This window comes from Streptomyces sp. cf386 (assembly GCF_900103585.1).
GTDB lineage: Bacteria > Actinomycetota > Actinomycetes > Streptomycetales > Streptomycetaceae > Streptomyces.
The window spans coordinates 56952-113881 of sequence record NZ_FNHV01000008.1 but is presented as its reverse complement, the minus strand read 5'-3'; the positions used below and the strand labels follow the sequence as shown (position 1 = coordinate 113881).

Below are 56930 nucleotides of genomic sequence, written 5' to 3'. Positions count from 1 at the left end.
CACTGGCGGGCGGCGCCTGCCGGGGCGACCCGGACGAGCTGGCCGCGCAGATCATCAAGGTGGCGGACGCCACCGGCCACAGCGACGACGCCGCGGTTCTCGTCCTTCGCTACGGAGGGTTCCAGGAGCAGCGGCCCCAAGGCGGGCCGAGATGACCGGTGCGGCACGGGGTGCGCGGCGCCGGCAGTACGTCACCGAGGGACTGCGGGGGGCCGCCGTCGTGGCCGCCTACTACGTCAGCGCCAAGATCGGGCTGCAGCAGGAACTGGTGCGCGGGCAGGTCACGCCGCTCTGGCCGCCCACCGGCATCGCCCTCGTCGTCCTGCTGCTGTGGGGCCTGAGGATGTGGCCGGCCGTCGCGCTCGGCGCGTTCCTGGTGAACGTGGCGCTGGGCCCGTCGATCCTCCCCGTGCTCGCCATCACCGTCGGCAACACCCTCGCCCCGGTGTTCGCCTGTCTGCTCCTGCGGCGGGTGGGCTTCCGTCTCGCTCTCGACCGGCTCCAGGACGCCCTGGCGCTGGTCTTCCTCGGGGCCCTGGTCGGAATGGTGGTCAGCGCGACCGTCGGCACGGGGGTGCTCGCGGCCGCCGACGCGCTCGGGGCCGATGACTTCTGGCCGACCTGGTCGGTGTGGTGGACGGGCGACGCGATGGGCGTCCTGGTCTTCGCTCCGCTCCTGCTGGTCGCGCGCGAGGCACGGTGGCCACGGGGGGTGTCCGCCCTGCGCTGGGCCGAGGCGGTGGCCCTGCTCGTCGGCACGACGGCGGTCTCGGTGCTGGCCACGCACAGCCGGCTCAACCTGCTCTTCCTAGTCGTCCCCTTCCTGGTCTGGGCGGCCTTCCGCTTCCAGCTGGTCGGCGCCGCCCCGTGTGTGCTGATCGCCTCCGTGATCACCATCCACGCGGGGGCGCGCGGGGCGGGCCCCTTCGCCGGGCACGATCTCCTCGCCCAGATGGTCATCCTCCAGGCCTTCAACGGCACCGTGTCCCTGACCGCCCTGCTGCTCTCGGCGATCATCACCGAGCGCAACCACACGCTCGGCGAGATCGAGCGGGTCTGCGAGCGCCTGACGGAGGCCCTGTCCCGGCTCGCGCCGGAGGAGCACCTCGATCGGTGGTCGTCGTCCCGGCCGGGGGAACGCGAGCGCGGAAAGGGACAGCAGCGCAGGTGAATGCCTGTACGACGGGGTGGGGGCCGCTCTGAGGGCCGCTCGAACCGTCAGGAGCGGAAGCCGATGACCCCGAAGCCCGGCCGTTCCTCCGCGTGCCGCATCCAGCCGAGGCACTGCATGACGGCGTCCACGATCTCGGGCTCCAGCGGCGGCGCCTCGCCCGACGCGTCGACCGCCCGCTTGGTGGCCTCGAACTGCTCCAGTGCCCGTGCGACGGCCTCGGGCGTCCAGGTACCGCAGCCCGGTGTGAAGGTGTACGGCAGCGGGGCGGGCAGACCGCCGTAGCCGAAGTCCTCCACGGACACGGCGGTGACGCCGAGCGCCTTCAGGCCCTGGTCGACCTGCGCCAGCCAGTCGCCCCGGTGCGGGGTGAAGCAGCTGTTGTCCAGGAACGTGCCGGTGAGCGAGCACAGCCGCTTGTAGGCGTAGCCGTACTGGAAGCCGTGGTCCTCGTTCTCGCTGAACGGCCCGCCGTGGACGACCGCGCGCAGCGCCTCGTACGCCGTCGGGGCGCCTTGCTCGATCTCGTGGCGGAAGGAGGCGTCGTCGCGGGTCAGGTCGTCGCCGAACCTGTCGCGTATGACCTCCAGCAACTGGTCGTCCCGGGATCCGACCAGGGCGCGCGTGGCGGCGACATCGAGCAGGTGGACGCTCAGCGAAGAACTCATGCCACGAACCTATGGGATGCCACTGACATCGCCTCGAACTCGCCGTCTGAGCAGGGACTTTGAGGCCGGAGCGTCGGCGGGGCGTCGGCCCGGGACCGGCGTCGTCACACGGGCACGGGCCCGGCGGCGGGCAGCTCACCCGCCTGCTCGTCCGTGACCAGGTGGACGACGACGCGCCGGGCCACCGGCACCCGCGCGGGTTCCGCGGTCCTCGGCCGCTCGGCCCGTAACATCGCCGCCGCGGCCGAATGGGCCCACCCGGCCACCCGGCCCGTGTCGAAACGGCCCTCACCCACCAGGGGATCGAGAAACCTTGCGCGTCTGCGTCGCCCTGTTCACCGCGGACCTGCGGCTGCACGACAACCCCGTGCTCCAGGCCGCTCTGCGGGACGCGGAGCGCGTGGTCCCGCTCTTCGTCGTCGACACAGGTATCCGTCGCGCCGGGTTCGTCGTGCCCAATCGTGCGGCGTTCCTCGCCGACAGCCTGGCCGACCTCGACGCGGCCCTGCGGGAGCGGGGCGGTCGGCTGGTGGTGCGGGTCGGTGATGTCGTCGAGGAGACCTGTCGGGTGGCGGCCGAGACCGGGGCCGATGCGGTGCATGTCGCGGGCGGGGTGAGCCGGTACGCGGTACGGCGCGAGGACCGGCTGCGTGCGGAGCTGGCGGGTGACCGGCGTGAACTGCGCGTCCACGACGCCTCGTTGACGGCCGTGCCGCCGGGGGCGCTGACGCCCTCGGGCGGCGGCAAGGACCACTTCGCGGTGTTCACGCCGTACTTCCGGCGTTGGGAGAGCTTCTCCGTGCGGCGCGTGCTGCCGGCCCCGGACGCGGTACGGGTACCGGACGTGCGCTCGGCCGACCTGCCCCGAGCCGAGTCCCTCGCGGCGGGTTCCGCGTCGCCGGGCCTGCCCGAAGGCGGGGAATCCGGGGCCCGGCGCAGGCTGCGGTCATGGCTGTCCGGCCCGCTGTCCGCCTATGACGAACGGCACGACGACCTGGCCGCCGACGCGACCTCGCGGCTCTCCCCCTACCTGCACTTCGGCTGCCTGTCCGCCACCGAGTTGCTGCACCGGGCCCGCTCCCAGGACACCCCCGGGGCGCACGCCTTCGTCCGCCAGCTCGCCTGGCGCGAATTCCACCACCAGGTCCTGGCGGCCCGTCCCGATGCGGCCGACCACGACTACCGCCCCCGGCACGACCGTTGGCGCCACGCACCGAAGGAGATCGAGGCCTGGCGGGACGGGCGTACGGGCTATCCGGTCGTCGACGCGGCCATGCGCCAGCTCCGCCACGAGGGCTGGATGCCGGGCCGGGCCCGACTCCTAGCGGCGAGCTTCCTCGCCAAGACGCTGTACGTCGACTGGCGGGTGGGCGCCCGCCACTTCCTGGACCTGCTGGTCGACGGTGACCTCGCGAACAACCAGCTCAACTGGCAGTGGGCCGCCGGAACCGGCACGGACACCCGCCCGAACCGGCTCCTCAACCCCCTCGTCCAGGCACGCCGTTTCGACCCCGACGGGGAGTACGTACGCCGCTGGCTCCCGGAGCTGCGGCATCTCGACGCCGGGACGGTCCACCGTCTCCCGCGGCTCGACGAAGCCGGCCGCGCGGGCCTGGAGGGCCTGGACTACCCCGCCCCGATCGTGGACCTGGAGACGGCCGCCGCCCGGTTCAGGGCGGGGCGGGGCGTCGACTGACCGGTCGGAGACGGGCTCAGCCGTACAGGGCCACCCTCGGGGCCACCGTGCCCTGGGCCTGCGGGTTGACGACGGTCAGCCGGTAGACCTGGGTGAGGGTCTCGCCCGCGGGCAGCGTGCGCTGTGCGTCCGTGAGGTCGGTGAACAGCGTGCCCGTCTGGGCGCCGGGCCGGACGGTCTCCCAGCAGCCGTGCGCGGTGCGGCGCTCCAGCTTGACGTCCGTGGGGGTCAGGAACGGACCCGCGTCAGGGGACGTCACGAGGAGCTGGGGGGCGACGGTGCGTTCGGCCGACGAGTCGTTGCGGTACGTGACCGTGAACTCCTGCGGCGCGCTGTCGGCCGGGAGGGGGCTCGTGGGCAGGTCCACGAAGTCGGTGGGGGCCGCGGGGGCCTGCTCCTGCGCCCCCGTGGACGCCGCCGCGACGGACGGCTGCGTGGCCGCCATGGCGGGGCCCGCCGCGACCAGGCCGGAGAGCGCCACGATGAGCGCCACGGAAGCGAGCCTGAGACGACTGTTCTTCAACGACACGTTCGCTGTTCCTTCGAATTCGCTCGGGTGAACCGGTCTTCTCGGTGGTGCGGTCGGCCGCGGACGTATTCCAGGGTACGCAGCGCGGCGGAGAAGCCCTGGGTGAGAACTCTCAAACTTTCAATCACCCTACTGGGTGGCAGGCTCGTCCGTCTGACGGGCCCCTGCTGACGGGCGCCTGTTCGAGGAGCGGTTCGGCCCTTCGAGGGGAGCCCCCGGCGTGGCCGCGGCGCTCCTGTCGGTGTTCCTACTGCTCGCAGGTGTGAATTCCCCTCCGGTCTTCCCTGAGCGGCCGGCCGGCCGATCGATCGTCTTCTGGCGACCGGGCTGCACGTACTGACTGCGGCTGCGCCTGATCCGAAGCCGTCAGAGGAAGGCGGCGAGGCCGGCCAGCAGGCGGTCCACGTCGTCGGTGGTGTTGTAGGGGGCCAGGCCCGCGCGCAGGGCGGGGTCCTGGAGCTTCAGTGCGGTGAAGGGCTCGTACGCGTAGAACGAGCCGGCCGGTGCCACCACGTCGCGCGCGGCCAGGTGGACCTGGGCCTGGAGGGCGTCGCGGCCTTCGAGGGTCATCAGGAGGGTCGGGGTGCGGTCGGGGGCCTTGGAGTGGACGGTGACGGCGTCGCCCAGCGCTCGCACGCCGTCCTCCAGCCTGGTGCGCAGGACCCGCTCGTGCTCGTGCAGGGCGCCCAGGGCATGCGCGAGCCGCTCCCGGCGTGTGGCCGCCGTGCCCGGGTCCATCGCCGCGAGGAAGTCGACGGCGGCGGTGGCGCCCGCCAGGGTCTCGTACGGCAGCGTGCCGAACTCGAAGCGTTCCGGCACGGCGTCGGTGGAGGGCAGGAGCTTGTCCGGGCGCACGGTTTCGAGGAACTCGGGCGCCGCCGCGAGCACCCCGCAGTGCGGTCCGAGGAACTTGTACGGCGAGCAGACGAACAGGTCGGCCCCGAGGGCGGGTACGTCCACGAGGTGGTGCGCGGCGTAGTGCACGCCGTCCACGTACACCAGGGCGCCGACCTCATGGGCGCGGTCGGCGATGCGGCGGACGGGCGGCTTGGTGCCGAGCACGTTCGAGGCCGCCGTGACCGCGACCAGCCGGGTCCGGGGGGAGAGGGCGCGCTCGTACGAGTCGAGGTCCAGCTCCGTCGTCTCGGCGTCGATCTCGATCCAGTGGACCGTCACTCCGGTGCGCTCGGCCGCCTGCAGCCAGGGGCGGACGTTGGCGTCGTGATCGAGGCGGCTGAGGACGATCTCGTCGCCGGCCTTCCACCCCTTGGCCAGGTGGCGGGAGAAGTCGTACGTCAGCTGGGTGGCGCTGCGGCCGTGGACGATGCCGTTCGCCGGCACATGGAGCAGGTCGGCGTACGCGGCGCGGAAGTCGGCGACGGCACGCTCGGCGTTGAGCTCGGACGGGCCGACGGTGCCCCGGTTGGACAGCGGGCCGGTCAGCGTCGCGGCGATGGCGTCGGCGACGGGGCGGGGGGTCTGCGTTCCGCCCGGTCCGTCGAAGAAGGCGAGGCCGGTGTCGAGGGAGGGAAAGTGGGCCCGCAGGGCGGAGAGGTCGATGGCCATGGGCTCGGCTTTCTGTCGGGCGGCGTGCGTGGCGTCGCGGTGCCCCTTTCCCTCGCCGAGGCCGTCGACACCCACGAACGGCCTGCCGGAAGCGGTCACTTCCGGCAGGCCGTCCGCGTGGCTCACTGGCCGCTCTCTATGTGCCGGGGGCCCGGAAGGCGACCTGCCGGCGGATGGCCTGGTCGGTCTCCTCAAGGGTGAGGAGGGGGGTGGCCCGGGTGTTGAGGGCGCCGCTGGCCTTGACCCTGAGGCTGACGGCGGCCATGGAGACCGCGTCGGGGAAGTCGAGGATGCACACGAAGTCGTCCTCGCCGAAGGCGAAGTACAGGGCCTCGACCTCGCCGCCGAGGTCGGCGACGACCTGCTCGACGGCGGCACGACGCCCACTCGCGCCTTCTTCGAGCAGCCCCTTGGTGCCCTCGGGCGTGTAGCTGGCCTGAACGAGGAACTTCGGCATCGGGATGCTCCCTGCCCGTCGCTGGTCCGGTACGCGAGATGCCCTTCCCGCTGTTGGCCGGCCGCCACGCATCACCCGGCCGTATTCACCCGTTGGCAGCCGGAAGAGGCCCGCCCCTCACTGGCCCACCCGTCCGTCGACGCACTCGCGCAGCAGGTCGGCGTGCCCGCAGTGCCGGGCGTACTCCTCGATCCGGTGCACCATCAGCTCCCGCACCGCGACCCCGTCCTTGCCCACCCGCTCGCCCAGATCCGGATGCTCGGCCAGCGCGGCGTCGGTCGCGGCCTGCTCGCGCTCCAGGTCGGCGTACGCGGCGTCGACCACGGCCTGTTCGGCGACTGCTCCGAGGAAGTCACCGTCGGGCTCGCCGTACAGCTGGGGCAGCGGCTCACCGTCGGTGATCCAGTTCTGCCAGTCCCGCTCCACCTCGGCGAGGTGCCGGATCAGGCCGAGCAACGACATCGTCGACGGCGGCACCGACCGGCGGGCCAGCTGCTCCGGGTCCAGGCCCTCGCACTTCATCCGCAGGGTGCTGCGGTAGTTCGTCAGGAAGTCCTGGAGCGTCGCCAATTCGCCGTCCGGACTGACTCCGTCGTTTTCGCGGGGGTCGTCGTCCGGGTCGACCCACATGTCGGGGTACTCGGTCGCCCGGCTCCATCGCGCGGGTTCGTCAGCCATAACCATGTGTTGCATGCTCGCTCGCGAAGGCCCGGGTCCGCCACTGGGTTTACGGCCGGACGAACGGGTGCGCCCCGACAGGCACGCGACGTCTCAGGGCACCGACGACGCCCTCGCCATGCGCAGTGGCCGTGGGCCGCCCGCCGTTCCGTCCAGGCCCTGTCCCCACTCCCCGTGCCGCTCCAGATCGGCCCACCAGTCGGCCCCGTCCTCCAGGTAGCGCAGGAGGATGCCCTCGCGCAGGGCCCAGGGGCAGATCACCAGGCTCTTCACGCCACTGAGCTTCATCACGGAGTGCCCGACGATCGCGCCCGCCAGACTCTGCCGGGCCCGAGGGGCGGAGATGCCGGGAAGTCCGGCCCGCTCGGCGACGGACAGCAGGACCAGACGGTCGATCGCATGACGGAGGTCGCGCCGGTGCAGGACCCGCTCGACGAACGGGCCGTGCCGTCCCGGAGCGGTGCCGCACAGCCGCCCCAGCTGCTGGAACGTCCGTGAGGTGGCTACGGCGGTCTGCGGATGCTCCCAGCGGATGCGGGCGGAGACGTCCCGCAGTTGATGGCGGACCGAGCGGCGCAGGGCGGCCACCTCGGAGGGCGCGGGAGGGTCGGACGAGGTGAAGAACTCGTTGGTGAGACGGTTGGCACCGAGCGGCAGGGCGGCCGCGAACTCGGGCGTCCTGCCGCGGCCGAAGGCCACTTCGAAAGAGCCGCCGCCGATGTCGAACAGGGCCAGCGGGCCCGAACGCCAGCCCATCCAGCGCCGGGCACCCAGGAACGTCAGCCGGGCCTCCGCCTCACCCGGCAGCACCCGCAGACGCAGACCGGTCCGGCTGTGCACGGCCCGCAGGACGTCCGCCCGGTCGGGAGCGTCGCGCACCACGGCGGTCGCGAACGCCAGCGGGTCCGGCGCGTCCCACTGCCGCGCCGTCTCCACCGCCGCGTTCAGCGCCTTGACCAGATGCTCCGTGGCCTCCTCCCCGAGGCAGCCGTCGCTGCCGACCTGTTCGGACAGGCGCAATTTCCACTTCGCGGTGTGCACCGGAAGCGGCACCCCGTCCCCCACGTCACACACGGCCAACCGGACCGTGTTGGAGCCCGTGTCCAGCACACTTATTCTCACGGCCTCGGCGTACCCCGCACCGCTCAATTGATGCATTCAGCAAGGAAGTTGCGGAACAGAACGCCCGCAGCGCCTGCAGTTGTGCGCGGGCGCACAGCGCCGTGCGCCCGCCGCTCACCCCGGTCGGCGTACGGAGGCGGGCGGCTCGCTCTTCGTGGCGGCCTCCCAGATCCCCGTCGTCACCCCCTGCGCGAACTCGACCGGTGGCGGCTCGTTCGGTAGCTGCGTCGGCACCGTCGTGCCCTTCTTGGTGCCCGCCCGGTCGGCGAACAGCGCGACCGTCAGGGCGAGTCGGGCGTCGTAGCCGGTGCTCCACACGGTGCGCCGGGTGATGCCGCCGCCCGCCCCGCCGGTGACGAACCCCTTCCCGACCGCCGAGCCGACTTCGGCGGGCGTCGGCGCGATCCCCATGCGCGCGCCCGCCACGAGCGCCTCCTTCTCGTCCAGCACCCGGCGCACATCGGGACGGGCCCGGTAGACGGTCCGGCCCTCCTGGGTGATGCGCGCGACGGTGTACGGGGCGGCGTATCTGCCGTCCGCCGCCAGCGTCGCGTAGGCCGACGCCAGCTTCAGCGGAGTCGGCGCCGGTGTCCGCAGCAGGGCGCGCAGGGGCTCGCCCGCCCCGCGCAGCGCACTGAACGGCTCCAGTGCCGTGCCCGCCTCCACCGCCCCGCTCACCGCGTCGTTGAACGGCTGCCGTGCGTAGTCCGAGCCCCCGTACAGCAGCCGGACCGCCCCGTCGCCGGGCACCGTCCCGACGACGGCGGTGTGCACCCGGACGCCGCCCTTGCCCCCGGGATGCTCCTGGACCAGCTGCGCGGCGCTGTCCTGGAGCGCCAGGTCGAAGGTGGTCGTCACGCTGTAGCCGCCGCTCGCCAGTTGGTCCTCGGTGATGCCGAGCCGGTCGGCGGCCTCCTTCGCGGCGACGTCGATCAGATACTGCCGCTGCCCCTCCGTCTCGCCCGGCGGATAGAACCGGAACGCCGGGAAACGTGCCTCGGCGCGCTGCCCCGCCGTGATGCTGCCGCTCGCCGCCATCGCGTCGAGCACCCACTCCCAGCGGTCCCGCAGCTTCGCGGTCACCTTCGGATCGGAGCCCGCCTTCTCGTAGTACGAGGGGATGTTGACGATGGACGCGAGCGCCGCGCCCTGAGCCACCGTCAGGCTTTTCGCGTCCACGCCGAAGTAGTTGCGCGCGGCGGACTGGATCCCGGCGGCACCCCGGCCGAAGTACACGGTGTTGAGATAGCCCTCCAGGATCTCGTCCTTGGTCCGGGTGCGGTCCAGCTTGATGGCGACGATCGCCTCGCGCGCCTTGCGGGACAGCGAACGCTCCGGGCTCAGCAGCGCGTTCTTCACGTACTGCTGGGTGATGGTGGAGCCGCCCTGCGGGTCGCCGCCGGTCAGGGTCGCGAGTGTGGCCCGTGCGATGGCCTTCGGCGAGATCCCGCTGTCCGTACGGAAGGACCGGTTCTCCGCGGCGATCACCGCCTCCTGCACATGCCGGGGGACCGCCGACAGCGGCACGTCCTGCCGGTCGACCGGTCCGCGCCGGCCGAGATAGGCGCCGTCCGAGTCGAGGAACACGGTGCTCTGGATGACGGTCTCGGGGTGCGGCTTCGGAATGGGCGTCAGGTGGTACGCCAGGACGGCCGCCGCGCACAGCGTCGCGACCAGCGTGAGGAAGGCGTAGAGCAGCAGGCGCAGTCGCCGGCCCCGGGTGCGCCGGAACCGGGTCCGCAGCGGCACGCGCACACGGTGCCGGGTCCGCTTCTCGACGCGCCGTGCGATGCGCGCCGACAGCAACCTGCCCGGTTTGTCCCGCTCATCCTGCCCGTCCGGCCCGTTCATATCCGTCACCACTCGCGCTCCGACCGTGCGGCGACCTGGCCCGACGCGTCGTACACCTTGACGATCCGCTCGTCCCCGGCGGTGGAGAGGACCGCTTTCATGTCCTTGTCGGGCACGGGCGCGCTCGCGTACCAAAGGCCCCAGCCCGGACTGCCCGCCAGGACGAGCACCTTCGCGGTGACGGTGCCGTCGCCGGTCCTCACCTCGACGCGGCTCGGTTCGCCCTTCAGGCCGTGGAAGAGGCCCGACAGGAAGAACCCGCCGTCCACGTTGTCGACCCGCAGGGAGACCCCCGCTTCGTCGCGGGCGGGCTCGCTGTCCTCCAGCCCCTTGAGGCGGACCGGCACCGACCAGTACCCGCGATCCGCCGTCAGCCACACCCGCACCCCCGGCCCGGCGGTCACCCGCTCGCCCGGCGCCACGACCCGGATCGGGCTCGCCGCCGAACCGGTGCCCTCCCCGGCCCGGGCTCCGGAAGTCCCGTCCTTTGCACCGCTCATGCGGTCGACGCCGAGCAGCGCGACCGGTGTGAGCAGCGCCGCGCACACGGCCGAGGCCACGGCGATGCGGCGCCGCCGCCGGATGCGGCCCCCTGTCTGGAGGTCGGCCAGCGGCGCCTCGGACGGCACGACGTCCTCGACGGCGCGGGCGTACACCTCGCGCAGCCGTCCGGGGTCGGCGCCGGTCGCCTTGAGGCCCTGCCTGACCTGGGCCCGCACCGCGCCCACCGAACAGCCCAGCAACTGGGCGATCTCCGCGTCCGCCAGCCCCTCCCAGAACCGCAGCACCAGAACGGCCCGCCGCCGCGCCGCCCGCCGGCCGCGCACCGGGCGCAGATGGCCCCGCACCAGACAGCGCCGTACATGGAAGTCCACGTCGTTGCGCGGCACGCGCCGCCACCGCGCGCACATCCGCACCAGCGTTCTCCGCACCAACTCCTCCGCCGCACCGGGGTCTTCGGTGAGCAGCCGCGCGGTCGCCAGCAGCCCGGACCAGTGCGTGCGGGCGTAGGCGGCGAAGTCGTGGCCTGCGGGGAGTGCGTGGGGGGTCGGTGGCACGTGGGCGGTCCTTCGGCTCGGGAACTGGGGCCAACTGATGGAGCGTGGAGATAGGTTGAGCAGCCGAGGAGCCAACGCCGTTGAGAAAAAGGGGAGCCTGGGACCCCTGTGCGCCGTCTTCCCGGACGGGACCTGTACGCACGGCGGAGGTGGCCGGGTTGCAAGGAGAGGGCACGGATTCCGGTGGGGGCATGACGGAGGAAGAGTTCGACGCGTTCTACGCGACCGCGTTCCCCCGGCTGACCGGACAGCTCTACGCCTTCACCGGAGACCACGGCGAGGCCCAGGACGTCGTACAGGAAGCGTTCGTACGGGCCTGGGGCCGGCGCAGACAGTTCCTCGCGGACAGTGCCCCCGAGGCATGGATCCGTACGGTCGCCATGCGGCTGGCGGTGAGCCGCTGGCGGCGGGCGAAACGCTGGCTGGAACTGGTACGGCGCACTCCGCCGCCCGACTCCACCCCCGGGCCGGACCCCGAGCACACCGCGCTCGTGGCCGCCCTGCGCGAACTGCCCGAGGTTCAGCGGATGGCGATCGTCCTGCACCATTTGTGTGACCTGAGCGTGCAGCAGGTAGCCTCCGAGACCGGTGCGCCCGTGGGGACGGTCAAGGCGAGGCTGTCCCGGGGGCGGGCGGCTCTGGCGAAGCGTCTCGCGGTGGACGAGGCCGACGGGCCGGTACGGGAGGAGAGCGGCCGTGTCCGATGAACTCTCCGACCGGCTGCGCGAGTTGGCCGCGAGCCGGGCCACCCCACCGGTCGTCGACGGCGCCGGGATACGCGGCCGTGCCGTGCGCCGCAGGCGCCGCCGCCGTGCCACCGTGACCCTCGGCGCGGGAACCGCGGCCCTCGCCCTGCTGGGCCTCGCCCTGACATCGGCCCTCGACGGGCCCGCGGACCGTTCGGTCCGGCCTCACATCCCGGCCGCGGACGGGGCGACGAGCGGGCCCACGAGCGGTCCGACGAGCGGCCCGGCCCAGTCCGTCCCGCCGTCCCCGGGCGCCCCCGAACCGGTCGCCGGCACGCTCCTCCTGTCCGAGCGCACCCTCACGGTCGACGGCCGGGTACTGCCGTTTCTCGCGGGATACGACGGCTCCGTCAGGTTCGCGGGCCCGCTGACGGTGGTCAAGAAACACGCCGTCAGCGACCTGGTCATAGGTGTGCCCTCCAAGGGCCCCGTCGACGTGGCCGTCCCCTACGTGGTCGAGCTGCGCGACACACGGGACCAGCCTCTCTACGTCGGCAGCTACACCAAGCCGTTGGCCCTCGGCGAGTACAAGGTCACCAGCGACTGGATCGCCCTCGACGGCGGGGACGCCAAGTGGTTCTACGCCCGGATGCGCGTCGGCGACAGCATCTCGGTGACGACCGCTACGACGCCGAGTGCCACGCCTTCCGACCGGGCTTCCGAGACCGCCAGGGGACTAGGATCCGAATCATGGCGCTGACCGTGAACGACGTGGACCGGTTCGAGGCAACGAGGCCCCGCCTGGAGGCCATCGCCTATCGCCTCCTCGGCTCCGCGAGCGAGGCCGAGGACGCCGTGCAGGAAACGTTCCTGCGCTGGCAGGCCGCCGACATCGACCGCATCGAGGTCCCCGAGGCCTGGCTGACGAAGGTACTCACCAACCTGTGCCTCAACCAGCTCACCTCGGCCCGCGCCCGGCGCGAGACCTACGTGGGCCAATGGCTCCCCGAGCCGCTCCTCGCCGGTGACCCTATGCTCGGCCCGGCCGACACCGCCGAGCAGCGCGAATCGATCTCGTTCGCCGTCCTCGCCGTACTCGAACGCCTCTCGCCGGGCGAGCGGGCGGTGTACGTGCTGCGGGAGGCCTTCGACTACCCGCACCGGGAGATCGCCGAGATCCTCGACCTCAGCGAGGCCGCCAGCCAGCAGATCCTGCACCGTGCCAAGAAGCACGTCGCGGCCGGCAAGGCCCGCACCGAGGTCGACGAGGCCGCCGCGCGGCGCATCGTGGAGGAGTTCCTGGAGGCGGCCACCAGCGGTCGTACCGAGCCGCTCGTCCGGCTGCTCACCCAGGACGCCGTCTCGATCGGCGACGGCGGCGGCAAGGTCCCGGCCCGCGCGAAGGCGTTCGAGGGCGCTGTCGCGGTGGCGAAGTTCCTGCGGGGTCTGTTCAAGCCCGGCGAGGCCAAGCGCGCCATCGTCGGCGGCTCGCCCGAGATCTACGCCGCGACCGCCAACGGCGACCCGGCCGTCGTGGCGGTCCTCGACGGCCGGGTCATCGGCGTCATGTGCCTGGAGGTGACCGCCGAGGGCATCGTCGGGGTCCGCAACCAGGTCAACCCCGACAAGCTCGGACGCGCGGCGGAGCGGTGGGCGGCGATGGACCACGGGGAGCCTCTGCTGCTCAACGCCTTCTGACCTCCCCTGCCGACCCATGTGACGTGCTTCACATTCCATTCCTGTCAGGAAACGGCGAGCTGCCCGGTTCAAGGGGCGAATCAGCGCAAGATCCGCCCAAGACAGGAGTACGGACATGCAGCACCGCATCGTCGTCCTCGGAGCCGGCTACACCGGTGTCACCGCGGCCGGGCGCCTCGCCAAGCGGCTGCACCGCGCGGACGTCACCATCACCCTCGTGAACGCCGAGCCCGACTTCGTCGAGCGCGTACGAATGCACCAGCTCGCGGTCGGCCAGGAGCTCACGCCCCGGCCCTTCAAGGAGATGTTCGCGGGCACCGGCGTCGAACTGCGGCTCGCGAAGGTCACCGGCGTGGACGTCGACCGCAGGACGGTCGCCGTCACCGACGCCGACGGCACGCAGGAGCTGGTGCACTACGACACCCTGGTGTACGCCCTCGGCAGCGCCTGGAGCGACCACGGTGTCCCCGGCACCACCGAGCACGCCCACGAGATCGCCTCCCGCCCGGGAGCGCTCCGGCTGCGCGAGCGCCTGGCCGGCCTGGACGCCGGACAGTCCGTGGTCGTGGTCGGCGGCGGCCTGACCGGCCTGGAGGCCGTGACCGAGATCGCCGAGGCCCGCCCCGACCTCGACGTCGCCCTGGCCGCCCGCGGCGCTCTCGGCGACTGGCTCTCCCCCAAGGGCACCCGGCACCTGCGGAAGGTCCTCGACGGGCTCGACGTCACCGTGCACGAGCACGCCGCGGTCACCGAGGTCGCGGCCGACCACGTCACCACCGCCGACGGCGGCACGATCCCGGCCGCGGTCACCGTCTGGACCACCGGCTTCGCCGTCCACCCGCTCGCGCGGGCCACCACCCTGGACGTCACCGACACCGGCCAGATCGTGGTCGACGGGACCATGCGCTCGGTCTCCCACCCCGACGTGTACGCCATCGGCGACGCGGCCCTGGCGATGGGCGCAGGCGACAAGCCGCTGCGGATGTCGTGCGCCTCGGGCGGCTTCACCGCGTGGCAGGCGGCCGAGGCCATCACGGCACGTCTGACCGGCGGGAAGCTCCCGAACGTGCCGCTCCGCTACTTCAACCAGTGCATCTCGCTGGGCCGCAAGGAGGGCCTGATCCAGTACGTCACCGCCGACGACCGCGCCGTCCGGGCGGCCCTGACGGGACGCCTCGCCGCGGTCTACAAGGAGCTGGTCTGCAAGGGCGCGGCCTGGAGCGTCGCCAACCCGACGTTCGGCCTCCCGACCCGGCGCCGCCGCGTCGTGTGGGAGCCGGCCGGGGCGGGCTCGGCGGTCAGGGCGTCGGCCTGACCGGGCCGGGCCCTGAGCGGAAGGTGCGCCGGTAGGTGTCCGGGGGCACTCCGAGGGTGCGGTTGAAGTGTCGGCGCAGTGTCGTGGCGGTGCCCATGCCGGTGGCCGCCGCGATGGCGTCGACACTGTCGTCGGTGCTCTCCAGCAACTCCTGGGCACGGCGGATCCGTTGGGTGAGCAGCCATTGCAGCGGGGTGGTGCCGGTGGCCGCCCTGAAGTGGCGGCCCAGGTGGCGTGAGCTCATCCGGGCCCGGCGGGCCAGATCCTCCACGGTCAGCGGGCGGTCCAGGCGTTCGACGATCCAGGGGAGCAGCGCGGAGAGCGGGTGGTCGTCCCGGGAGGGTACGGGGGCGGCGACGAACTGGGCCTGGCCGCCCGCCCGGTGGGGCGGCACGACCAGCCGGCGGGCGACGGTGTTGGCGATCGCCGAGCCGTGGTCGAGGCGGACGAGGTGCAGGCACAGGTCCAGCGCGGCGGCCTTGCCCGCCGACGTGAGCACGCTGCCGTTGTCGACGTAGAGCACGTCGGGGTCGACCGCCACCTCGGGGTAGCGCTCGGCGAGTACCTCCGTGTGCGCCCAGTGCGTGGTCGCGCGCCTTCCGTCCAGCAGTCCGGCGGCGGCCAGGACGAACGCACCCGTGCAGAGGGAGGCCACCCGGGCGCCCGCCTCGTGGGCCGCGCGCACCGCGTCGACCAGGCCGGCCGGCGGAGCCACGTCGACGTTCGCCCAGCCGGGGACGATCACGGTGTCGGCGTACCGGAGCCGGTCGAGCCCGTGGTCGGGCTCCAGCCGGAACCGGCCGACCCGCACGGCGTCCGACCCGCAGACGGCGAGGTCGTACCAAGGCACCCGCACGCCGGCCGGGGCGGAGCCGAACACCTCGTGGGCCACGGACAGTTCGAAGTGGAGCATGCCGTCGGTGACGGCCAGCGCGACAGTGCCCATGTCCGGAATTGTACGAGCCCTGTCGTTCCGGACACTCACGGCGGACCGCCGACCCTCGCCAGGATGTTCCACAGCGGATCAAGCCGGTCGCGCCGGTCGCGCGGACCATTCGAGCAGCACGGGGAGAAGTCATGGGATCGGGAAACACGGTGGCGGTCTTCGGCGCCTACGGGCACACCGGGCGCTTCGTGGTGGCAGAGCTGCGGGATCGTGGGTTCGTCCCGGTCGCCTCCGGCCGCGACGCCGACAAGCTGCGGGCGCTGGCGGAGTCCGAGCCCGGCCTCGACACCCGGCCGGCGTCCGTCGACGACCCGGCCTCGCTGGACCGTGCGCTGGCCGGCGCGGTCGCCGTGATCAACTGTGCCGGACCGTTCGCCCTGACCGCCGCCCCCGTGATCGAGGCGGCCCTGCGCGCCGGGATCCCGTACGTGGACGTGGCGGCCGAGATCGAGGCCAACCTCGACACGTTCACGCACTTCACGGACCGCGCTCGCGCCGAGGGAGCGGTGATCGTCCCGGCGATGGCCTTCTACGGCGGTCTCGGCGACCTGCTGGCCACCGCGGCGATGGGCGACTGGACGACGGCCGACGAGGCGCACATCGCGTACGGGCTGAGCGGCTGGCACCCCACCGCCGGGACGCGTGCCGCGGGCGACGTCTCCCGGTCGCGACGAGGCGGCCGACGCGTCCGCTACGCGGGCGGGCGCCTGGAGTACCGCGACGACACCGCGCCGACCCTGGAGTGGCCCTTCCCCGACCCGATGGGCACCAGGACCGTCATCGGCGAGTTCACGATGGCCGACGTCGTCACCGTCCCCAGCCACCTGTCCGTTCCGGAGGTGCGCACCTACATGACGACGGAGGCGGCCAGGGAGCTGGCGGCACCGGACACCCCGGCACCGGCCGCGGTCGACGAGCACGGCCGGTCGGCGCAGACCTTCCTCGTCGACGTCGTCGTACGCTCCGGCGGCATCGAACGGCGCGCTGTGGCAAGGGGGCAGGACATCTACGCCGTCACCGCGCCCCTCGCCGTGGAGGCGGTCCACCGCATCCTCACCGGGCAGACCAGGACGGTCGGCGTCGCCTCGGCCGGCGCGATCTTCGACGCGCCCGAGTTCCTCAAGGCGCTGTCGGGGCGGCTGTCCACCGAACTGCCCGGCCGGGGGTGACACAAGGCGCCACCGCAAGCGCATGCCATGCCCCTCACCTGCGCAGTCATCAGCATGTCATCGCGATGTGAAGGGCCTTTCCTAGCGTCGGATCTGTTCGTTGACGGGTACGCCCACGACTTCACGGGGAGATCAGACATGTCGAGTACGAGCAGGCTGGCACGGGCTGTCGGCGTCGCGGCCACGACGGCGGCGCTGGCGGTCGGCACCGCTGTGGCCTTCCCCTCCGCCGCGCAGGCGGCCGACGCGGAGCACTACTACATCCAGATCGGCGGAACCGGTCCCACGAAGTCCCGGCCCGGATGCGACACCGCCACCGACTCCTACGACCGGGCGAACCAGGCTCTCAACCTCGGTTCCTCCGCGGTCCCGGTGTGCTACCCGGCCAGCGCCGGCCCGCTCATCGGCCCCCACGGCGGGCTCGTCGACGGCCTGAACGTCAACCCCGACGCTCTCACCGCACCGACCTACGACTCCAGCGTGCAGAAGGGCTACCAGGCGGCGTTGGAGACGGCGAAGGAAACCCACCGTCGGCACCCGGCCGCACATCTCACGATCACCGGCTACTCCCAGGGCGCACAGATCGCCGACGAGGTGCTCCAGACGATCGCGGCCGGCAGCACCGGCATTCCGCTCTCGCAGGTCGACGGTGTGCTCTACGCCGACCCGATGCAGCCCGACACCGGCCTCGGGGCGAAGATCCCCAAGGGGGTGGGCATTCCCGGGGTGGCCACCTCTCCCGGCGTCGGCCCGGCGGAGTTCAACGGCATTCCGGTCGCGCGGTACTGCATCACCGCCGACCCGGTGTGCGACCTGAGGTCCCCCCTGAACGCGCCCGGCTACTTCAACCTGCACTGGAAGTACCCGGAGTTCGTCATCCCCCAGACCTTGGCTGAGCACGGTACGCACGGGGTCTACTGGAGGAAGGCCGACGGCAGCGCCGAGTAGGGCTCCTGGCGGGAGGGGGACGGGGGACGGGGCAGGGGGAACAGCGGCCCGGCCGACCACGCGTCGGCCGGGCCGACTCCGCCCGAGCGGCGAGGGGCTACGTGCGGTCGTCCCCGCCCAGCTGTCGTCGCCGCCCCAGATCGTCCAGAACCCGCGAGATCCTCGCCCGGTTGGCGTCGGCGTCGGGGAGGGTGGTGGACCGCTCGAAGAAGTCGCGCGCCCCGGCCAGGTCTTCTGCCACCGCGCCGTGCCAGATCAGCCGGTGGCGTATCGCGATCTCCGAGGCGGTGCCGGTCTGCTCGTCCAGGATCGCGCGGGACCGGCGGCGCAGTTCGGCGGCCGCCTGCGGGTTGCCCAGGTCCGCTTCGGCCGTGGCCAGCCTGCCGAGTACGGCGGCATACAGGGGGACGTCCCCGAGCCGCCTGGCCAGGTCCTCGGCCTTGCCGAGGGTGCCCGCGGCCTCGGCGGGTCGGTCGAGGTCGAGTTGGAGGCCGCCCAGGCGGAGCAGCGTCTTGCCGAGCAGCCGGGGACTGCCCGTCTTCTCGGCGAGGGCGATCGCGTCCAGGTAGCGGTCGTACGCCTTCTCGTACTCTCCGAGCTGGTGGTGAATGTCGCCGACGCGGGTCATCACCGAACCCGTGAGCCAGCCGTCGTGGGCGAACGTCCCCATCAGGCGGGCGACTTCGGCGAAGTGGGTCATGGACTCGGCTATCCGCCCCTCCAGGTTGGCGAAGGTCCCGAACCCGGCCGCGGCCCAGGCCTGCTGATGCGGGTCACCGGCCCGGCGGCTGATGTCCACAGCCTGCGTGAACCAGGTGCGGGCTTGTTCGTAACGGCCCTGCAGCCCGTACACGATGCCCAGGCTCGTGCGCAGCGCCGAGACCATGCGCCGGTCGGTCGCCCGGTCCACCAGCGGCAGCACCGTCTCCAGCGCGGTGCGGCACTCGTGGAACCGCCCCTGCCGGGTGAGGTAGTCGACCAGGCCCTCGGCGATCCAGCAGGCGACGTCCAGCCGGCCCACGGCCACCGCCTGACCGACCACGTCGATGAGTTCACCGCCCGCCGCGTCCAGCCAGGCGGTGGCCTCCTCCCAGTCGGTGAAGGGGCCGATGCCCTGCGGGCCGGTGGGGAAGGAGGCGCCCCAGTCGCCGGCGCAGCGGGCGGCGGTCACGTACAGCCGGAACACACCGCTGCGGCCTGCCGCGACCTCCTCGGGTGATGCGGCGGCCACGCGTCGGGCGTAGACCGCGGCCAGGTCGTGCAACCGGTAGCGGTCGGAGGTCACCCGCTGCACCAGACTCGCGTCCGCCAGGCTCTCCAGGCGGCGCTCGGCGTCGGCGGGTGTCCAGTCGAGCAGCGCGGCCAGCGTCAGCCGGTCCAGCCGCACGGTGGGCGACAGGCCCAGGGCGCGGAAGGCACGCTGCTCGGCGGCCGGTAGCCGGTCGTAGGAGATCTGGAACGCGGCCTCGACGCTGCGATCCTCCACCGCGAGTTCGTCGAGCCGCCGCTCGTCGTCGGCCAGTCGCGCCAGCAGGGCTTCCACCTCCCACAACGGGCGGTCCTGTATGCGTGCCCCGACGATGCGCAACGCCAGCGGGAGCCGGTCGCACAAGGCGGCCAGTTCGCGTACGGCGATGCGCTCGCGGTCGGATCCGTCGCCGCCGACGATGCGGGTCAGCAGCCCCGCCGCCTCGTCGATGTCGAGGGGTGACAGGGAGACCCTGCGGTCCGCGTCCAAGCCTGTGAGGCGCCGACGGCTCGTCACCATCACCATGCTGCCGGGGCCGGCGGGTATCAGCGGCCGCACCTGCTCGGCGCGGGAGGCATCGTCGAGGACCAGGAGCAGTCGCAGGGAGGCGGTCGCCGCCCGCCAGGACGCGGCCGACTCGTCCAGGTCCTCGGATCCCTCGCCCTCACCGGCGCCCACCGCCCGCAGCAACCGGCGCAGCACTCGATGCCGCCCAGCCGTCTCACGGTCCTCGCGATGCCCGTGCAGCTCCACGAACAGGCAGCCGTCGGGGTACCGGTCCTGCAGCGCTCGTGCCGCCCGCACCACCAGCGCGGTCTTCCCGACCCCGGCCATGCCGTCCACCGCCCGGACGGTGACCGCCCGCGCGTCGGCAGGCGCGAGGAGAAGGTCGAGTTCACGGCTCCGCCCAGTGAAGTGACCGATCTCGACGGGCAGTTCCTGGCGTATCCGGCGCTGCTGAGGAGCCAGATCCGGCTCGGGAGGTTCGGTCGGCAGGTCCGCCGGAGCGGACTGCCGCACCGCCCGGCCCTCGCGCACGGACGCGGCACCGAGCAGCAACGCGTCGTCGCCCCGAAGGACCGCCTCATGCACCCGGCGCAGTTCGGCGCCGGGCTCCACCCCCTGCTCGTCCACCAGCCGGCGGCGCATCGCGGTGTAGACGTCGAGCGCGTCGGCCTGCCGGTTTCCGGCGTGCAGAGCCCGCATGAGCAGGGCGGCCAGCGCCTCGTTGTGGGGGTGGGCCGTGGTCAGGGAGAAGAGCTCACCGACGGCCTCGGCATGCCGTCCCAGCCGGAGCAGGCAGGCCACCCTGTCCTGCACCAGCACGAGCCGCTGCTCCACCAGCCGCAGGCGCTCCCCCTCCGCGAAGGGCCCGGGGATTCCGGTCAGGGGCTCGCCGTGGAACAGTCCCAGCGCCCTGGACCATGCGTCCACCGCGGCATCCAGGTCTCCGGCGTCCCGCGCCGCACGCCCCTCGGCGGCGATCTCCTCGCATCGCTTCAGATCCACATCCGCGCTTGCCGGTGCGAAGCGATAGCCACCGCGAACGGTGCCGATCACGGACTCCGCCGAGCGATCCCCGCTTCCGTGTGCATCCAGCGCATCCAGCGCATCCAGGCGTCTGCGTAACCGGTGCACATAGACCGGGATCACCTTGTCGCCCGTGCCCGGGGGATCCGCACCCCACACCCCGTCGAGCAGTTGCTGCCGACTGACCGTCCTGCCCGGGCGGAGCAGGAGAGCGGCCAGGAGAGCCTGTTCACGAACCGGCCCGAGCTCCACGGACGCGTCGCCGCGCCAAGCCTGAAGCGGACCGAGTAGAGCGAATCGAAGTTGCTGATTTGCATCCGTGGATAACTCACGCTTGATCGGCACTCGGGGAGCCTATAAGGGTTGCGGTCACCTGCTGTGACCATCACAAGTCCCGCCCCTATCGCGTACGACGGCACCACACCCCTGAGGACTTCTGGACTGCCCGTCTATAGTTGGAAGGAGAATCCAGAACTCAGACTCAGGATCCACTCCACTGTCAGGAGGACGGCCCCCGTGCCCACCCCCTCGTCCGGCCCCGCCAAGACCCTGGCCGACCCCGACACCCCCTTCGCCGTCGTCGACGTCGACAAGACCCGGCGCAACATCGCACGGCTGGCAGCCAGGGCCGACCGGCTCGGCGTCGCCCTGCGCCCCCACGTGAAGACGGCCAAGAGCCTCGACGTCGCCGCCCTCCTGCACCACGGCGCCCCCGGCCCGATCACCGTCTCCACCCTCGCCGAGGCCGAGGCCTTCGCCGACGGCGGCTACACCGACATCACCTACGCCGTGGGCATCGACCCCCACAAACTCCCGCGCGTGATCGCCCTGCTGCGCCGCGGCGTCACCCTGCGCATCCTCCTGGACAGCACCGAGCAGGCGGCGTTCGTCGCCGGCACCGCCCGCGGGGCCGGCCTCCCCATCCCCACCCAGATCGAGATCGACTGCGACGGCCACCGCGGCGGTCTCAGGCTCGACGCCCCCGCGCTCCCCGAGATCGGCCGCATCCTGCACGACGCGGGCTGCCTGGACGGCGTACTGACCCACGCGGGCGAGTCCTACTTCGCCTGCACCGCCGAGGAGCAGCGACTCGCGGCGAAGAACGAACGCGACACCGCCGTCGCCGCTGCCGAGCGGCTGCGCGCGGCCGGTCTGCCCGTGGCCACCGTCAGCGTCGGCTCCACTCCCACGGCCCACGCCGCCGAGGACCTCACCGGCGTCACCGAACTACGCGCGGGCAACTACGTCTTCTTCGACCTGGTGATGGCGGGCCTCGGCGTCTGCCGCATCGAGGATCTCGCCCTGTCGGTCGTCGTCACCGTCATCGGCCACCGCCCGGAGTACGGGTGGATCGTCACCGACGGCGGCTGGATGGCCATGTCCCGCGACCGGGGCACCGCCGGCCAGGCGCAGGACCAGGGCTACGGCCTGGTCACCGACCTCGACGGCACCCTCGTCCCCGGTCTGGTCATGACGGCCGCGAGCCAGGAGCACGGCACCCTCACCGTCCGCGACGGAGCCCGCCTGCCCGACCTGCCGGTCGGCACCCGGCTGCGGATCCTGCCCAACCACGCCTGCGCCACGGCCGCGCAGCACCACGGCTACCACGTCATCGACGGCACGCGAACCGCCGAAGCCGCACCGCGGATCCAGGCTTTCTGGAAGCGCGTCACCGGCTGGTGACGCGCCCGTGTCAGCGGCTCTGGCCCTTGGCGGCGGCGGAGGAGCGACGGCGGCCCTGGGCGGGTCGGCCGCGGCCCGAACGCCGGGCGGAACCCGTGCGCTCGGGGCGGTTCTCGGTGACGGGCGGAGCGAGGACGACGGGCACGCCGGAGGGCGTCCGGGCGCCGGTGATGCTGCTCAGCTCCGTCCCGCCCGAGCGGACCCTGGTGGTCGTCGGGGTGATGCCGGCGTCGGCCATCAGGCGCGTCACGTCGCGGCGTTGGTGCGGCAGGACCAGGGTGACTACGGTGCCGGACTCGCCGGCGCGGGCGGTACGGCCGCCGCGGTGCAGGTAGTCCTTGTGGTCGCCGGGCGGGTCGACGTTGACGACGAGGTCGAGGTCGTCGACGTGGATGCCGCGGGCGGCGACGTTGGTGGCGATCAGCGCCGTGATGTGACCGTCCTTGAACTGGGTCAGGGCACGGTTGCGCTGGGACTGCGACTTGCCGCCGTGCAGGGAGGCGGCGCGCACACCGACGGCCAGGAGCTTCTTGGCGAGCCGGTCCGTCGCGTGCTTGCTGTCCAGGAACATGATCACTCGTCCGTCGCGGGCGGCGATCTCGGTCGTGGTGGCGTGCTTGTCGTCGTCCTCCACGTGCAGCACGTGGTGGTCCATCGTCGTGACGGCGCCTGCGGACGGGTCGACCGAGTGGACGACGGGATCGTGCAGGTAGTTGCGGACCAGCCGGTCGACATTACGGTCCAGGGTGGCCGAGAACAGCAGCCGCTGGCCGTCGGGCCGCACCTGGTCGAGCAGGGCGGTCACCTGCGGCATGAAGCCCATGTCGGCCATCTGGTCGGCCTCGTCGAGGACGGTGATGGCGACGCGGTCCAGCCGGCAGTCGTCCCGGTCGATGAGGTCCTTGAGCCGGCCGGGCGTCGCGACGACGACCTCGGCACCGCCGCGCAGAGCACTCGCCTGACGGCCGATCGACAGGCCGCCGACGACGGTCGCGAGCCGCAGGCGCAGCGCACGGGCGTAGGGGGTGAGCGCGTCGGTGACCTGCTGGGCCAGTTCACGGGTGGGTACGAGGACGAGGGACAGCGGCTGCCGGGGCTCGGCGCGCTGTCCTGCCGTACGGGCCAGCAGCGCGAGGCCGAAGGCCAGCGTCTTGCCCGAACCCGTGCGTCCCCGGCCCAGAACGTCCCGGCCGGCCAGCGAGTTCGGCAGCGTCGCGGCCTGGATGGGGAACGGGGCGGTCACACCTTCGGCGCTCAGGGTCGCCAACAGCTGCCCCGGCATGTCGAGTTCGGTGAACGCCTCGACCGGCGGCAGTGCGGGGGTCAGCGTGACCGGCAGCGCGAACTCCCCACCGGACGCGGCGGGCCGGCCTCCGCGACCGCTGCGCCCGCCCTTGGCCGAACGCGAGGGAGCGCCCTGGCGGCCCGTCCCCTGCGAACGGACGCGATTGCCCCGGGCGGAACCGGCGGTACCGGCGGAGCCTGCGGAGCCCTTGTCCGTGCGGGAACGGGAAGAGCTGCTGTTCGTACGAGCCGAGCGGTTCAATGGGGACCTTCCTCGATACAGCACCTGTCGGCGCCTGTCGGCACCAGTCGCACACGGGCCGGGGCCCACACCCCAAAGGTGCGGGCCCCGGCCGTGCGTGCGCGTCAGCGTCAGGCGGGAACGATGTTCTCGGCCTGGGGGCCCTTCTGGCCCTGCGTGACGTCGAAGGTCACCTTCTGGCCTTCCTGAAGCTCACGGAAGCCGGACGTGGCGATGTTCGAGTAGTGGGCGAACACGTCCGGGCCGCCACCCTCCTGCTCGATGAAGCCGAAGCCCTTTTCCGCGTTGAACCACTTCACGACGCCAGTTGCCATGCTGAATCTCCCTTAAGGCAATGCCCGGGTTCGCACTTTGCGGACCCGGCGTAGCAGCGATTTGACCCGACGGGAAGATCTAGAAGTCCCGGAAAGCCCCGGAAACACAAAGAGTGCTCGTCGACGGAAGGTCGAAGAGCACTCAGAAGCCTCTGGTAACCAAAACTGCCACTTCAGGCCAAGGTAGCACAGGTCCTTCTGCTTGACAGGTCACAGCTCTCTGCCGCAGTGTTACCGGCCAACACGCAGAACGCAATATATTGCATATGGCAGGAGCTCCATGGACACCTCGGAGATCATCGGCATCCTCGGCGGCATGGGCCCGGCCGCCACCGCCGACTTCTACGCCAAGCTCGTCGCGACCACCCCCGGCGCCGGCGACCAGGACCACCTGCGCGCCGTCATCTGGTCCGACCCCACCATCCCCGACCGCACCGAGGCCCTGCTGGGCGACGGCCCCGACCCCACGCCCTGGCTCCTCGACGGCAGCCGGGTCCTGCGCGAGGCCGGGGCCACGGTCATCGCCATCCCCTGCAACACCGCGCACGCCTTCGTTCCGCGTATCGCCGATCATGTCGGCCTGCCCATCGTCCACATGATCGGCGAGGTCGCCCGGCACCTCACCACGCTCAGCCCCCGCATCCACACCGCCGGACTGCTCGCCACCACCGGCACCGTCCGCGCCGGCCTCTACCAGGAGTGGCTGGACCGCGTCGGCATCCGCCTCGTGCTCCCCGACGCCACCAGCCAGGACCACGAGGTCATGACGGCCATCCACGCGGTGAAGGCGGGCTTGGAGGCGGGCACCCACGAGGCGGCCTCCACGACCGCGCTCCTGACCCGCGCCGCACAACGCCTGACCGAACAAGGCGCGCAATCGGTCATCGCCGGCTGCACCGAAATCCCCCTCGGCCTGCCCGCGGAGGCGGTGGACGTCCCTCTCGTCGACCCGGCGCTCGTCCTGGCCCGGGCCCTGGTCCGCCGGGCCAGGGCCGGACGGGCTCAGTGAGGGCCGATGTACTGTACGCAATATGTCACTCGACCGCCCCGTCTCCCGCCGTCTCCTCAGTGACGAGGTCTTCGACCGGCTGCGCGACTCCATCGTGCGCGGCGAACTCGTCCCCGGCGAGAAGGTCAAGGACGGTGAGCTCGCCGAGCGACTCGGCCTCAGCCGTACCCCGGTGCGCGAGGCGCTCGCCCGGCTCGCCGACATCGGCCTGGTCGAGGCCAAGCCCGGCGTCTACACGCGCATCACCACGCTCAACCGCCGCGACGTGGCGAAGACCCTCGCCGTCCTGCGCTCCCTAGACCGACTCGCCATCGAGACAGCGGTTCCGGTCATGACCGAGCAGGACCTTCAGCGCATGCGCGAGGCCAACCGCGTCTTCGAGCGCGCCGTCGCCACCGAGGACACCGCCGCCGCCCTCGCCGCCGACGACCGCTTCCACGCCGTCCCGATCGAGGCCGCCGACAACCCCGTACTCAGCAGGATCGTCGGGCAACTCCACCCGCAGATCCACCGCATCCTCCACCGCAAGTTCTCCACGCTGCTCGGCGGCCGCAACACCATCGAGCACCATGACCGGCTCATCGAGGTCTGCGCGGGCGGCGACGCCTCCGCCGCCGCCGAACTCTCCGGCCGTCACTGGTCCGAACTCGGCGGCCACATCAACGAACTCTTCGACAGCAACCAGTTCGCCGAACCGGCGGTCTAGGCATCGGGCAGCGATGCCGCCAGGTGCTCCCACGCCGCGTGCACCTGCTCGCCGACGATCCCGAACTGGGTGATGACCGCGACGCAGCGGCCGTCCTCGTCGTCGAGTTCGAGTGCCGAGGTCGGGCCGTGTGCCGCCGTGGAGCGGACGAGGTGGCAGGCGTGGACGCGCGCGAGGTCGATCTCCACCGAGCTCTCCGCGATCGCCGCGAACACCCGCCCGCCGACGGTCCGGTCGGTGACGTACACACGGCCGCCGCACGCCTGCATGGCCGCCGGGGCGAACACCGCGACGCCGATCGGCAGCCCGACGGAGCAGACGTGGTCGAGCACGGAGGGGATGACGCCGACGTCGATCGGCCGGTGCTCGCCGCGGTACCGGTCGAACGCACCGCGCCGGGCGATGCCGCCGTCCGTGAGGACCGCGTCGAGCTGGGCGAGCTGGTCGCCGTTCTCCCAGGATGACAACCGGGGGGCAGCGTACGGCCGTTCGGCGAGCGGCGATCCGGCGTCGACCGTGCCGGCGAGGCCGACCAGCAGCCGGTCCCCCTCGGAGAGCAGCCGCCCCTGGTGCACGGTCCGGCCGTCCGCGTCGAGCAGGCGTACGGCGACCGAGCCGGTCTCCTCGTCCCGCGCGACCACGGCCGAGGCGACACCGTCGGCGTCGAGGCGCAGCGCGATCTCGCCCGGCCGGACGGTGAACGCGTCACCGCGCATGCTCGGTACCGCGTAGCTGCCGGCCTGGTCGATCCGCGCGACCGGCCCTCCGGTGACCGCCTGGACGTACTGGAAGAGCGTCAGGCACCGCGCCAGCTCCGGCATGCGGGAGTCGATCAGCCGCACACTGTTGCCGCGCCTGGGGCAGCAGCCCTCGAAGGCGCAGCCGTGATGGTCCGTCATGCTCAGTACACGTCCCGTACGTAGCGCTTCGCCCGCCGCAGGTCGGCGAGGTACTCGGCGGCATCGTCGTCACCGCGTCCGCGCTGCTCGGCGAGGACACCCAGCAGCGCCGCCTCGACGTCCTTCGCCATGCGGGAGGCGTCGCCGCAGACGTAGACGTGCGCGCCTTCCTCCAGCCACGCGTACAGCTCCCGCGACCGCTCCCGCATCCGCGTCTGCACGTAGATCTTCTCGGCCTGGTCGCGCGAGAAAGCGAGGTCCAACTCGGTGAGTGCACCGCTCCTTTGGAGTTCGGTCAGCTCGTCCTCGTACACGAAGTCCGTCTCGCGGTGCTGGTCGCCGAAGAACAGCCAGTTGCGCCCGGAGGAACCCCGCGCCGCACGCTCGTGCAGGAAGCCGCGGAAGGGGGCGATGCCCGTGCCGGGGCCGATCATGATCATGGGGGAGTCGTCATCGGCGGGGACGCTGAAGGAGGCGTTCGGCTGGAGGTAGATGCCCACCGGGGACGCAGCGGTTCGGTCCGCCAGGTACGTCGACGCGACACCCTCGTACCGGCGGTCCCCGGTGCCGTAACGAACCGACGCGACCGTGAGGTGGACGCTGCCCGGGTGGGCGAGCGGGCTCGACGAGATCGAGTACTGGCGGGCCTGCAACGGCCGTAGGAGCGGCAGGAGTTCGGCGAGCGATGGTCCCTTGGTCCCGGCGTCGCGGAGGAGGTCGAGCACATCCCGGCCCCAGAGCCAGGAGTCCAGGTCGGAGCGGTCGCCGTGCGCGACGACCGAGGCGAGTTCGCCGGCCGGGGCACGCTCGACGAGGTCGGCGATCAGCTCCTTCGACGGGGTGCGGATCTCGCGGTCGGTGCGCAGGAGTTCCGCGGCCTCCTCGTCACCGCGCGCACCCAGGTGCTCCAGCAGCGCTCCGACCAGACCGTCGTCGTTCAGCGGTACGACGGCCAGCGCGTCGCCCGCCTCGTAGGTGATGCCGCTGTCGCCGAGGTCGAACTCGTAGTGGCGGATCTCCTTCGCGCTGCGCGGGGAGGACAGGAGCCGGTTCACCGCGAGACGGGAGCGGTACGGGGTGCGCTTGTTCCAGGGCGAGCGGGGCTTCTTCGGTGCCTGCGCACTCGCGTCGCCCTTGCCCGTCGCGCCCGTCTCCGAGGCGATCCGCTCCAGGACCGCCGAAGTCCACTCGGCGGCGGGTTCCTCGAAGTCGACGTCACAGTCCACGCGTTCGTGCAGCCGGGTCGCCCCGAGCTGCTCCAGTCGCGTGTCGATGAGCTTCGCGGCCTGGCAGAAGTCGTCGTAGCCGCGGTCGCCGAGGCCGAGGACCGCGTAGCGCACGCCCTCCAGCCGAGGTGCCGTGTCGGACTGCAACGCCTCCCAGAACAGCCCGGCGTTGTCGGGCATCTCGCCCTCGCCGTACGTCGAGGTGACGACGAGGACGTGGGACATGGCGGCGAGCGCCTCGGGGGTGACGTCGTCGAGCGCGGTGGCCTTCCCGCCGAGGCCGCGGGCGCGGGCCCCGGCGACGACCTCGTCGGCCACGGACTCGGCGTTCCCGGTCTGTGTGCCGATCAGGACGTCGATGGTCGCCGCGGGCGCGTCGCCCGCCGCGTCGTCCCGGCGTCCGGCGGCGGCGATTCCGGCGATGAACCCGGCGAGCCAGGCCTCCTGCTGGGCGGAGAAGGGCGCGTCGGCCGGGATGAGGGACCCGGTCGGGGGCATGAGGGTCACGCGGTCACCGTCTCGGTCGGGGCCTGCGGGATACGGCGGCTCGCGATGTCGTCGAGTGCCGCGTTGGCGAGCAGCTCGTCGAACCGGGCGGCGCGGACCCGGCCTGCGTTCTTCGTGGTCTGGTGGACGATCCAGCCGTAGGTGCCGGGGGCGTCCACGCTGAGGTTGTTGCGCTGCCCCAGGGCGCGCTTGTAGTCGTCGAGGCGCTTGATCGCGATCAGTGTCGCCAACTCGCCGTCGTCGAAACGGTCCAGCGTGCCGCGCAGGTACTTCACGACGCGCTGCTTGACGAAGAAGTCCTCGGTGAGCACGAGATTGCGGACGGCTTCGGCGACCCGTGGGTCGTCCGGTCCTGTCGCCCCGGGCACCCGCTGGAGCGCGAGGTCCTGCGCGACGCCGAGCACCGTGTACGACGACAGCAGCGAGAACATGTCGTCGCTGCCCTGGTCGCCGAAGGCAGGGGCCCGGCCGCCGAGCACCGTACGGCGGTCGCGGTAGTCGACCTTGAAGGCGCGGAGCTTGTCCGTCGCGATCGAGGTGGCGAGCTCGTCGAGGAGCTGGGAGCGGGTGGCCGCGGCGAGGATCTCGGTCGAGTCCTGGTAGAGGAGCAGCGCGCGCGGCATCCCGCAGTACAGGTGCTGCCGCTCGGCATCCCAGTGCTCCAACAGCCGGGCGGCCAGCGGGGATCCGGTGGCCTCCAGATGCCATGCCAGCAGCAGCCGTACGGCCTCCTCGTGGAAGGCGCCGTGCGCGGTGTCCGTCACCGGGAACACGAGCAGCGAGTCGGCGCTCACCCGGCCGGCCAGCTCGCCCGAGGGGTCGTACTGGTACAGGAACCCGCCGCTCATGCCGTTGCCGAGGCCCTTGCCGAAGCCGCCGAGGTTGAGGACCGTACCGCCGGTCATGTACTCGCAGCCGAAGTCGCCGAGGCCCTCGACGACCGCCGTGGCACCGGAGTTGCGCACGGCGAACCGGTCACCGGCCTCGCCCTGCACGAAGGTCCGGCCGCCGGTCGCGCCGAACAGCGCGAAGTTCCCGACGAGCACATTGCCGCCCCGCTCGGCGCTGCCGCCGCCCGGTGCGCGCACGACGATCCGGCCGCCGCTCTGGCTCTTGCCGACGCCGTCGTTGGCGGTGCCGGTGTGTTCGAGGGTGATGCCGTCGTTGCAGAAGACGCCGTACGACTGACCGGCGGAGCCGGTGGTGCGGATGCGGACGGCGTCGTCGACGAGGCGGCGGCGGCCGCGGTCGTCGGTCTCGACCGCGGGCACCCCCGCGAGGTCTTCGAGTTCGTGATTGAGGAGCCGCTCGACGTCGATGCCGAGCTGACCGCCCACCGACTTGTCACTGTTGCCGAGGCGGATGCCCTCGACGAGCAGGGACGGCTCGCGCCGGTCGACGAGCGCGGCACGCACCCGCTCGATGAGGGCGTCGTCGGTGGTGAAGTCCTTCTCCAGGTACTCCGGATCCGCCACGACCTTCTCGGGCACGCGCGCGAGCAGGCGGCGGACGTCGAGGCGCCCGACGCTCGCGGGGTGGTCGAGGAGTTGGAGCAGGTCCGTACGCCCCCGGGCCTCGCGCAGCGACCGCAGGCCGAGGCGGGCGAGGATCTGGCGGACGTCGTGGGCGATGTTGAGCAGGTACTGCGCCAGCGCGCGCGGGTCTCCCTCGAAGACCTCCGGGTTCGTGGTGAGCCCGGCGGGGCACTTCACGTTGCAGTTCTTCGCCATGACGCAGCCGAGCATCATCAGAGCCGTCGTACCGAACTCGAAGCTGTCCGCCCCGAGCAGCGCCGACGTGACGACGTCGCCGCCGGTCTGGTGCGCGCCGGAACAGCGCAGGACGACCTTCTGCCGCAGCCCGTTCGCGACGAGCGCCTGGTGGACCTCGGCGACGCCGATCTCCGCCGAACGCCCGGCGTACTTGAGGCTGGTGACGGCCGCGGCGCCCGTGCCGCCGGTGTTCCCGGCGACGTTGATGACGTCCGCGCCGGCCTTGGCGACACCGACCGCGATGGTGCCGATGCCCTCCGAGGACACCAGCTTGACGATGACCCGGACCCGGGCGGCCTTGCAGTCGTGGATGAGCTGGGCGAGGTCCTCGATCGAATACGTGTCGTGGTGCGGGGGAGGGGAGATGAGCTCGATGCCGGGGGTGCCGCCCCGCGCGGCGGCGATGTCGACCGTCACCTTCGGCGCGGGCAGCTGGCCGCCCTCGCCGGGCTTCGCGCCCTGCCCGATCTTGATCTCCAGCTCCTGAAGCATCGGGTCGGCGAGATAGCCCGCCCAGATGCCGAACCGGCCGGACGCGAACTGCTTGATCCGGGAGCCGCGGATGGTGCCGTACCGGGTGTGGTGCTCGCCGCCCTCGCCGCTGTTCGACAGGGCGCCGACCATGTTCGTGCCGTGCGCGACGGCCTCGTGCGCGGTCGCCACGAGCGCGCCGTGGCTCATCGCGCCGGAGGCGAGGGAGCGGGTGATCTCGTGGGCGGGCTGGACGTCGTCGAGGGGGACGCTGTCGGGGGCGTTGTCGAGGAGGGTGAGGAGGTGGGCGGCGGTGCCGGTGGCGGTGACTTCGATGCCGTCGGCGCCGGCAGCGAGGGTCCTGACCTCGCCCAGGTGCGCGAGCCCTGCCGCGAGGGCGGCGTGACGGTCGGCGGCGTCGGGGCCCGGGGAGGTGAGGCGGAGCCGGAAGGTGCCCTGCCCGGTGACGGACACGACGACACCGCGCGCCGTGACGTTCGCGTTGCCGCTCGTCGAGTACCGGCCGAGCTCCCGGGCGAAGTCCTGCGCCGTACGCAGCCCCGTCACATCCGCGGGCAGCGCGAGTACGTCCCGCAGCGCGGCCGGCCGACGCGACCGCTCCTCGTGCGTGGTCCGCAGGAAGGCGCGGTACCCCGGCGTGATCCGGAACGCGTCGATCTCGGCGTCGCTGAGCGCGTCGTACCCGGTGTTGCGGTAGGCGGCGTCGGTGATCCCGAACGCGTCGTCGAGCTGGCCGAGCGTGAGCAGGCGCAGCGCGTCGGAGTCCTCGGGCTTCCCGAACTCCGGCCGCTCCTCGACCATGTCGCCGAAGCCGCGCACGGCCGTGACCCCGAACGAGTGCCCGGCGCCGTCCGAGCGCTCCTTGAACAGCCCGAGCAGCGGAATCTGCTGCTCGCTCTCCACCGTACGAGCCCGCTCGTGCCACTCCGTCGCGGCCTGCGCGATACGCGCGAACCCGACTCCGCCGACCGGGGCCTCCATGTGCGGGAAGGCCCGCGCGAACACGTCGTCGCGGGTGTCGAGGTAGTTCGGTTCGAAGAACTCGCCGCCGATGTAGCTCTCGGCGGTGCACAGCCCGACGCGGCCCATGGTCTTGGCGAGCGACTTCTCGGCCGCCTTGCGGAACTTCGCGAGCGCCCGGTCGGTCTCGGTGATCTCACCGGCGGGGGCCGCCGCGCTCGGGTACCTCTCCTCGGCCCGTAGCCGGGCGCTGAGGCTGTAGACGGCGGAGGCGCCGAAGCCGAGCGCGGTGGCGACGTGGTGCGAGGACGCCAGCTGCCCGCTCTCCACCACGAGCGAGACGCGCAGCCGCAGCCCGGTCTCGATGAGGCGCTGGTTCACGGCCGCGACGGCGAGGATCACCGGCAGCGGCGCGCGGGTGGAGGAGACGGCCCGGTCGGTGAGGACCGCGATGCCGCCCTGCTCGCCGGCGAACCGCTCGACGTCGTCGCAGAGCCGCTGGAGCGCGGCCCGGAGCGCGTCGGCGTTGGCGGTCTCGTCGCCGGTCACCGGGTCGTAGAGCATGGCGAACCGCTCCAGCGGAACGATCCGCTGGTCCCGCAGCCGCACCATGTCGAGGTGCCCGAGCACGGGCGAGGAGACGACGAGCTGCCGCCCGTTGGTGGCGTGGGTGCCGTCGGGCTTCGGGCCGAGGGCGACCCGCATGCTCATGCCGTCGGCCTCGCGGATGCTGTCCAGCGGCGGGTTGGTCACCTGGGCGAACCGCTGCGAGAAGTACTTCGCCATGCCGCCCTCGGTGTCGCTGAGCGCGTTGATGGCGTTGCCGTAGCCCATCGCGGAGATCCGCTCCGACCCGTCGGCGAGCATCGGGTCGAGCATGAACCGGAAGCTCTCCTGGTTCAGCGAGTACGCCACGTACCGCCCGGCGAGGGTCAGGTCGCCGTCGTAGCCGAGCGTGGTGGTGCCGCGGTAGTAGTCGGGGGCGGGCAGGTCGTCGAGGTTCACCCGGGCCGAGGCGAGCAGTTCGCTGTACGGCCGGCGCGCGGCGAGGGCGTCGAGCACGTCGCGGGTGCGCATCCGGCGTCCGGTGCGGTGGTCGACGACGAGCATGCCGCCGGCCTCGATACGCCCCCGATGCACGACTTCCTGGTCGGGGAAGGCGACCTGGCCGGCCTCCGAAGCCACCATCAGGTACTCGGCGGTCTCGACGGTACGCAGCGGGCGCAGGCCGAGCCGGTCGAGGCGGGCGCCGATGACGTCGCCGTCGCTGAAGATGAGGGCCGCCGGACCGTCGTTCTTCTCCTCGTAGAGGGAGAAGTACTCCAGCATGTCCCGCACCCCGTCGGGCAGGGTGTGGTCGTTCTCCCAGGCGGGCGGCATGAGCGAGACGACCGCCTCGACGAGGTCAAGGCCGTCGTCGAACACCCGGCTCTGCAGGGTCTGGTCGAGCCGGCTCGAATCGGACTGCCCCGGCGGGCGCACGATGCTGCGGGTGCGGGCCCGCGCGAGCGCCTCGTCGCTCAGCCGGTTCTTGCGGTCGGTGTTCAGCTCGCCGTTGTGCGCCATGAGGCGGAACGGCTGGGCCATGGTCGGATGCGGCTCGGTGTTCGTGGAGAACCGGGTGTGGAAGTACAGCGACCGGACGGAGTGCCGGGGATCGCACAGATCACGGAAGTACCCGATGACCTCCCCGGAGTTGAGCCGCCCCTTGAGCACCTGGGTGCGCGCGCTGAGCGACAGCGGATACAGCCCGGCGTACGCGTCGGCGTCGGCATAGGCGACGGCCTCGATCGCGAGCAGGGCGCGGTTGGCGGCGGAGTCGACCTCGGCGCGTTCCCAGCCCTCCGGCGCGCGGAACACCCACTGCACGATGGGCAGTTGGTACTGCTCGGCGGCGGGGCAGGCGACGGTGTGGTCGACAGGGACGTCGCGGACGACGAGGACCTCGAAGCCCTGCTCGGCGATGCTCCGTCCGACGAGCTCCACGGCGCCGTCGCGGCGGCCGGCGTCGGTCGGTACGAAGCAGTTCGCGACGCCGAAGTGGCCGGCGCGCAGCTCCTCGCCGGTGAGCGCGCCGAAGAACTCCACGGACAGGTCGACGCTCACGCCCGCACCGTCGCCGACGCCCTCGGCGGACTTGCCGCCGCGGTGCGGGATGGTACAGAGCGCTTCGTGGCCCTTGAGGATGACGTCGTGGCTTCGCGTCCCGTCGAGGCGGGTGAGGAAGCCGACGCCGCAGTCGCTGTGGTCGAGGGCAGGGTCGTACAGACCCAGGGGGGTGTGATTCACGGGCGGGTCCTGTGAGCAGCTGGTTCCGGCAGCGGAACGGCCAGGCTGCGTCGGTGAAGCGCTCGCCGCGGGCGGACCGGTGTGACGGCCGAGGCCCTGAGTGGTGCGATTTCGGATAGTAAGGCTTGCCTAAGTTTCTTTGCAAGTGTGTGTCCTGCAGGTATCTGCTGCGCGCATCGCCGGGGACGTCGAATGTGCGGGTTCCCGATCGACGTGAGAGTGAAGGCAGCACATCTCGGGACCAGGACCAGGACCTCAGGAGCCCCATCGTGATCGTGACCGCGGATATGGCCATCTCCCTCGACGGCTACGTCGCCGGCACCGACGTCTCCCTCGACAACCCGGGAGGCGACGGCGCCGAGCCGCTCTTCGAGTGGATCCACAACCTGGCGAGCTGGCGGGAGCGCCAGGGCATGACCGGTGGGGCGGAGAACCGCGACTCGGAGCTGATGCGCGAGTGGTTCGACGCGACCGGAGCGGTGGTCATGGGGCGGCTGATGTACGACACGGGCGAGGAGTTCTGGGGCGACAACCCGCCCTTCCGCGCCCCGGTCTTCGTGCTCACCCACCGCCCCCGGCCCACCCTGGTCAAGGAGGGCGGCACCACCTTCACCTTCGTCACCGACGGCATCCACAGCGCCCTCGACCGGGCGAAGGCCACCGCCGGGGACCGGAACGTCGACATCGCGGGCGGGGCGAGCACGGTGCGGCAGTACCTCGGGGAGGGGCTCATCGACGAGCTGCAGCTCCATGTGGTGCCCGTGCTCATGGGGGCGGGGCTGCGGCTCTTCGAGGGGCTGGGCGCCGGGCGGCGGGACCTGGAGCCGGTGAGGGTCGTCGACACGCCCCTCGCCACGCACCTGAAGTACCGCTTTGTGAAGTGACCCGGCACGGACGACAGCCCGGCCCCGGCAGTCCCCCTGCTGCCGGGGCCCCGGCCACCGCCCTGGGTGTCGGCCCTACAGGAAGCTGACGTTCTGGGCGAGGGCGAGGCGGCTGGAGTAGTTGATGGTGTTGGTCGCCGGGCGCATGTACGCGCGCCAGGCGTCGGAGCCGGACTCCCGGCCGCCCCCGGTCTCCTTCTCGCCGCCGAAGGCGCCGCCGATCTCCGCTCCGGAGGTGCCGATGTTGACGTTGGCGATACCGCAGTCGGAGCCCTCGGCGGAGAGGAAGCGTTCGGCCTCCTGCTGGTCGCGGGTGAAGATGCTGGAGGACAGGCCCTGCGGGACGTCGTTGTGCAGGGCGATGGCCTCCTCGAAGGTGTCGTAGGTCAGGACGTAGAGGATCGGGGCGAAGGTCTCCTGCCGTACGACGTCGGTCTGTTCGTCGACGCGGACGATGACCGGCTCGGCGTAGGCGGCCCGGGGCGCCGTGTCGGCGAGGCGCCGGCCGCCGCCCACGAGCACCTTGCCGCCCTGTGCCTGGACGCGGGCGACCGAGTCGTGCATGGCGTCGAGGGCGGCGGTGGAGATGAGGGGGCCGACCAGGGTGGCCTCGTCGAACGGGTCGCCGATGGGGAGCTTGGCGTACGCGGCCGTCAGACGGGCGACGAGGGTGTCCGCGATGTCGCGGTGGACGATGAGACGGCGCAGGGTGGTGCAGCGCTGGCCTGCGGTGCCGGCGGCGGCGAAGACGATGCCCTGGACGGCGAGGTCGAGATCGGCGGACGGGGCGACGACCGCGGCGTTGTTGCCGCCGAGCTCCAGCAGCGTGCGGCCGAAGCGGGCCGCGACCCGGGGGCCGACCTCGCGGCCCATGCGGGTGGAGCCGGTGGCGCTGACGAGGGCGACGCGCGGGTCGTCCACGAGCTTCTCGCCGATGGCGCGGTCGCCGAGGAGGAGACGGTGTACGTCACGGGGGGCGCCGACCTCTTCGGCCGCCCGGTCCAGGAGGCGGTCGCAGGCGAGGGAGATCAGCGGGGTCAGCTCGGACGGCTTCCAGACCACCGTGTCGCCGCAGGCCAGGGCCACGGCGGTGTTCCACGACCACACGGCGGCCGGGAAGTTGAACGCGGAGATGACGCCGACGACCCCGAGCGGGTGCCAGGTCTCGGCGAGGCGGTGGCCGGGGCGCTCGGAGGCGATGGTGCGGCCGTAGAGCTGCCGGGAGAGGCCGACCGCGAACTCGCAGATGTCGATCATTTCCTGGACCTCGCCGAGCGCCTCCGAGCGGATCTTGCCCGCCTCGATGGTGATGAGGTCGGCGAGGTCGCTCTTGTGCTCGCGCAGCAACTCGCCCAGCCTGCGGACGAGTTCACCGCGCCGGGGCGCCGGTGTGGTGCGCCAGGTGAGGAACGCCTCGCGGGTGGCGGCGAGGGCCTCCTCGACGTCGGCCCCGGTGGCGGCGGCCAGGCCGAACAGGTCCTCGCCGGTGATGGGCGTACGGGCCTGGACGCCGGTGCCTTCGGGGACGGTCGCGCCGATGCGCTCCAGGCTCGCGAGGGCCCGGACGCGCAGGTCCTCGGTGGTGGGCAGGGCGGTGCCGGTCATGATGCTCCCTTGAGGGTGGTGAGGTGCACTTCGAGTTCTGCGGCGACCTGGGCCAAGGACTCGGTCTGCTGCCGCTCGTACAGGGCGAAGGGGTCGAGGATTTCGCGGCCGACGGCGCCGGAGAGCCAGTCGCTGTCGTAGGCGGCGCCTTGCTGGTCGTTGTCCCGGGAACCCGCGTCGCTGAGGTTGGACTGGAAGATGCCGGCCGCCGAGCGGGGCAGGAAGTCCTCGTAGACGATGGGCTCGGCCCGCACCCAGCCCTGGGCCAGCAGGTCGCCGAGGGCTTCCGGCGGACGGCTGCCGTCCCGCGGCCGGTCCGGTACGACGTGGTAGGTGAAGTACGCCAGCTGCTGGGCGGCCAGCTCGCGTTCCGTGCCCGGGACGTGCTCCGTCCACAGGCTGTGGGCAAGGTCGGCCCGGTCGGCGCCGGGGTGTGCGGCCGTTCGCTCGTCGAGCAGGGTGAGCAGCCGGTCGTACAGGGCCCGGCCCTCCCGGGTCACGGCGATACCGCGCGCCTCGACCTCGCCGAACCGCACCCGCAGGGCGCCACTGGTCACGCCGCCGTCCGGGGTGCGCAGGGCGCGGGGCTCGGCCAGGGCCCGGAAGGACGTCTGGCGCAGCAGCAGGTCGGGCCCCTTCCACCGGGGCGGCCCCTGGATGGTGTCGATCATCTCGATGCCGCGCTCGGTCATACGCCGGTACAGCTCGTCGATGTCCAGGACGCGCGGGGTGAGGTGGTTGATGTGGGTGCTGCGTACGCCGCCGATGTCCGCGGCGACGGCGGAGACCCGCTCCAGGGTCTCGTACCAGGCCTTGTCGATCGGTTCCGTCGACAACTCGAAGGCGGCGACGGCCAGGTGGAGGAAGCGCTCGGCGTCGGCCTCCGGCAGTTCCCGCTCCGCCTCCGCCCGGTCGGCCAGGGCGAGCAGCTCCGGCGGGAACAGTTCGCGGCCGGCGAGGAACGTCTCCAGGCGGGCGCGCAGGTCGGCGTCGAAGAACCGGGGGTCCGCCGGGGTGAGCATGGAGGTGAAGACGCGGAAGGGGTTGCGGGCCAGCTCCTCCCCGTCGACGGGACGGAACGCGGTCGACACCACGGGCACCGCGCTGGCGGCGGCCTCGCGCAGGTCGTAGAAGCCGACCGGACGCATGCCGAGGGCGCCGAAGACACGGGCGACCCGGGCCAGTTCGGCGGGGGTGCCGACGCGGATGGCGCCGTGGCGTTCCGCGGTCACCCGGCCGATGGAGCCGAGGCGTTCGGCGTCGGCACCCTGGGCGCGCAGCACGTCCTCGTTCACCTCGCGCGAGATGTCCACGAGCGTGGTGTAGGCGGGGACTTCACGGCCGTACATGTCTGACAGTCGCGCGGCGAAGGCGGCGCGCAGCTGCCACTGGCTGATCATCGAGGGGGTCCTTCCTGTCGAGGAGTTCACACCACGTGGGCTTCGGGGCGGATCTCCGCTCCGGTTCGGAAGCGGTCCGCGCTGAGGGGCGAGATGTCGACGAAGGGTTCGCGGCCGAGGTGCAGGTCGCGCACGATCTCGCCGACGGCGGGGCCCTGCAGGAAGCCGTGGCCGGAAAACCCGGTGGCGTACAGGAAGTTGGGCACCTCGCCGGAGCGTCCGATCAGCGCGTTGTGGTCGGGGGTGACCTCGTACAGTCCGGCCCACCCGTCGGCGATCGCCATGCCGGCCAGCGCGGGGGCCCGCTCCCGTACGACCTCCCGGAAGAGCTCCAGCCACTCGGGGGTCCAGGTCGTGTCGAAGCCCTCCGGCTGGCCGGGGTCGGCGAGGCCGAACAGCAGGCCGTCGTCGCTGTTGTGGAAGTAGGCCGACGACGCGAAGTCGATGGTGAAGGGGATACGGGGCGCCGGGGGAGTGAGCGGCGCCGTGAAGGCGAGCTGGCGGCGCACCGGCCGCACCGGCAGGTCGACGCCGGCCATGGCGCCGATCTGCCCGGACCAGGCGCCGGCCGTACAGATCACGGTGGAGCAGTCGATGCGGCCGCGGTCGGTGTGGACCGCGGTGACCCGGTCGCCGGCGGTGTCGATGCCGGTCAGGCAGGTGTGGGTGGCGAAGGTGACACCGGCCCGGGCCGCCGCGTCGGCGTATCCCCGGACGACCAGGGCGGGGCGGGCGTGGCCGTCGGCGGGGGAGAAGGCGGCGGCGAGGAGGCCGTCGGTGCTGACGTAGGGACACAGCCGCCGTGCCTCGTCCGGGCCGATCATGCGGGTGGGGACGCCCAGGGAGTTCTGGATCCCGACACTCGCCTCGAAGTCCGCGGCCTGCCGGTCCGTGGTGAGCAGGAAGAGATAGCCGACGCTGTCGAGGCGGATGTCGGCGCCGGGGCGGTGCGGGAAGTCCTCGAAGGCGCGCAGGCTGCGGCTGCCCAGTTCGATGTTGAGCGGGTCGGAGAACTGGGCACGCACGCCGCCGATCGGTTTGCCCGAACTGCCGCTGCACAGGTCGTCGCGCTCGACCACGACGACGTCGGTCACCCCCGCCTCGGCGAGGTGGAAGGCGATGCTCGCACCCATCACTCCACCCCCGATGATCACGACATCGGCGGTGGGCGGAACGGTGCGGAAGGCGGAGGAGCCGGAGGAGCCGGAGGAGCCGGAGGAGCCGGAGGTGCCGGAAGTGCCGGAGGAGCTGGACAAGGGCCGTCCTTCCAGAGAGGTGGAGAAGGGCGCTGATCAGCTAGCTGACCGTCATCGTGACGCAACCGAACCGTTGACGTCCATGAACGGTTCGTGCGTCTGATCTATTAGATTCTCTATATGGACTGGACGAGTTCCCAGCTGCGCTCCCTGGTTGAGTTGACCCGGCGCGGCACCATCACCGCGGTGGCCCAGGCACTCGGATACACCCCCGGCGGGGTCTCCCAGCAGATCGCCGCGCTGGAGAAGGCCACCGGCATGGAGCTGCTGCGGCGGGTGGGCCGGCGGGTGGAGCTGACCGACGCCGGACGGACACTGGCCCGGCACGCCGAGCGGATCCTGTCCACGGAGGCCGAGGCGGTGCAGGCCCTGGAGCGCAGCCGGGGCGAGGTCTCCGGTGTGCTGCGGGTCGGCCTGTTCGCCACGGCCGCCGCCGAGATCCTGCCGCTCGCCCTGCGGCGCGTGCACGAGACCCACCCCGGTCTCGACGTGCACAGCCGCGACATGGACGTGGACGAGGTGTACGACGCCGTCGCCTCCGGCGCCGTGGACCTGGCGCTCGGCCTGGACTACCCCGACGTCCCCATCCCCCGCGACCCGGCCCTGCGGGTGACACAGCTGTACCGGGAGCGGTTCTCCCTCGCCGTGCCCACCGGGTCGATGGCCGGCCGCGCGGAGATCTCCCTGGCCGAGACCCAGCATCTGCGGTGGATCCTGCCGTGGGCCGACAGCTACTACGGCCGCGCCGTGCGCACCGCCTGCCGGCGGGTGGGCGTGGAGCCGGACGTACGGCACGAGGTGACCGACACCGCGGCCACCCTGGCGCTGGTCGAGGCGGGCATCGGGGTGAGCACGGTGACGGATCTGATGCTCAGACTGCGCGCCTCGCGGTTCGACGTGGTGCGGCTGCGCGAGACGGTCGAGCGGCACATCGTCGTGGTGTTCCGCTCCTCCGCGGAGGGCCGGCCCACGGTGGCCGCACTCCTCGACGTCCTGCGGGCGGTGGCCGAGTCCCGGCGGGACGTCGGTCAGCCGGGGTAGCCGGGTCAGCCGGGTCAGCCGGGGATGTTGGGCTCGTACTCGTTCCGCCCCCACTCGGAGCTGCCGAGCGGGTAGTCGTACGCGGGCCGTCCCACGTTGCCGCTCGTGCGGAACGGCTTGCCTTCGTCGTCGATGCGTACGGTGCCCTGCCGGCCGCCGCTGGACCAGTCCAGCTCCAGGTACCAGCTCACGTTGTGCGCCCGCGCGTCGGCGAAGACGTAGAAGACCTCGGGATCGGACTCACTCACCTTGTACGGGAAGTCCCGCTGACCGGCCTTGGTGGAGACCGCGGGCCGCCCGGCGTCCAGGTCCACCGTGAACGACGTGGTCTCCACGCCGCCACCGCAGCCGACGCCCATCGCGAAGTCGTTCCAGGCGAGCGGCGCGCTCTTCTCCACCACCCGCACATGCAGGGCGTCCAGGACGACGGTGGCCTTCCCGGTGCCCTGCAAGGTCACCGCGAGCATCTGCTGCCCTGCGGCGACCCCGCCGAACGCGCTGACCCACCCGCGGGCGTCCTGCTCGGTCGGCGGCGGAGGCACCCGCTCGGGCTCCCGGTCGATCAGGTAGTGCTGGCTGCACGGGCCTTCCCACTGGTACGGATTGACGGCGACGTTGGGCGCGGTGGCCCCGTCCTCGACACCGCCGCCCTCGGCGGCCCCTACGCCTCCGCTCCCGCGGGGTGAGGCGGACGAGGAGACCGTGGGACCGCCGCTGGGCGAGGCGGACGGCGAGGCGGACCTGCCCTTGGCGTCGGCCGACCCGGAGGCGCCGGGGGTTCGTTCGCCGACGGAGTCGGTGGTCCGGGAGGCAGCGCCGACGGACCGCTTTCCGTCCCGGTCGTCATCGCCGTCGCCGGCCACCAGGTTGACCACGAGCGCGGCCGACACGAGCGCGGCGACCACGGCGGCCCCGGCGAGGACGGCGGTACGCCGCCGCCGTGCCACGGGAACCTCCGCCGAGGCCGGCCGGTCGACCTCGGGGTCGGCATCGGCAGCGGTGTCGGCGACGGTGTCGGATTCGGTCGTCGCGGATTCGGCCGTCGTGCCGGGCCCGGTCGTCATATCGGGCGCGCTCGCCTTCTGCCTCCGCCGGGCGTCCGCGAGAACCCACCGCCGATGCAGTTCCACGAGTTCCTCGGGCGTCGCCTTGCACAACCGCGCGAACCGCTCCACGGGGGCGTAGTCCGTCGGTACGGCGTCCCCGTTGACGTACCGGTGAAGCGTGGACGTACTCGTGTGCAGCCGCTTCCCGAGCACCCCGTAACTGAGCCCGGACCGCTCCTTCAACCGGCCCAGCAGCTCCGAGAACTCGTCCCCCGCCACGGTTCCTCCCTCTCCCACGTCCCGGAACTCCATTCCAGGGGGCGGTCGTTCCCCCAGGTCAGCGCCATTGCGAGCGTTCCAGCGTTCCAAATGCTCCGGCAGTCATGGCGGCCGGGACGGATCACCGCACAACCTTGGGTCATCCAAGCACGCCGCTCCCGGCACCCGGTCGAGCGGCCCATGCCGACACCCGTACCGCAACAGGGGGATTCACATGTCCACACGCACCCACCGCACCCGCATGCTCGCCGCCGCCGCGCTCACGGCCGTCACGCTGACGCTGACCGCATGCAACAGCGGAGAGGGCGTCAAGGACGAGGGGGCGTCGGCGGGATCCGCGTCGTCGGCCTCCGCCACGTCTTCGTCCGAGGCGAGCGGGGGCGGCTCCGCCGGGTTGGGGCAGACCGACCAGACGGGCTCGTCCTCCGCAGGCTCGACGGGCGGCGCGGCCGGTTCCGGCGGCACGAAGGGTTCCACGGGGTCGTCGGGTTCGACGGGTTCCTCGGGGTCGTCGGGCTCCACGGGTTCCTCGGGCGGCTCCCAGGACTCGGGGCCCACCAGGACCCCGTGCTCGCCCGGCTCCACCCGGACGACCGCCACCGAGGTCAACCGCCCCCTGAACCACCTTCTCCTCACCGTCACCAACACCGGCTCGAAGAACTGCAACCTCGTCGGCTATCCGGCGGTGCGGTTCACCGACGCCCAGTCCGTCCCGCCCGCCTTCGAGGACTCCAAGCCGCAGGCGGTGGTCACGCTGGCCCCCGGTGAGTCGGGCTACGCGAGTGTCCTTCTCTCGGCGGCCGACGGCAGCGGCGGGGACGGCTACACGGCCAAGTCCCTGGAGGTCTACTTCAACACGGACGCGAGCGTCGCCGCCAAGCCGTCGCTCCCCAAGAAGGGCGTGTACATCGACGCATCGATCCAGGTCTCGTACTGGCAGTCGACCATGGCCGACGCCCTCGCATGGTGACGCGTCGGCCCGGCGCCTGACGCGGGCGGTCAGCGGCGCGGTTCCCAGCGGAAGAGCCGGGAGGCCAGTGCGACGGCGACGACGACCCAGGCCAGGGTGGGCAGCAGCAGGGGCAGGGAGTCCGCCACCGGAACGCTGCCGTTCCAGGCGTTGAGGCCAGTCCCAGGCCGAGCATCATGATCACCGTAGAGAGGATCGCCGCCGCCAGGAGGGGAACGTCGGCCGGCCCGCCGGCCCGCCGGCGACCGTGGCCAGGACGGCGAGGATCGCGACCACCTGGACCAGGGCGAGGACGGTCACCGGGAGCATCAGCCCGGAGAGGATGCCGGCGTCGCCCGCCGGGGTGGAGCGCAGCCGCTTGAGGAAGAGGTTCTGGCGGCGCGAGGCCAGCGTGGTCACCGTGGTGGTGTGGAGCCCGAACGCCCCCACGGTGAATACCACCGCCGAGCTGCGCGGACTGTCCACGCTCAAGGAGCGGGTGGGCGACAACGGAGGTGAGCTGAAGGTGGAGCAGACGGACGGGCGCTTCCTCACGGCCGCGGCGTTCGAGCACCTTCCGTCGACGACGCCGCCCTCCGCGGCACGGGAGGACTGACCGATGACCCCCGTGGTGCTCGCCGAACCGCACGACGGCGAGTCCGCCGTACAGGCCGCGCTGCGGCACGCGCCCGACGTCCTGCGAGCCACCGGCGACGGCTACTCCGCCGCCGACATCGCCGCCCGCCTCCACGTCGCGGAGGGCACCGTACGCAACTACCTGTCGAACGCCATGCAGAAGACCCAGACCCGAACCCGGCACGAAGCGGCGCGTTACGCGCGGGAGCACGACTGGCTGTAGGGCGGTGCCTGCTTACTCCGCTCTCCGCCCGCGGCCCGGGACCGCGGAGCGCAGGAGGCGGAGCAGACGAGTGCGGCGCGGTACGTGACGCCGGACGGTCTCCTCGACCGCCTCACAGTCCGCCCACGCCGAGGCCACGGCCGCGGTGTCGGGTGTGCGGCCCCCGTACGCGACCTCGTTGACCAGGGTGGCCAGCGCCGGCAGGCGCCGACTCGCGGCGTCCCCCACTCGCTCCGCGCCGAAGTCGGCCACCTCCTGCGCCGTGTGCGCTCCCGTGGCGGGAAGGCCGATCTCCGTGAGGCGTTCGACGATCTGCTGCCAGGCGCCGAGGACCCTGCGCCGCGCGTCCGGGTCGTTGCGCCGTCTGCTGCGTCTGCGGTACGGCAGCCACAGCGCGTACAGCACATAGGCCGTGGCGAGCAGGAGCAGTGCGAGAGGAACGACGAGCCAGACGGGCGGACCGGAGCCGGACGCACCCCCGGCGGCGCGGGCGGCCTCACCCGGCGTGCGCGGGTGCGTCGACGGCGGCGCCGGTTCGGCGCTCTCCCGGTCCCGGTCCGCCTGCTGACGATCCTCGGGCTCGTTCGCCGATACGGCGGGGGAGCCGCCCTGCGCGGCCTCGCCGGGCGTCGGATGGAACGGCACCCAGCCGACACCGCTGAACCTCACCTCCGGCCAGGCCAGCACGTCCCGTCCGCGTACCTGCCAGGTGCCGGAGCCGGTCCGGGTACCCGGACGGAACCCCACGGCCACCCGGGTGGGCAGGCCCAGGGTGCGCGCCAGTACGGCGTACGAGGCGGCGAACTGCTCGGACGTACCGCGCCCGCCCTCCGCCAGGAAGAACTCCAGGCTCCGGTAGGTGTGGCCGGGCAGCGCCTCCGGGTCGAGCCGGTAGGTCGCGCGCAGCCAGTCGGCCAGTCGCACGGCCCGCTCGTACGGGTGGGCGCTGCCCCGGGTCACCCGCTCGGCGAGCTCCCGGAAGGACCGCACGGAGGGGATCGGCTGCCCGGCCGCGTCGAGGGCGGGGAGCTTCACCCGTGCCGGGTCGTCGGCGGCGGCCGCGTACCGCAGCCGCTCGGCGTCGTACCCGGGGAGGTGCGAGGTCGCGGTGTAGGTGAAGCCGCGCGGGACCGCCTCGCCCGTGGAGAGCACCCCGCTGTCCGGGTCGACGGACAAGGAGGTGCCCTCGGGTGTGCGCACGGACGAGGGCCGGTCGGCGGTGGGGAGCCAGATGCCGGGCAGCGACTGCACGGTGAAACGCTGTGCGAGCGTCTTGGTACGTCCCGGGTCGGCGCCCTTCTCCGCCGGGACCCGGCCACCGGTACGGGTCAGCCCGGCGCCGCTGGTCCAGGTCGTGCCGTCGTATCGGTCGAGGACCGCCAGCCGGTAGTTCCCGGGGGCCGCGCCCGAGGTCCGTACGGTGAAGACGCTCTCGTCGCCGTTGCGCATCCAGGCCGCGACCTGGTCCAACGGGCTGGTGGACTGCGGCCGTACGGTCGGCGGCGTGACCGTCTCCCGCAGGTCGTAGGGGGCGCCGAGACCGGGAAGGTGCGGGCCCAGCAGCGCCGCGACGAGTCCGGGCACGGCCACGGCCGGAAGCCTCAATGCCAGGGCGCGCAGAGGCAGTTGGGCTCGTGAACGCACCAACGCCAGCAGCGCGGCGGCCCCGGCCAGCGCGCCCGCGGCCGGGTACGAGGTGCCCGGGCCGTCCGCGCCGAGCACCAGCGGGAAGCCGAAGGCGAGGACCGCCGGGAGAGCGGGGAGCAGCGGGGAGCGGGTGCGCAGGGCGAGTTCCGCGGAGACGGCGGCGGCCGTCCACACGACGGCGTGCGGCAGCACCAGCAGCTCGGGCTCGCCGGGCGCGGGCAGGATGGTGGAGAGCAGCGCGTGCGGGGCGTCGAGCAGCGCGGACCACGCGGCGCGCAGCGCGGGCCCGCCGGGCAGACCGTCGCTCACCTCGTGGAACAGCGTCGCGCTGACGACGACGGCCCAGACGACCACGGTGAGCAGGGCGGACGGCCAGAGCGGTGTGGTGGGGCGGCGGCCCTGGTCGTTCTCGCGAGCGGGGCGGCGGCCGAGCAGACCCGACAGCACCGCCGACAGGACGATCGGGCCGAACACGGCCACCGCCAGCACCGGAAGCAGCTCGGACGGCGGAAAGACCCGGGCGAATCCGTACCCCGCGGCGCCGCACAGAGCGGCCACGGGCAGCAGCGACCACAGTCGTCGGACCCGGTCGGTGCTCACCGCACGGCCTCCCTACGCCATCCGGCCAGCAGCTCGTCCAGCGACGCGACGTACAGCTGCCGTACGTCGGAACCGGGGCCGGACGCCTCGCGCGTGGCCGCGTCTGCGGCGCCGACGCGCAGCATGGTCACGCGGTCGAAGCGGCGCCGTACCCGGTCGACGGCACCGAGCCCCTGGATGTCGCCGGTGCCGGTGACGACGACCAGCGCCCCACCTCCGCGATGGCCCTCCAGCCCGTCGAAGGCGGCGGCCACGGAGACCAGGTCCGAGCGGCGCACGACGGCCAGCCCGTCCAGCAGAGCCTCGCCGTCGCTGCCCGAGCCCTCGGTACGCAGGACCGCTCCCGCCTCGCTGACCAGCTGCACGGGGAAGTGGGAGCGGGCGGCCGCGTATGCGATGGAGGCCGCGCAGTCCACGGCCAGCTCGAAGTCGTCCTCCGAGGCGTAGGCACGCTGCCGGGTGTCGAGCACGAGTGTGGTGTGCGGGAGCGAGACATCGACCATCTGACGAACCATCAGCGTGCCGGTGCGGGCCGTCGACCGCCAGTGGACCCGTCGCAGGTCGTCGCCGAGGACGTACTCGCGCAGCGTGTGGAAGGTCAGCGAGCCGTCGTCGGCGGTGTCGGAGGCCGGGCCCTCCACATGGTGCGCCTGCCCGGACGGCAGCACGGGCAGCGGGCAGATCCGGGGCCGTACGAGCAGCGTCTCCGAGGCACCGTAAGGGCGCATACGGCGGGCGAGCCCGAGCGGGTCGGTGCGTTCCAGCCGCACCGGCCCCGCCGGGACGTGGCCACGGCGGGCGGTGGGCAGCGCGTACCGCAGTTCATGGGCCGTGCCCGGGCGCAGCGGCGGTACGTCGACGACGATGTCCCGGTCGCCGCACCGGTCGACGACGCGCAGGCCGCGCCGGGTACGGCCCCCGGTGTTGGTGAGGACGAGGACGCCCTCGGCGGGATCGCCCCGCCCCACCCTGCGCGGCGCGATCCGCCGCTCGGCGCCCAGTACGGGTGCGGGCAGCGCCCACAGGACGGCGACGGCGACCGCGAGCACGCAGGTCACGCCGAGCGCCGCGGCCTCGCCGTACCCGAGCCCGTAACCGACGGCGGTCAGCGCCACGCCGCCGGCCAGCGTGCCCCACCCGGTGGCCGACAGCATCAGACGCGTGCCCCGCTGTCCACCGGCACCGTAGTCAGCACTTCCTCGATCACGTCCGCGCCGGTCCGGCCGCTCAACTCGGCCTCCGGCGTGAGGATCAGCCGGTGCGCCAGGACTGGCCCGGCCAGCGCCTTGACGTCCTCGGGGAACGCGTACGGCCGGGCCCGCGAGGCCGCCCGCACCCGCACCGCCCGCAGCAGGGCGACGGAGCCGCGCGGCGAGGCACCGAGGCGTACGTCGGGGAGGGCGCGGGTCGCCGCCACCACCCGCACCAGGTAGTCGTACAGCGCGTCGGCCACCTGCACCTCGGCGGCGGCCAGCGCTATGAGCTCCGCGACCTCCTGGGCGGTCGCGACGGGGGTCAGCGACTGGGGGTCGGCGCCCGCTTCCTTCAGGTCCTTCAGGACCGCGACCTCGGAGGCGTGATCGGGATAGCCGACGGTGATCCGCATCAGGAACCGGTCGAGCTGTGCCTCGGGCAGCGGGTAAGTGCCGCCCATGTCCACCGAGTTCTGCGTGGCGAGCACCATGAACGGGCGGGGCACCGGATGCGTGGTGCCGTCGGCGGTGACATGGCGCTCCTCCATCACCTCCAGCAGCGCGGACTGGGTCCTGGGCGAGGCACGGTTGATCTCGTCGCCGAGCACGATGTGGGCGAAGACCGGGCCGGGGAGGAACTCGAACACCTCGGTGTTCTGCCGGTAGACGGTCACCCCGGTGATGTCGGACGGCAACAGGTCCGGGGTGAACTGCACACGCGCGAAGTCGGCCTCGATGGAAGCGGCGAGGCAGCGGGCGAGGGTGGTCTTGCCGGTGCCGGGGACGTCCTCGATGAGGAGATGACCCTCGGAGAACAGGCAGGTCAGGGCCAGTTCGACGATGTCGCGCTTGCCCTTGACGACACGCTCGATGTTGTCGGCGAGGGCGTGGAAGCTCTCGGCGAAGCGGGCGGTGGCGTCGGTGGGGGGTGGGGTCATTCGCATTCCCAGACGTCGGGGTTGGCACGGGAGTTCACGAAGAGGTCAGAGGTGTATCCGGTGATGTCCTTGTCGATGCCGGGGTGGTGGAAGGTGTGGTAGGCCCAGAACTTGGTTGTCTCATCGTTGTAAGTCTGTTCCTGGCCCTCCACCTTGCAGTGGACGGTGGTGACCTGGGTGAGGTGGCCGCCCGGGTTACCGGGGATCTCGCCCGGCCGACCGCTGCCGACGGTGGTGGGCAGCGAGCGGATCCCGACAGGGGTGCTGTTGGCGGTGTTGTTCACGATGGCCATCTCCTGAGAGGGCGGGGTCAGGTCGATCTTTCCGGACACCGCCGCGCCGGATCCGGCGGCGTTGCCCGCCATTACCGTCACCCAAGTGACGGTGCCGTTCTTCATGTTCTTGTACGTGTGACTCAGCTCGGTGGTCTCCGCCGTCCCGCCGGGCCCGTTGACCGCGTACGTCACCGTGCCGTTGGCCCCCTGCGGCGGCTGCCAGGTCACCGTGCCGCCGTGTCCGCCCTGCGTGGGAGTGAAGGTGAGTTCCCGCGGCGCCCCCGGCGCGACACACGGCCGCGCGAGTGCCGACGGCGCCGACTCCTTGCTCGGCTTGCCCCCGGCGTACTCCGCTACCACGGTGAAGCTGTACTGCTCCTCGCACGAGCCGCCCTTGACCTCGAAGGCGAACGGGCCGTCGGGTCCGATCCCGTCCGGGGTGACGGTCTGGTCCGGCGCCTGCCCCTTGAGCACGTAGCGCCGCGGGGTCGCCCCCAACGCCTCGGCGAAGGTGATCCGGATGGCGCCCATCCGCGACTCCGCCTGCGGAGCGCCCGGCGCCCCGGGCTCCTGGGCCGGCGGGGGTGAGGGCACCGTCCCGGTCGGCTCTCCTCCGGGCGCCTGCGGGTCCGGTCCCGGTCCCGGCGTCCCCCCGGCGGGGGCGTTCGCGCCCGGGGTAACCGTCCCAGACGGAAGTCCCGCGGCGGGGAAGCCCGTCGGGACGCCGTCCTCGACCCACCTCTCCCCCGGCTCCAGCGCGGAGGGCACCTCCGTCCCGTACTTGCCGATACGCCTGACCTCGCCGTCGGCGTCGATCACCGCGGCGTGGGCACTGTCCGGGTCGTTGACCCACAACAGGCCGTCGCGTACGAGGAGTTCGAGCTCACCGGCACTCTCGGTGATCCGTACCGGTTCGGCGGGCGCGGCGAGGGAAGTGTCGTACACCAGCAGCCTGCCGGTGGACTCGTCCGGTATGTAGACCCGCTTGCCGAGCAGTTGGGGCGCTCCCAGCCGCTGGCCCTGCACGGGCACGCGGGCGCGCACGGTGTGCCTGCTGAGGACGTCCAGCAGCACCAGATCCCCGCTGCGGCCGACCAGCACCGGCACCACGGAGCCGTCGGTGCTCGTCGGCACCAGGGTGTCGGACGCGTCGGCCCCGGAGCTCGCCCCGGTGTTCGCGCCGCCGAGCTCAAAGGTGCCCCGCACGCCCGTGGCCGTCAGCGCCTTCAGCACGGCGGCGGTCCGGTCGGTCACCACGGGGCGGCCGTCGGCGAGGGTCAGCACCAGATCGTGGCCGGGTTCGGCGACCTTGACCGCCGTGCTCTTGCGGCCCTTGACGAAGGGCACCACCGTGCCCCGCTCAGCCAACGGCACCCACAGGGTGCCCTCCTGGTCCACCACCGCGGCTCCGGGCTTCCCGCCCAGGTCCACGGCAGGGCCGGCGGCCGTCGTCAGCGCCGGGTCGATCCGCCGCACGGTGCCCCGCACGGGGTCGACGACGTACGCGTACGCGCCGCCGGAGACCAGCTGCAGCCCCGCCGCACCGTAGTCCGCGGACTGTCCGGCGGTCAGCTGCGAGGCGTCGATCCGGGCCACCCGGCCGGTCTGCTCGTCCAGCACCAGGGTGCTCCCGCCGCCCCGCGCGACCGAGACGCGGTGGCCCGCCATCCCGGCCGGCAGGACGACCTTGCCGTCCACGGCACCGGTCAGCCCGTGCACGTGGGCGATCTCGCCCTTCTCACTGCTCGCCAGCCAGGCCCCGATGTCGGCGAGCCTGGGCCGGCTGCCGGACGCACCGGCCCCGACGGCGAGCGAGGTGCCGATGAGCGCACCGACCGCGCCGACGGCGACGTAGCCGGTGACGCGGTTGCCGGTCGGGCGCAGTCTGGCCCAGGCGGCGATGGTCAGGGCCGCACAACGCTGTCGGAGCTGCGGGCCTGGCGTCCTGGTCTCCGCCGGCATCTCTGCCCCCTGGTCCGGCATCTCTGTCCCCCAGTGCTGATGCCCAACTCTGCTTGCTAAAAGGGTAATTGACGATCGAAGAGGTGTCAGTTGTTGCGTACGTGACCGCCGCTTCGCGGGAAGCGGCGGTCACGGCGATCAGGGGTCGTGGCTCAGCAGTCGGCGACCCACTTGTGGGAGGCGATGTTGTCGTTCAGGGACTGGCCGCCCCCAGCTCCGTTGTGCGGGAAGTAGTGGTGGACGATGTTCTCCAGGTACACGCCCCTGTTGAGGCAGAAGTGGGCGCCGGTCTGATCGGGGCCGTAGTAGAGCCAGACGTCATGGGTGAAGCCGCCGTTCTCGACGGAGCTCCCCTGGTTGCGCATGTTGCAACTGGCCCAGTTGGCGTTGCCGGACCACTGGCAGTGTCGGCCGCCCCTCTTCTGGTGCTCCCACACATGGAGGTAGCCGTCCGCCGCCGCCACGGCCCGCGTGGACGACGAGGTCGATTCGGACGCCTGCGCGGCGCCGGGCAGGACGGTCAGGCTGAGGGCGGTGACGCCCACGGCCGCCAGCGCGGTGGCGATCCTGGTCTTCAACACGGGTACTCCTCGGTCGAGTTGTGGAGCCCGGGGCCTCTGCCCGAGCCCCGCCGACGCTGGCAAGACCCGTCGACGCCTGGCAACGAATCGCCGCCCGGTGGGATGCTGGGACGCCGAAACGGGTGGTGACCCAGTGCTTCGACGACCTGCTGGGACACCGCTGGGACAGAGCGATGGCGCGGCACGGCGGTGGGTGCCGAGGGGGAAGAGCAATGGGATCGCAGCCCGAGGAGTTCGAGGCGTTCGCGGCCTGTCTGCGGGCGCTCAAGGAACGGGCGGGCCTCAGCTACGGAGCGCTGGCCCGCAGGACCCGAATCAGCAGCTCCAGCCTGCACCGGTACTGCTCCGGTTCGTACGTCCCCCAGGACTACGGGTCGGCACACCGGTTCGCGGTGGCATGCGGGGCGTCACCGGAGGAACTGCGCCGATTACACCGGCTCTGGGCCTTGGCGGACGCGGCGCGGGAGCCTGATCGTGGCGCGGACGCGGACGCGGGCGTGGGCGTGGAGGCGGGCACGGGCACGGAGGTGGACGGGGATCCGGCCGTCGACGTCACCGTCGCCGCCCCGGATCCGGCCGCCGACCCCGCGCCAGATCCGGTCGCCCCCGCTCCTGCCCCCGCCCCGGACATACGCCCCACGCCATGGCACCGCAGAAAACCGCCCGCGCTCGTCGTGATCGCGCTCGTCCTCGCGTTGGGGGCCACGGCATGGGGGATCGCGGCCGTGTCCGGAAACGGATCCGCCGACGGCGACGAGGACCGCCCGCTGTTCTCGCCGGCGTGCGCCGATCCGGTGCGTCTGGGGCAGCGTGGGGCCTGCGTACGGGAGGTGCAGCGGCTTCTGGCCCGAGCCGGGGCCGAGTTGGACGTCGACGGAGATTTCGGCCCGCAGACCCTGAGTCGGGTGACCGCCTTCCAGGTGCTGTCGCGCGTCAACGCCAACGGGGTGGTCGGCGAGCAGACGAAGGAGGCGCTCTACGCTCCGAAGGCGATCCAGATGGACACGTGGCCGCCCGACAAGGTCCGGCAGCGGGTCCGCGAGGTCTTCCGCGCAACGCCCAGCCGTGCGAGCGCCCTCGCCGACTGCCAGTCGTCCCTCGATCCGCTGCACATCGTGCCGAACACCGACGGCACTCGGAACTGGGGTGTCTTCCAGCTCTCCGATGCCGGGCTACGGAAGCTCGGCGGCACACCCCGCGACGCACTGGACCCGGAGTGGAACATCCAGGCCGCCCACCGCCTGTGGAGCCAGGCGCAGGGCTTCGGCGACTGGGCGCACTGCGAGCGAGCGGCGTCGCGCGAAGCCGTCGGACCAGCCCTGGTTCAGGCGGTCGGCGACCGGCCGCCGGCACCGGAGGAGGACGACTCCTGGTCTCCGTCGCCCGCGACCACCACCGCCTGCCCGACGCCGGGACAGCGGTTCAAGACACCCAGCAACGACCGGGTGTACCTGGTCGGCCCCGGCAGCCGTCTATACTACATCCCCGACTGGACCGTCTACTTCAGCCTTTGGGACGACTGGAACGGCGTCGCCATCGTCAACGGCAGCGTCTTCGCGGACTGCGCCTGGGACGAAGCGCGCGAGCTGGCCAGGGCGTTCCTGGCCAAGCCGAGCGGCAGCTCGCGGACCTACATCTGGGACGCGTGGTACGGCTACCGCTGGATCCCGAGCCGGACCGCCTTCGACAAGTACGGCTTCTCACCGGCGAAGGTCCAGACCCGACCCTCCCTGTCTCCCGTCAGTGGGGACGCCGGCTGGCGGTGAGCCAGGTCTGTCACAGCCGCGTGACGGCACCGTCCTGGGCGTGAGACGGCACGAACCGGTGGTCAGAAGTGGTCGTCTTGGTGATCGTCAACGCGCGGTACCGATCACCTGGTGCACCGCAACTGCCGCCCTGGAAGGGACATCCCTAATGAACCGTCGTCTGCGCACCGCCGTTGCCGTCACCGCCGTGATCGGCGCGGGTCTGCTGATGACAGCGTGTGGGGGCGGTGACAAGTCGTCGGCGTCGGACTCCTCGGCGGCATCGGGCAAGGCGAGCGCGACGGCGGCCGGCGGCGGCGCGGGTGGGGACAAGGACGCTGGAAGCACAGGTTCTGGTGGCTCCAGCGCTTCGAAGTCCTCCGGTGGCGGGTCCGCCGGGAGCAACTCGTCGGAGAAGTCCGGTACGGACGGCAACGACACGTCCGGGGACAAGACCGGCTACGGGCAGAGCTGCGGCACCAACGACATCTCCTGGAGCGTGAGTTCCGAGAGTCAGGCGGGCGGCTACTACCTGATCAAGGCCAAGGCCAACCCCGGTATCACCTGCGTCCTGCCCGCCGCGCTGCCGGTCGTGGCTTTCGGGTCGGACGGAACGGAGGCCGGGCCCGCGGAGCAGTCCGTGGGTCAGGAGATCACGCTGCGCGAGGGGGTCGTCGCCTACGCCGGTGTGAACCCGAAGACCGTCAACGAGGACGGCGGCAAGGAGTTGGACAGCCTCATCGTCTCCGTCTCCGACGACGACCCGAACCCGGTGTCCCTGAAGGTCGGCTCCTTCGTCGTCGACAAGCCGATCGTCACCAACTGGCACACCTCCGCCGCCGACGCCGTTCCCTTCTCCGGCTGAGGCGGCCCGGAACACCCCCGAACGTGACGTGACAGATTGCATCCGCAACTGGCATGCTCACGGCCGCGATCACCATCGACATCGGGGGAACGATGAGCACAGGACCGGGAGGGTTCTCGGCGCGGCCCGAGTCCATCGACAGCAGTTCGCATCTCTTGAACGAGCTGGCCGGACTGCTGTACGCCGGGCGCATGGACGGGGAGAACGCCACGCAATGCCGTGTGCCGCGCGCCCATCCCCAAGTGGCCGAAGCCGTTGAGGACTTCGCGCGGTTCGCGCAGGATCAGTACGGGGACCTGGTGACGCTGCTGTCGGCCCTGTCGACGAAGCTGCAGTCGACGGGGCACGCCTATGTGCAGGCCGACGGCGACGCGCGGCGTGCGATGGACGACCTCCTCGACAACGGGCGTTACGTCGCGCCCGAGGACCGGTGAGCGCCATGGCCTACCGTGCGGACGTGGAGTTCCTGGGCGACTCGAACCCACAGCTGATCGAACGGACCGCAGCCGAATACGGCCGCCTGCACACCCTTCTGGCTTCGTGTGACGACGACTTCCGCAAGGCCGGAAAGGTGGAGTGGGAGAGCGAACAGAGGGAGCGGTACACCAAGCGGCTGAAGGAGGCACTCGAACTCGCGGAGTACCTTTCCGCGGCCTTCAGGCGCGTCAGCAAGGCGCTGGACGGCTATGCGACGGCTGTCGAGCGGGCCAAGGGGCACTTCAAGAGCGGGCAGACCACGGAAGAACGTCTGGTGGAGGTGATGTCGCGGGAGGCTCACGCGATCACTCCCACAGCGCGTGCCGCCGAGCCCCTGCACCAGTGGGAGGACCTGCGAGGCACGACCGGTTTCCTCGACTGGGTGGCAGAACTCACCGCCGACGTGGACGCGATCCGCGATGAGGCCGAGCACTACTACGACGCCACCAGGAGCCACTACGGCGACGCCGAGCGCGTGGAGTCCGCGGCCCGGGAGGACTGCCTGCACGAGATACGGGCAGCCCTGCGGTCCCTGCCGGACTTCCGCGGTGGGGACGGCGACTACCCCGCCCTGCTGATCAGCGCCGTGGACGCGCTGCGCCGTGAAGCGAGCCAGGCCGGCCGCAACCCGAACACCCAGCTCGCCGGCACCGGCATGAAGGTCGACTCGATCTCCGGGGTGTCCGGCGACACCGCGGTCTCGCCGTCGCTGCGGCGCATACGGGAGCGGCTGGCGCGATTGCCGGGCGCGCAGGACCACTATCTGTATCTGCCGTCCAACGACGACGCAGGACGCCGCACGTACATCTCGGGGAACAAGGCACTGATCAACGACGCGGCGCGCAACTCCGGGCTGCCGCCCGAGATGTTGGCGGGCATCGCCTGGCAGGAGGTCGAAGGCGATCCTTCCTGGATCGACGCCGCCGCCTATGGCGTCCGCCGTCACCTTCCCGGCATGGGAGAGGCGGACCAGACCTCCATGGGGCCGATCGCCATCCAGGTGCGCCGGTCCGCCGAAGTGCTCGGCTACGACCCGCAGAACCTCACCGACGCACAGCGCGAAGAGGTGGTCAACGCGAGCAAGGACCCGGGGCAGAACATCTACATCGCCTCGGAGTATCTCGCCCAGCTCAAGGCGGAGAGCGAGTTCGCCGACGTGCCGCCGGAACAGATGACCAGGGAGCAGATGCGGGAGCTCGCGGCCCGCTACAACGGTGGCCCCTACTTCCGGAGCGAGGACGCTCAGATATACGGCCGCGGATTCGACAGCCACGTCGACGAGGCGAAGCGGGCACTCGAATCATGACCGCGTCACCGGCATCGGAGGCGTCAGGGGGGTCAGAGGCTGCGGGCGCGGCACAGGTGTCGCGGGCGTCGCGGGCCAAGGGCGTCGCGTGCGCGGTCCTGCTGGTCATCGGCTGCCTCGTGGCGGGAGCCGCGACTGCCATCGCCTATCTGTCGAATCCGCTCGGCCCCTGGGACCACCAGGCCTTCGACCACATTCGACTGTTCGGGAAGCTGGGCCTCGCCCTCGCCTTGCTCACCGCACCCGTCGCCGTTCTGGCTGTCGTACGCCGCTGGCTGCGGCTGTGGTGGCTGGTGCCGTGCGTGGTGATCGCGCTGGCTGCCTGGGGACGCCTGACGGTGTTCCTTCCGGCGCCCTGACGTTGCGAAGGTCGAGTGTGGCGCAAGTCACGGGAAGTCGGTGCGGGGTGCCGGACAGCTCATTGAGGTGAGCACTCCTATGCGAACCCGGGTACGGGCCGGGGATTCGAGCGCGTTCGCCGAGCTCTTCGACGACTACGCCCGCGCGGTCTACAACCATGCCTTCCGGCTGACCGCCGACTGGTCGACGGCCGAGGACGTGATGGCCGCGACCTTCATGGAGGCGTGGCGCCTGCGCGACAGGGTCGACCCGGAAGGCGGCTCCCTACGGCCGTGGCTGCTGGGCATCGCCACCAACACCGCGCGCAACCAGTACCGGAGCAACCGGCGGTACCGGGCGGCCGCGCAGGCGGCCGCGGCGGCCGAGCTGTCGGTACCCGACCACGCCGAGGAAGTGGCGGACCGGCTCGACGGCCGGCGACGCCTCGCGACGGCGCTCACCGCCCTGGCGTCACTGCGCCGTCCGGAGCGCGAGGTCATCGTGCTCTGCCTGGGGGAGGGCCTGGACTACGAGGCCGCGGCCGAGGCGCTCGGCATCCCGGTCGGCACGGTCGCCTCCCGGCTCTCCCGCGCCCGCAAGAAACTCCGCAAGACGGCCGAGGCCGAACTGCTCGAAGAAAGTCTCGGGAAAAGGGAATTCGGCAGCCCTCGCCGACAGACAAGAGGCGATCACGCACACGCGATCCGGCCCGCACAGGAAGGAAACCGATGAACGCGAACACGTCCCGGCAGAACGCCGACGAGAGGGCAGAGGGCGCACAGCTCTTCGACCGGACGACGCGCGACCTGCCGCCGGGCCGTCACCAGTTCCACAAGGAGCGCATGATGGCCCAGATTCACGAGACGCAGACGGAAGAGCGCGGGGCGGCGACGTCGACCCACCCGATGGCCCCGGCGAAGACCCGGCGCTTCCGGCTGCCGCGCCCCGCGATCGCCCTGCCCGCCCTGGCCGCCGTCCTCGCCGGGGTGGTCGTCGCAGGGGTGGCCGCATCCGGTGGCGGCACCGGGATCGAGGACGGAGGGCTCGCCACCGGACCGGCCCTGACCACGACCGTCGGTGTCGCGTCGACCAAGGGTGTACCGCAGCTGCTCGACCGGATCGCGCTCGCGGCGGCCGAGGACGGCCATCCGACCGTCGAGCCCGGCCAGTACATCTACGTCGAGTCCAAGACGGCCGACACCTTCCTGAAGACCGTCGACGACAAGACCACGCTGGCCAGCCACGCGCTGCACACCCGCCAGGTCTGGGAGTCCCCGGACGGCACCAAGGGCTGGCTGATCGACCCCGCGGTCAACGACAGTCCGGAGGGCGAGACCCTGAGCCTCCCCGACGAGCAGGGCAACACTCCCGAGGCGTACCTGAACAGTCCGTCGTACGACTACCTGGCCAAGCTGACCACGGACCCCGACGCCCTCCTTGCCAAGATCTACAAGGAGACCGAGGGGCACGGAAACACCCCCGACCAGGAGGCGTTCACCACGATCGGCGATCTGCTCGGCGAGAGCTACCCCCCGGCGGAGCTGTACTCGGCCCTGTTCAAGGCCGCCGCGAAGATTCCGGGTGTCGTCGTGGTCGACGACGCGGTGGACGCGGCGGGGCGGCACGGTGTGGCGGTGGCCCGGCTGGACGAGACCAGCGGTCAGCGTGAGGAGTGGATCTTCGACAGGAAGACCCATGTCTTCCTGGGGGAGCGCACGGTCCAGGTGAACACCGTCGGCGGGGAGGGCGGCTTGATCAAGCCCGGCACGGTCGTCTTCACCAGCGCCATCATGAACCGCGCCATCGTCGACGGCATCAAGCAGACCCCGTCACAGGCCGGCTGACGTATCCAGAGGCAGGCATGGGGAGGCGCTCGGTACCCCCGGTGACATCACCGGGGGTACCGGGGAGCCCGCGCTCCTCATGGACATCCCCCTCTTCAT

Annotated in this window: 50 protein-coding genes and 1 pseudogene (2 of these 51 cut by a window edge); 25 read left to right on the top strand and 26 right to left on the bottom strand. The window is 72.1% G+C overall.

Annotated elements, in window-relative coordinates:
* Both BLU79_RS21625 and BLU79_RS21620 read left to right on the top strand, forming a co-directional pair.
* A protein-coding gene (locus tag BLU79_RS21625; protein WP_093907492.1) for a PP2C family protein-serine/threonine phosphatase crosses the window boundary here: on the top strand, window positions 1-155 show its final stretch. The gene continues 694 nt to the left of window position 1, outside the view; 155 of the gene's 849 nt are visible here — the last part of the coding sequence; the start codon falls outside the window, past its left edge; it ends in the stop codon at window positions 153-155.
* Window positions 152-1171: an MASE1 domain-containing protein gene (locus BLU79_RS21620; RefSeq protein WP_093907491.1), complete on the top strand. Its 1020-nt coding sequence runs from the start codon at window positions 152-154 to the stop codon at window positions 1169-1171. The genes BLU79_RS21625 and BLU79_RS21620 overlap by 4 nt, the downstream gene beginning before the upstream one ends.
* Before the next feature lie 47 nt (window positions 1172-1218).
* Here the strand turns inward: BLU79_RS21620 and BLU79_RS21615 are convergent, their stop codons facing one another.
* The gene (locus tag BLU79_RS21615; protein ID WP_093907490.1) at window positions 1219-1839 is read right to left on the bottom strand and encodes a DUF7691 family protein; all 621 of its coding nucleotides are present in this window, start codon (window positions 1837-1839) and stop codon (window positions 1219-1221) included.
* Between the two features lie 104 nt (window positions 1840-1943).
* Window positions 1944-2072: a hypothetical protein gene (locus BLU79_RS49155; RefSeq protein ID WP_256333414.1), complete on the bottom strand. Its 129-nt coding sequence runs from the start codon at window positions 2070-2072 to the stop codon at window positions 1944-1946.
* An 80-nt stretch (window positions 2073-2152) separates the two neighbouring features.
* Between BLU79_RS49155 and BLU79_RS21605 the strand changes: the two genes are divergently transcribed.
* Window positions 2153-3535: a cryptochrome/photolyase family protein gene (locus BLU79_RS21605; protein WP_093907488.1), complete on the top strand. Its 1383-nt coding sequence runs from the start codon at window positions 2153-2155 to the stop codon at window positions 3533-3535.
* Window positions 3536-3551: 16 nt separating this feature from the next.
* Here the strand turns inward: BLU79_RS21605 and BLU79_RS21600 are convergent, their stop codons facing one another.
* The 7 genes from BLU79_RS21600 to BLU79_RS21570 form a co-directional block, all read right to left on the bottom strand.
* Window positions 3552-4064, bottom strand: a complete 513-nt coding sequence (locus tag BLU79_RS21600) for a hypothetical protein (RefSeq protein ID WP_093907487.1) — start codon at window positions 4062-4064, stop codon at window positions 3552-3554.
* A 366-nt stretch (window positions 4065-4430) separates the two neighbouring features.
* Entirely contained in the window at window positions 4431-5630 is a 1200-nt protein-coding gene (locus tag BLU79_RS21595; protein WP_093907770.1) for a cysteine desulfurase-like protein, read from the bottom strand.
* A 136-nt stretch (window positions 5631-5766) separates the two neighbouring features.
* Window positions 5767-6087: a GYD domain-containing protein gene (locus tag BLU79_RS21590; RefSeq protein ID WP_093907486.1), complete on the bottom strand. Its 321-nt coding sequence runs from the start codon at window positions 6085-6087 to the stop codon at window positions 5767-5769.
* 117 nt (window positions 6088-6204) lie between these two features.
* Window positions 6205-6765 (bottom strand): DinB family protein, encoded by a 561-nt coding sequence (locus tag BLU79_RS21585; protein WP_177001121.1) that lies wholly within the window; start codon window positions 6763-6765, stop codon window positions 6205-6207.
* A 93-nt stretch (window positions 6766-6858) separates the two neighbouring features.
* Window positions 6859-7887, bottom strand: coding sequence for a Ppx/GppA family phosphatase (locus BLU79_RS21580; protein WP_093907769.1), 1029 nt, complete (start codon window positions 7885-7887; stop codon window positions 6859-6861).
* A gap of 114 nt (window positions 7888-8001) precedes the next feature.
* Window positions 8002-9738 carry a transglycosylase domain-containing protein gene (locus tag BLU79_RS21575; protein WP_093907484.1) on the bottom strand — a complete coding sequence of 579 codons (1737 nt, stop codon included), beginning with the start codon at window positions 9736-9738 and terminating at the stop codon, window positions 8002-8004.
* A 5-nt stretch (window positions 9739-9743) separates the two neighbouring features.
* Window positions 9744-10796 (bottom strand): sigma factor-like helix-turn-helix DNA-binding protein, encoded by a 1053-nt coding sequence (locus BLU79_RS21570; RefSeq protein ID WP_093907483.1) that lies wholly within the window; start codon window positions 10794-10796, stop codon window positions 9744-9746.
* Window positions 10797-10987: 191 nt separating this feature from the next.
* Between BLU79_RS21570 and BLU79_RS21565 the strand changes: the two genes are divergently transcribed.
* The 4 genes from BLU79_RS21565 to BLU79_RS21550 all read left to right on the top strand — a co-directional run bounded on the left by BLU79_RS21565 (window position 10988) and on the right by BLU79_RS21550 (window position 14495).
* Window positions 10988-11503 (top strand): SigE family RNA polymerase sigma factor, encoded by a 516-nt coding sequence (locus BLU79_RS21565; RefSeq protein ID WP_093907482.1) that lies wholly within the window; start codon window positions 10988-10990, stop codon window positions 11501-11503.
* Complete coding sequence (locus BLU79_RS21560; protein ID WP_093907481.1) at window positions 11493-12242, top strand: hypothetical protein; 750 nt, start codon at window positions 11493-11495, stop codon at window positions 12240-12242. Before BLU79_RS21565 ends, BLU79_RS21560 begins: the two co-directional genes overlap by 11 nt.
* Window positions 12233-13180, top strand: a complete 948-nt coding sequence (locus BLU79_RS21555; RefSeq protein WP_093907480.1) for an RNA polymerase sigma-70 factor — start codon at window positions 12233-12235, stop codon at window positions 13178-13180. Before BLU79_RS21560 ends, BLU79_RS21555 begins: the two co-directional genes overlap by 10 nt.
* Before the next feature lie 115 nt (window positions 13181-13295).
* On the top strand, window positions 13296-14495 hold the full coding sequence (locus tag BLU79_RS21550; protein ID WP_093907479.1) for an NAD(P)/FAD-dependent oxidoreductase: 1200 nt from the start codon (window positions 13296-13298) through the stop codon (window positions 14493-14495).
* On the opposite strand, the gene BLU79_RS21545 is transcribed toward BLU79_RS21550, so the two are convergent.
* Window positions 14479-15441 (bottom strand): helix-turn-helix domain-containing protein, encoded by a 963-nt coding sequence (locus BLU79_RS21545; protein WP_093907478.1) that lies wholly within the window; start codon window positions 15439-15441, stop codon window positions 14479-14481. The genes BLU79_RS21550 and BLU79_RS21545 overlap by 17 nt on opposite strands.
* A 131-nt stretch (window positions 15442-15572) precedes the next feature.
* On the opposite strand from BLU79_RS21545, the gene BLU79_RS21540 reads away from it, so the two are divergent.
* Both BLU79_RS21540 and BLU79_RS21535 read left to right on the top strand, forming a co-directional pair.
* Window positions 15573-16610, top strand: coding sequence for a saccharopine dehydrogenase family protein (locus tag BLU79_RS21540; protein ID WP_093907477.1), 1038 nt, complete (start codon window positions 15573-15575; stop codon window positions 16608-16610).
* 138 nt (window positions 16611-16748) lie between these two features.
* Window positions 16749-17558, top strand: a complete 810-nt coding sequence (locus BLU79_RS21535) for a cutinase family protein (RefSeq protein ID WP_177001120.1) — start codon at window positions 16749-16751, stop codon at window positions 17556-17558.
* 97 nt (window positions 17559-17655) lie between these two features.
* Here BLU79_RS21535 and BLU79_RS21530 read toward each other — a convergent pair whose 3' ends face one another.
* A complete protein-coding gene (locus tag BLU79_RS21530; protein WP_218137789.1) occupies window positions 17656-20589 on the bottom strand; it encodes an AfsR/SARP family transcriptional regulator in 2934 nt (977 codons plus the stop codon).
* Between the two features lie 264 nt (window positions 20590-20853).
* Between BLU79_RS21530 and BLU79_RS21525 the strand changes: the two genes are divergently transcribed.
* The gene (locus BLU79_RS21525; protein ID WP_177001119.1) at window positions 20854-22020 is read left to right on the top strand and encodes a DSD1 family PLP-dependent enzyme; all 1167 of its coding nucleotides are present in this window, start codon (window positions 20854-20856) and stop codon (window positions 22018-22020) included.
* Window positions 22021-22030: 10 nt separating this feature from the next.
* Here the strand turns inward: BLU79_RS21525 and BLU79_RS21520 are convergent, their stop codons facing one another.
* Window positions 22031-23566: a DEAD/DEAH box helicase gene (locus BLU79_RS21520; RefSeq protein ID WP_093907475.1), complete on the bottom strand. Its 1536-nt coding sequence runs from the start codon at window positions 23564-23566 to the stop codon at window positions 22031-22033.
* A gap of 110 nt (window positions 23567-23676) precedes the next feature.
* Entirely contained in the window at window positions 23677-23880 is a 204-nt protein-coding gene (locus BLU79_RS21515) for a cold-shock protein (RefSeq protein WP_093907474.1), read from the bottom strand.
* A gap of 280 nt (window positions 23881-24160) precedes the next feature.
* On the opposite strand from BLU79_RS21515, the gene BLU79_RS21510 reads away from it, so the two are divergent.
* Both BLU79_RS21510 and BLU79_RS21505 read left to right on the top strand, forming a co-directional pair.
* Entirely contained in the window at window positions 24161-24889 is a 729-nt protein-coding gene (locus tag BLU79_RS21510) for a cysteate racemase (protein WP_093907473.1), read from the top strand.
* A gap of 22 nt (window positions 24890-24911) precedes the next feature.
* Window positions 24912-25595 (top strand): GntR family transcriptional regulator, encoded by a 684-nt coding sequence (locus BLU79_RS21505; protein ID WP_093907472.1) that lies wholly within the window; start codon window positions 24912-24914, stop codon window positions 25593-25595.
* On the opposite strand, the gene BLU79_RS21500 is transcribed toward BLU79_RS21505, so the two are convergent.
* The 3 genes from BLU79_RS21500 to BLU79_RS21490 are packed head-to-tail and all read right to left on the bottom strand — an operon-like array spanning window position 25592 to window position 33740.
* A complete protein-coding gene (locus tag BLU79_RS21500; RefSeq protein ID WP_093907471.1) occupies window positions 25592-26494 on the bottom strand; it encodes a hypothetical protein in 903 nt (300 codons plus the stop codon). The two genes, BLU79_RS21505 and BLU79_RS21500, sit on opposite strands and share 4 nt — an antisense overlap.
* A 2-nt stretch (window positions 26495-26496) precedes the next feature.
* The gene (locus BLU79_RS21495; RefSeq protein ID WP_093907766.1) at window positions 26497-28218 is read right to left on the bottom strand and encodes a diflavin oxidoreductase; all 1722 of its coding nucleotides are present in this window, start codon (window positions 28216-28218) and stop codon (window positions 26497-26499) included.
* Between the two features lie 5 nt (window positions 28219-28223).
* Window positions 28224-33740 (bottom strand): glutamate synthase-related protein, encoded by a 5517-nt coding sequence (locus tag BLU79_RS21490; protein ID WP_093907470.1) that lies wholly within the window; start codon window positions 33738-33740, stop codon window positions 28224-28226.
* Window positions 33741-34009: 269 nt separating this feature from the next.
* Here BLU79_RS21490 and BLU79_RS21485 point away from each other — a divergent pair, with 269 nt between their 5' ends.
* Window positions 34010-34624, top strand: a complete 615-nt coding sequence (locus BLU79_RS21485; protein ID WP_093907469.1) for a dihydrofolate reductase family protein — start codon at window positions 34010-34012, stop codon at window positions 34622-34624.
* Between the two features lie 75 nt (window positions 34625-34699).
* Here the strand turns inward: BLU79_RS21485 and BLU79_RS21480 are convergent, their stop codons facing one another.
* The 3 genes from BLU79_RS21480 to BLU79_RS21470 are packed head-to-tail and all read right to left on the bottom strand — an operon-like array spanning window position 34700 to window position 38783.
* Complete coding sequence (locus tag BLU79_RS21480; protein ID WP_093907468.1) at window positions 34700-36229, bottom strand: L-piperidine-6-carboxylate dehydrogenase; 1530 nt, start codon at window positions 36227-36229, stop codon at window positions 34700-34702.
* The gene (locus tag BLU79_RS21475) at window positions 36226-37629 is read right to left on the bottom strand and encodes a 2-oxoadipate dioxygenase/decarboxylase (RefSeq protein WP_093907467.1); all 1404 of its coding nucleotides are present in this window, start codon (window positions 37627-37629) and stop codon (window positions 36226-36228) included. Before BLU79_RS21475 ends, BLU79_RS21480 begins: the two co-directional genes overlap by 4 nt.
* A 26-nt stretch (window positions 37630-37655) precedes the next feature.
* Complete coding sequence (locus BLU79_RS21470) at window positions 37656-38783, bottom strand: NAD(P)/FAD-dependent oxidoreductase (protein WP_305657745.1); 1128 nt, start codon at window positions 38781-38783, stop codon at window positions 37656-37658.
* A 222-nt stretch (window positions 38784-39005) separates the two neighbouring features.
* Between BLU79_RS21470 and BLU79_RS21465 the strand changes: the two genes are divergently transcribed.
* Window positions 39006-39926 (top strand): LysR family transcriptional regulator, encoded by a 921-nt coding sequence (locus tag BLU79_RS21465; RefSeq protein WP_093907465.1) that lies wholly within the window; start codon window positions 39006-39008, stop codon window positions 39924-39926.
* A 14-nt stretch (window positions 39927-39940) separates the two neighbouring features.
* Here the strand turns inward: BLU79_RS21465 and BLU79_RS21460 are convergent, their stop codons facing one another.
* Entirely contained in the window at window positions 39941-41284 is a 1344-nt protein-coding gene (locus BLU79_RS21460) for a helix-turn-helix domain-containing protein (RefSeq protein ID WP_093907464.1), read from the bottom strand.
* A 181-nt stretch (window positions 41285-41465) separates the two neighbouring features.
* Here BLU79_RS21460 and BLU79_RS21455 point away from each other — a divergent pair, with 181 nt between their 5' ends.
* Window positions 41466-42221, top strand: coding sequence for a DUF4232 domain-containing protein (locus BLU79_RS21455; RefSeq protein WP_093907463.1), 756 nt, complete (start codon window positions 41466-41468; stop codon window positions 42219-42221).
* A 180-nt stretch (window positions 42222-42401) separates the two neighbouring features.
* Here BLU79_RS21455 and BLU79_RS49150 read toward each other — a convergent pair whose 3' ends face one another.
* Window positions 42402-42650, bottom strand: a complete 249-nt coding sequence (locus BLU79_RS49150; RefSeq protein ID WP_256333413.1) for a hypothetical protein — start codon at window positions 42648-42650, stop codon at window positions 42402-42404.
* Between the two features lies 1 nt (window position 42651).
* Between BLU79_RS49150 and BLU79_RS47475 the strand changes: the two genes are divergently transcribed.
* Both BLU79_RS47475 and BLU79_RS21445 read left to right on the top strand, forming a co-directional pair.
* Window positions 42652-42816, top strand: a complete 165-nt coding sequence (locus BLU79_RS47475) for a hypothetical protein (RefSeq protein ID WP_218137790.1) — start codon at window positions 42652-42654, stop codon at window positions 42814-42816.
* A 75-nt stretch (window positions 42817-42891) separates the two neighbouring features.
* A pseudogene (locus BLU79_RS21445) lies at window positions 42892-43059 on the top strand (response regulator transcription factor); the annotation flags it as partial.
* A gap of 12 nt (window positions 43060-43071) precedes the next feature.
* Here BLU79_RS21445 and BLU79_RS21440 read toward each other — a convergent pair.
* The 5 genes from BLU79_RS21440 to BLU79_RS21420 all read right to left on the bottom strand — a co-directional run bounded on the left by BLU79_RS21440 (window position 43072) and on the right by BLU79_RS21420 (window position 50255).
* The gene (locus BLU79_RS21440) at window positions 43072-45306 is read right to left on the bottom strand and encodes a transglutaminase TgpA family protein (protein WP_093907462.1); all 2235 of its coding nucleotides are present in this window, start codon (window positions 45304-45306) and stop codon (window positions 43072-43074) included.
* Entirely contained in the window at window positions 45303-46460 is a 1158-nt protein-coding gene (locus tag BLU79_RS21435; protein ID WP_093907461.1) for a DUF58 domain-containing protein, read from the bottom strand. The genes BLU79_RS21440 and BLU79_RS21435 overlap by 4 nt, the downstream gene beginning before the upstream one ends.
* On the bottom strand, window positions 46460-47437 hold the full coding sequence (locus BLU79_RS21430; protein ID WP_256333412.1) for an AAA family ATPase: 978 nt from the start codon (window positions 47435-47437) through the stop codon (window positions 46460-46462). Before BLU79_RS21430 ends, BLU79_RS21435 begins: the two co-directional genes overlap by 1 nt.
* A complete protein-coding gene (locus BLU79_RS21425; RefSeq protein ID WP_143052517.1) occupies window positions 47434-49674 on the bottom strand; it encodes an ATP-grasp domain-containing protein in 2241 nt (746 codons plus the stop codon). Before BLU79_RS21425 ends, BLU79_RS21430 begins: the two co-directional genes overlap by 4 nt.
* A 152-nt stretch (window positions 49675-49826) precedes the next feature.
* Window positions 49827-50255, bottom strand: a complete 429-nt coding sequence (locus tag BLU79_RS21420) for a peptidase inhibitor family I36 protein (protein WP_093907458.1) — start codon at window positions 50253-50255, stop codon at window positions 49827-49829.
* Window positions 50256-50467: 212 nt separating this feature from the next.
* On the opposite strand from BLU79_RS21420, the gene BLU79_RS21415 reads away from it, so the two are divergent.
* From BLU79_RS21415 to BLU79_RS21380, 8 genes are all read left to right on the top strand, one after another.
* Window positions 50468-52021, top strand: a complete 1554-nt coding sequence (locus tag BLU79_RS21415) for a helix-turn-helix domain-containing protein (RefSeq protein WP_093907457.1) — start codon at window positions 50468-50470, stop codon at window positions 52019-52021.
* Between the two features lie 148 nt (window positions 52022-52169).
* Complete coding sequence (locus BLU79_RS21410) at window positions 52170-52865, top strand: DUF4232 domain-containing protein (protein ID WP_093907456.1); 696 nt, start codon at window positions 52170-52172, stop codon at window positions 52863-52865.
* Window positions 52866-52918: 53 nt separating this feature from the next.
* Window positions 52919-53299 (top strand): hypothetical protein, encoded by a 381-nt coding sequence (locus BLU79_RS21405; protein ID WP_256333411.1) that lies wholly within the window; start codon window positions 52919-52921, stop codon window positions 53297-53299.
* Window positions 53300-53304: 5 nt separating this feature from the next.
* Window positions 53305-54648 carry a lysozyme family protein gene (locus tag BLU79_RS21400; RefSeq protein WP_093907455.1) on the top strand — a complete coding sequence of 448 codons (1344 nt, stop codon included), beginning with the start codon at window positions 53305-53307 and terminating at the stop codon, window positions 54646-54648.
* Window positions 54645-55007 carry a hypothetical protein gene (locus BLU79_RS21395; protein ID WP_143052516.1) on the top strand — a complete coding sequence of 121 codons (363 nt, stop codon included), beginning with the start codon at window positions 54645-54647 and terminating at the stop codon, window positions 55005-55007. The genes BLU79_RS21400 and BLU79_RS21395 overlap by 4 nt, the downstream gene beginning before the upstream one ends.
* Window positions 55008-55086: 79 nt before the next feature.
* Window positions 55087-55719 carry an RNA polymerase sigma factor gene (locus BLU79_RS21390; protein WP_093907453.1) on the top strand — a complete coding sequence of 211 codons (633 nt, stop codon included), beginning with the start codon at window positions 55087-55089 and terminating at the stop codon, window positions 55717-55719.
* Entirely contained in the window at window positions 55716-56831 is a 1116-nt protein-coding gene (locus tag BLU79_RS21385; RefSeq protein WP_093907452.1) for a CU044_5270 family protein, read from the top strand. Before BLU79_RS21390 ends, BLU79_RS21385 begins: the two co-directional genes overlap by 4 nt.
* Window positions 56832-56910: 79 nt before the next feature.
* Window positions 56911-56930: the 5' portion of a GntR family transcriptional regulator gene (locus BLU79_RS21380; protein ID WP_093907451.1), read on the top strand. The gene runs 424 nt beyond the window's last position; 20 of the gene's 444 nt are visible here — the first part of the coding sequence; it begins with the start codon at window positions 56911-56913; its stop codon lies off the right edge, out of view.

What these genes read in the sequence shown, in the direction of transcription:
- BLU79_RS21620 (WP_093907491.1), top strand. Translation starts at nt 152, where the DNA reads ATGACCGGTGCGGCACGGGGTGCGCGGCGCCGGCAGTACGTCACCGAG.
- BLU79_RS21615 (WP_093907490.1), bottom strand. Translation starts at nt 1,839, where the DNA reads ATGAGTTCTTCGCTGAGCGTCCACCTGCTCGATGTCGCCGCCACGCGC.
- BLU79_RS49155 (WP_256333414.1), bottom strand. Translation starts at nt 2,072, where the DNA reads ATGTTACGGGCCGAGCGGCCGAGGACCGCGGAACCCGCGCGGGTGCCG.
- BLU79_RS21595 (WP_093907770.1), bottom strand. Translation starts at nt 5,630, where the DNA reads ATGGCCATCGACCTCTCCGCCCTGCGGGCCCACTTTCCCTCCCTCGAC.
- BLU79_RS21590 (WP_093907486.1), bottom strand. Translation starts at nt 6,087, where the DNA reads ATGCCGAAGTTCCTCGTTCAGGCCAGCTACACGCCCGAGGGCACCAAG.
- BLU79_RS21585 (WP_177001121.1), bottom strand. Translation starts at nt 6,765, where the DNA reads ATGGCTGACGAACCCGCGCGATGGAGCCGGGCGACCGAGTACCCCGAC.
- BLU79_RS21575 (WP_093907484.1), bottom strand. Translation starts at nt 9,738, where the DNA reads ATGAACGGGCCGGACGGGCAGGATGAGCGGGACAAACCGGGCAGGTTG.
- BLU79_RS21565 (WP_093907482.1), top strand. Translation starts at nt 10,988, where the DNA reads ATGACGGAGGAAGAGTTCGACGCGTTCTACGCGACCGCGTTCCCCCGG.
- BLU79_RS21555 (WP_093907480.1), top strand. Translation starts at nt 12,233, where the DNA reads ATGGCGCTGACCGTGAACGACGTGGACCGGTTCGAGGCAACGAGGCCC.
- BLU79_RS21550 (WP_093907479.1), top strand. Translation starts at nt 13,296, where the DNA reads ATGCAGCACCGCATCGTCGTCCTCGGAGCCGGCTACACCGGTGTCACC.
- BLU79_RS21545 (WP_093907478.1), bottom strand. Translation starts at nt 15,441, where the DNA reads ATGGGCACTGTCGCGCTGGCCGTCACCGACGGCATGCTCCACTTCGAA.
- BLU79_RS21540 (WP_093907477.1), top strand. Translation starts at nt 15,573, where the DNA reads ATGGGATCGGGAAACACGGTGGCGGTCTTCGGCGCCTACGGGCACACC.
- BLU79_RS21535 (WP_177001120.1), top strand. Translation starts at nt 16,749, where the DNA reads ATGTCGAGTACGAGCAGGCTGGCACGGGCTGTCGGCGTCGCGGCCACG.
- BLU79_RS21515 (WP_093907474.1), bottom strand. Translation starts at nt 23,880, where the DNA reads ATGGCAACTGGCGTCGTGAAGTGGTTCAACGCGGAAAAGGGCTTCGGC.
- BLU79_RS21510 (WP_093907473.1), top strand. Translation starts at nt 24,161, where the DNA reads ATGGACACCTCGGAGATCATCGGCATCCTCGGCGGCATGGGCCCGGCC.
- BLU79_RS21505 (WP_093907472.1), top strand. Translation starts at nt 24,912, where the DNA reads ATGTCACTCGACCGCCCCGTCTCCCGCCGTCTCCTCAGTGACGAGGTC.
- BLU79_RS21500 (WP_093907471.1), bottom strand. Translation starts at nt 26,494, where the DNA reads ATGACGGACCATCACGGCTGCGCCTTCGAGGGCTGCTGCCCCAGGCGC.
- BLU79_RS21495 (WP_093907766.1), bottom strand. Translation starts at nt 28,218, where the DNA reads ATGCCCCCGACCGGGTCCCTCATCCCGGCCGACGCGCCCTTCTCCGCC.
- BLU79_RS21480 (WP_093907468.1), bottom strand. Translation starts at nt 36,229, where the DNA reads ATGACCGGCACCGCCCTGCCCACCACCGAGGACCTGCGCGTCCGGGCC.
- BLU79_RS21475 (WP_093907467.1), bottom strand. Translation starts at nt 37,629, where the DNA reads ATGATCAGCCAGTGGCAGCTGCGCGCCGCCTTCGCCGCGCGACTGTCA.
- BLU79_RS21465 (WP_093907465.1), top strand. Translation starts at nt 39,006, where the DNA reads ATGGACTGGACGAGTTCCCAGCTGCGCTCCCTGGTTGAGTTGACCCGG.
- BLU79_RS21460 (WP_093907464.1), bottom strand. Translation starts at nt 41,284, where the DNA reads ATGGAGTTCCGGGACGTGGGAGAGGGAGGAACCGTGGCGGGGGACGAG.
- BLU79_RS21455 (WP_093907463.1), top strand. Translation starts at nt 41,466, where the DNA reads ATGTCCACACGCACCCACCGCACCCGCATGCTCGCCGCCGCCGCGCTC.
- BLU79_RS21435 (WP_093907461.1), bottom strand. Translation starts at nt 46,460, where the DNA reads ATGCTGTCGGCCACCGGGTGGGGCACGCTGGCCGGCGGCGTGGCGCTG.
- BLU79_RS21430 (WP_256333412.1), bottom strand. Translation starts at nt 47,437, where the DNA reads ATGACCCCACCCCCCACCGACGCCACCGCCCGCTTCGCCGAGAGCTTC.
- BLU79_RS21425 (WP_143052517.1), bottom strand. Translation starts at nt 49,674, where the DNA reads ATGCCGGCGGAGACCAGGACGCCAGGCCCGCAGCTCCGACAGCGTTGT.
- BLU79_RS21415 (WP_093907457.1), top strand. Translation starts at nt 50,468, where the DNA reads ATGGGATCGCAGCCCGAGGAGTTCGAGGCGTTCGCGGCCTGTCTGCGG.
- BLU79_RS21410 (WP_093907456.1), top strand. Translation starts at nt 52,170, where the DNA reads ATGAACCGTCGTCTGCGCACCGCCGTTGCCGTCACCGCCGTGATCGGC.
- BLU79_RS21405 (WP_256333411.1), top strand. Translation starts at nt 52,919, where the DNA reads ATGCTCACGGCCGCGATCACCATCGACATCGGGGGAACGATGAGCACA.
- BLU79_RS21400 (WP_093907455.1), top strand. Translation starts at nt 53,305, where the DNA reads ATGGCCTACCGTGCGGACGTGGAGTTCCTGGGCGACTCGAACCCACAG.
- BLU79_RS21395 (WP_143052516.1), top strand. Translation starts at nt 54,645, where the DNA reads ATGACCGCGTCACCGGCATCGGAGGCGTCAGGGGGGTCAGAGGCTGCG.
- BLU79_RS21390 (WP_093907453.1), top strand. Translation starts at nt 55,087, where the DNA reads ATGCGAACCCGGGTACGGGCCGGGGATTCGAGCGCGTTCGCCGAGCTC.
- BLU79_RS21385 (WP_093907452.1), top strand. Translation starts at nt 55,716, where the DNA reads ATGAACGCGAACACGTCCCGGCAGAACGCCGACGAGAGGGCAGAGGGC.